At 72.5% G+C, this 57,046-nt stretch carries 56 protein-coding genes and 2 tRNA genes (1 of these 58 only partly in view); 42 read left to right on the top strand and 16 right to left on the bottom strand.

Annotated features, from left to right (window positions below):
* Positions 1-30: 30 nt before the first annotated feature.
* The 32 genes from EUS26_RS04530 (at position 31) to EUS26_RS04685 (ending at position 27,711) form a co-directional block, all read left to right on the top strand.
* Entirely contained in the window at positions 31-936 is a 906-nt protein-coding gene (locus EUS26_RS04530; protein ID WP_202865049.1) for a hypothetical protein, read from the top strand.
* Positions 933-1,187: a hypothetical protein gene (locus EUS26_RS04535; RefSeq protein WP_130011991.1), complete on the top strand. Its 255-nt coding sequence runs from the start codon at positions 933-935 to the stop codon at positions 1,185-1,187. Before EUS26_RS04530 ends, EUS26_RS04535 begins: the two co-directional genes overlap by 4 nt.
* Positions 1,184-1,423, top strand: a complete 240-nt coding sequence (locus EUS26_RS04540; RefSeq protein WP_165368503.1) for a helix-turn-helix domain-containing protein — start codon at positions 1,184-1,186, stop codon at positions 1,421-1,423. Before EUS26_RS04535 ends, EUS26_RS04540 begins: the two co-directional genes overlap by 4 nt.
* A 354-nt stretch (positions 1,424-1,777) precedes the next feature.
* Positions 1,778-1,966 carry a hypothetical protein gene (locus tag EUS26_RS17100; RefSeq protein WP_202865050.1) on the top strand — a complete coding sequence of 63 codons (189 nt, stop codon included), beginning with the start codon at positions 1,778-1,780 and terminating at the stop codon, positions 1,964-1,966.
* Positions 1,959-2,453, top strand: a complete 495-nt coding sequence (locus EUS26_RS04550) for an RNA polymerase sigma factor sigma-70 region 4 domain-containing protein (protein ID WP_130011993.1) — start codon at positions 1,959-1,961, stop codon at positions 2,451-2,453. Before EUS26_RS17100 ends, EUS26_RS04550 begins: the two co-directional genes overlap by 8 nt.
* Positions 2,425-4,122: a hypothetical protein gene (locus tag EUS26_RS04555; protein ID WP_130011994.1), complete on the top strand. Its 1,698-nt coding sequence runs from the start codon at positions 2,425-2,427 to the stop codon at positions 4,120-4,122. The genes EUS26_RS04550 and EUS26_RS04555 overlap by 29 nt, the downstream gene beginning before the upstream one ends.
* Before the next feature lie 19 nt (positions 4,123-4,141).
* Complete coding sequence (locus EUS26_RS04560) at positions 4,142-5,515, top strand: phage portal protein family protein (protein ID WP_130011995.1); 1,374 nt, start codon at positions 4,142-4,144, stop codon at positions 5,513-5,515.
* Positions 5,512-6,870: a head maturation protease, ClpP-related gene (locus tag EUS26_RS04565; protein ID WP_130011996.1), complete on the top strand. Its 1,359-nt coding sequence runs from the start codon at positions 5,512-5,514 to the stop codon at positions 6,868-6,870. Before EUS26_RS04560 ends, EUS26_RS04565 begins: the two co-directional genes overlap by 4 nt.
* Positions 6,871-6,872: 2 nt before the next feature.
* A complete protein-coding gene (locus tag EUS26_RS04570; RefSeq protein ID WP_130011997.1) occupies positions 6,873-7,238 on the top strand; it encodes a capsid cement protein in 366 nt (121 codons plus the stop codon).
* A 19-nt stretch (positions 7,239-7,257) separates the two neighbouring features.
* Positions 7,258-8,199 (top strand): phage major capsid protein, encoded by a 942-nt coding sequence (locus EUS26_RS04575; RefSeq protein ID WP_238148802.1) that lies wholly within the window; start codon positions 7,258-7,260, stop codon positions 8,197-8,199.
* Between the two features lie 19 nt (positions 8,200-8,218).
* Positions 8,219-8,611, top strand: a complete 393-nt coding sequence (locus tag EUS26_RS04580; RefSeq protein WP_130011998.1) for a hypothetical protein — start codon at positions 8,219-8,221, stop codon at positions 8,609-8,611.
* Between the two features lie 30 nt (positions 8,612-8,641).
* On the top strand, positions 8,642-9,088 hold the full coding sequence (locus tag EUS26_RS04585) for a hypothetical protein (RefSeq protein WP_130011999.1): 447 nt from the start codon (positions 8,642-8,644) through the stop codon (positions 9,086-9,088).
* Positions 9,082-9,744: a hypothetical protein gene (locus EUS26_RS04590; protein WP_130012000.1), complete on the top strand. Its 663-nt coding sequence runs from the start codon at positions 9,082-9,084 to the stop codon at positions 9,742-9,744. Before EUS26_RS04585 ends, EUS26_RS04590 begins: the two co-directional genes overlap by 7 nt.
* A gap of 24 nt (positions 9,745-9,768) precedes the next feature.
* A complete protein-coding gene (locus EUS26_RS04595) occupies positions 9,769-10,104 on the top strand; it encodes an HK97 gp10 family phage protein (protein ID WP_130012001.1) in 336 nt (111 codons plus the stop codon).
* A gap of 44 nt (positions 10,105-10,148) precedes the next feature.
* Positions 10,149-10,592, top strand: a complete 444-nt coding sequence (locus EUS26_RS04600; RefSeq protein WP_130012002.1) for a hypothetical protein — start codon at positions 10,149-10,151, stop codon at positions 10,590-10,592.
* 80 nt (positions 10,593-10,672) lie between these two features.
* On the top strand, positions 10,673-11,518 hold the full coding sequence (locus EUS26_RS04605; RefSeq protein ID WP_130012003.1) for a hypothetical protein: 846 nt from the start codon (positions 10,673-10,675) through the stop codon (positions 11,516-11,518).
* 125 nt (positions 11,519-11,643) lie between these two features.
* A complete protein-coding gene (locus EUS26_RS04610; protein WP_130012004.1) occupies positions 11,644-12,012 on the top strand; it encodes a hypothetical protein in 369 nt (122 codons plus the stop codon).
* A gap of 46 nt (positions 12,013-12,058) precedes the next feature.
* Positions 12,059-12,427: a hypothetical protein gene (locus tag EUS26_RS04615; protein WP_130012005.1), complete on the top strand. Its 369-nt coding sequence runs from the start codon at positions 12,059-12,061 to the stop codon at positions 12,425-12,427.
* A gap of 50 nt (positions 12,428-12,477) precedes the next feature.
* Positions 12,478-12,948, top strand: a complete 471-nt coding sequence (locus EUS26_RS04620; RefSeq protein WP_130012006.1) for a hypothetical protein — start codon at positions 12,478-12,480, stop codon at positions 12,946-12,948.
* Between the two features lie 51 nt (positions 12,949-12,999).
* On the top strand, positions 13,000-16,341 hold the full coding sequence (locus EUS26_RS04625) for a tape measure protein (RefSeq protein ID WP_130012007.1): 3,342 nt from the start codon (positions 13,000-13,002) through the stop codon (positions 16,339-16,341).
* Position 16,342: 1 nt separating this feature from the next.
* The gene (locus tag EUS26_RS04630; protein WP_130012008.1) at positions 16,343-18,613 is read left to right on the top strand and encodes a fibronectin type III domain-containing protein; all 2,271 of its coding nucleotides are present in this window, start codon (positions 16,343-16,345) and stop codon (positions 18,611-18,613) included.
* A 6-nt stretch (positions 18,614-18,619) separates the two neighbouring features.
* The gene (locus EUS26_RS04635; protein ID WP_130012009.1) at positions 18,620-19,822 is read left to right on the top strand and encodes a hypothetical protein; all 1,203 of its coding nucleotides are present in this window, start codon (positions 18,620-18,622) and stop codon (positions 19,820-19,822) included.
* On the top strand, positions 19,819-20,070 hold the full coding sequence (locus EUS26_RS04640; RefSeq protein ID WP_130012010.1) for a hypothetical protein: 252 nt from the start codon (positions 19,819-19,821) through the stop codon (positions 20,068-20,070). Before EUS26_RS04635 ends, EUS26_RS04640 begins: the two co-directional genes overlap by 4 nt.
* A gap of 13 nt (positions 20,071-20,083) precedes the next feature.
* Positions 20,084-21,886 carry a hypothetical protein gene (locus tag EUS26_RS04645; protein WP_130012011.1) on the top strand — a complete coding sequence of 601 codons (1,803 nt, stop codon included), beginning with the start codon at positions 20,084-20,086 and terminating at the stop codon, positions 21,884-21,886.
* Between the two features lie 49 nt (positions 21,887-21,935).
* On the top strand, positions 21,936-22,385 hold the full coding sequence (locus tag EUS26_RS04650) for a hypothetical protein (protein WP_130012012.1): 450 nt from the start codon (positions 21,936-21,938) through the stop codon (positions 22,383-22,385).
* Positions 22,382-22,876, top strand: a complete 495-nt coding sequence (locus tag EUS26_RS04655; RefSeq protein WP_130012013.1) for a hypothetical protein — start codon at positions 22,382-22,384, stop codon at positions 22,874-22,876. The genes EUS26_RS04650 and EUS26_RS04655 overlap by 4 nt, the downstream gene beginning before the upstream one ends.
* Positions 22,877-22,880: 4 nt before the next feature.
* A complete protein-coding gene (locus tag EUS26_RS04660; RefSeq protein ID WP_130012014.1) occupies positions 22,881-23,150 on the top strand; it encodes a hypothetical protein in 270 nt (89 codons plus the stop codon).
* A 143-nt stretch (positions 23,151-23,293) separates the two neighbouring features.
* Positions 23,294-24,370, top strand: coding sequence for a FliH/SctL family protein (locus EUS26_RS04665; RefSeq protein ID WP_130012015.1), 1,077 nt, complete (start codon positions 23,294-23,296; stop codon positions 24,368-24,370).
* A gap of 71 nt (positions 24,371-24,441) precedes the next feature.
* Entirely contained in the window at positions 24,442-26,319 is a 1,878-nt protein-coding gene (locus tag EUS26_RS04670) for a peptidoglycan recognition protein family protein (protein ID WP_130012016.1), read from the top strand.
* 104 nt (positions 26,320-26,423) lie between these two features.
* Positions 26,424-26,756 carry a hypothetical protein gene (locus EUS26_RS04675; RefSeq protein WP_130012017.1) on the top strand — a complete coding sequence of 111 codons (333 nt, stop codon included), beginning with the start codon at positions 26,424-26,426 and terminating at the stop codon, positions 26,754-26,756.
* A 14-nt stretch (positions 26,757-26,770) separates the two neighbouring features.
* Positions 26,771-27,028, top strand: coding sequence for a hypothetical protein (locus EUS26_RS04680; RefSeq protein WP_130012018.1), 258 nt, complete (start codon positions 26,771-26,773; stop codon positions 27,026-27,028).
* Between the two features lie 98 nt (positions 27,029-27,126).
* A complete protein-coding gene (locus EUS26_RS04685) occupies positions 27,127-27,711 on the top strand; it encodes a hypothetical protein (RefSeq protein ID WP_130012019.1) in 585 nt (194 codons plus the stop codon).
* On the opposite strand, the gene EUS26_RS04690 is transcribed toward EUS26_RS04685, so the two are convergent.
* The gene (locus tag EUS26_RS04690) at positions 27,708-28,544 is read right to left on the bottom strand and encodes a tyrosine-type recombinase/integrase (protein ID WP_130012020.1); all 837 of its coding nucleotides are present in this window, start codon (positions 28,542-28,544) and stop codon (positions 27,708-27,710) included. The two genes, EUS26_RS04685 and EUS26_RS04690, sit on opposite strands and share 4 nt — an antisense overlap.
* A 364-nt stretch (positions 28,545-28,908) precedes the next feature.
* Between EUS26_RS04690 and EUS26_RS04695 the strand changes: the two genes are divergently transcribed.
* Both EUS26_RS04695 and EUS26_RS04700 read left to right on the top strand, forming a co-directional pair.
* On the top strand, positions 28,909-29,973 hold the full coding sequence (locus EUS26_RS04695; RefSeq protein ID WP_238148803.1) for a YihY/virulence factor BrkB family protein: 1,065 nt from the start codon (positions 28,909-28,911) through the stop codon (positions 29,971-29,973).
* Positions 29,974-30,109: 136 nt separating this feature from the next.
* Positions 30,110-30,182, top strand: a tRNA-His gene (locus EUS26_RS04700).
* Between the two features lie 138 nt (positions 30,183-30,320).
* Here the strand turns inward: EUS26_RS04700 and orn are convergent.
* The gene (gene orn, locus EUS26_RS04705; protein ID WP_130012021.1) at positions 30,321-30,944 is read right to left on the bottom strand and encodes an oligoribonuclease; all 624 of its coding nucleotides are present in this window, start codon (positions 30,942-30,944) and stop codon (positions 30,321-30,323) included.
* Positions 30,945-30,988: 44 nt separating this feature from the next.
* On the opposite strand from orn, the gene EUS26_RS04710 reads away from it, so the two are divergent.
* Entirely contained in the window at positions 30,989-32,227 is a 1,239-nt protein-coding gene (locus EUS26_RS04710; protein ID WP_130012022.1) for a PrsW family intramembrane metalloprotease, read from the top strand.
* A 14-nt stretch (positions 32,228-32,241) separates the two neighbouring features.
* Here the strand turns inward: EUS26_RS04710 and EUS26_RS04715 are convergent, their stop codons facing one another.
* From EUS26_RS04715 to EUS26_RS04760, 10 genes are all read right to left on the bottom strand, one after another.
* Positions 32,242-32,472, bottom strand: a complete 231-nt coding sequence (locus tag EUS26_RS04715) for a hypothetical protein (RefSeq protein WP_130012023.1) — start codon at positions 32,470-32,472, stop codon at positions 32,242-32,244.
* Between the two features lie 71 nt (positions 32,473-32,543).
* The gene (locus EUS26_RS04720; RefSeq protein ID WP_202865051.1) at positions 32,544-33,944 is read right to left on the bottom strand and encodes an NADH-quinone oxidoreductase subunit N; all 1,401 of its coding nucleotides are present in this window, start codon (positions 33,942-33,944) and stop codon (positions 32,544-32,546) included.
* 15 nt (positions 33,945-33,959) lie between these two features.
* Positions 33,960-35,456 carry a complex I subunit 4 family protein gene (locus tag EUS26_RS04725; RefSeq protein ID WP_238148804.1) on the bottom strand — a complete coding sequence of 499 codons (1,497 nt, stop codon included), beginning with the start codon at positions 35,454-35,456 and terminating at the stop codon, positions 33,960-33,962.
* Positions 35,453-37,390 (bottom strand): proton-conducting transporter transmembrane domain-containing protein, encoded by a 1,938-nt coding sequence (locus EUS26_RS04730; protein WP_130012025.1) that lies wholly within the window; start codon positions 37,388-37,390, stop codon positions 35,453-35,455. The genes EUS26_RS04725 and EUS26_RS04730 overlap by 4 nt, the downstream gene beginning before the upstream one ends.
* Entirely contained in the window at positions 37,387-37,689 is a 303-nt protein-coding gene (locus EUS26_RS04735; RefSeq protein WP_130012026.1) for an NADH-quinone oxidoreductase subunit NuoK, read from the bottom strand. The genes EUS26_RS04730 and EUS26_RS04735 overlap by 4 nt, the downstream gene beginning before the upstream one ends.
* Positions 37,686-38,264: an NADH-quinone oxidoreductase subunit J gene (locus tag EUS26_RS04740; protein WP_238148805.1), complete on the bottom strand. Its 579-nt coding sequence runs from the start codon at positions 38,262-38,264 to the stop codon at positions 37,686-37,688. The genes EUS26_RS04735 and EUS26_RS04740 overlap by 4 nt, the downstream gene beginning before the upstream one ends.
* The gene (locus EUS26_RS04745; RefSeq protein WP_238148806.1) at positions 38,252-39,229 is read right to left on the bottom strand and encodes an NADH-quinone oxidoreductase subunit H; all 978 of its coding nucleotides are present in this window, start codon (positions 39,227-39,229) and stop codon (positions 38,252-38,254) included. The genes EUS26_RS04740 and EUS26_RS04745 overlap by 13 nt, the downstream gene beginning before the upstream one ends.
* A complete protein-coding gene (locus tag EUS26_RS17285; protein WP_130012027.1) occupies positions 39,222-40,364 on the bottom strand; it encodes a hypothetical protein in 1,143 nt (380 codons plus the stop codon). The genes EUS26_RS04745 and EUS26_RS17285 overlap by 8 nt, the downstream gene beginning before the upstream one ends.
* Positions 40,355-40,699 carry an NADH-quinone oxidoreductase subunit A gene (locus EUS26_RS04755; RefSeq protein ID WP_130012028.1) on the bottom strand — a complete coding sequence of 115 codons (345 nt, stop codon included), beginning with the start codon at positions 40,697-40,699 and terminating at the stop codon, positions 40,355-40,357. The genes EUS26_RS17285 and EUS26_RS04755 overlap by 10 nt, the downstream gene beginning before the upstream one ends.
* 92 nt (positions 40,700-40,791) lie before the next feature.
* Positions 40,792-40,864, bottom strand: a tRNA-Arg gene (locus tag EUS26_RS04760).
* A gap of 45 nt (positions 40,865-40,909) precedes the next feature.
* Here EUS26_RS04760 and tyrA point away from each other — a divergent pair.
* The 6 genes from tyrA (at position 40,910) to EUS26_RS04790 (ending at position 48,976) form a co-directional block, all read left to right on the top strand.
* Positions 40,910-42,052, top strand: coding sequence for a bifunctional chorismate mutase/prephenate dehydrogenase (gene tyrA / locus EUS26_RS04765; RefSeq protein WP_130012029.1), 1,143 nt, complete (start codon positions 40,910-40,912; stop codon positions 42,050-42,052).
* Positions 42,053-42,105: 53 nt separating this feature from the next.
* Positions 42,106-43,806, top strand: coding sequence for a dynamin family protein (locus EUS26_RS04770; RefSeq protein ID WP_130012030.1), 1,701 nt, complete (start codon positions 42,106-42,108; stop codon positions 43,804-43,806).
* Positions 43,803-45,440 (top strand): YfjP family GTPase, encoded by a 1,638-nt coding sequence (locus tag EUS26_RS04775; protein ID WP_130012031.1) that lies wholly within the window; start codon positions 43,803-43,805, stop codon positions 45,438-45,440. Before EUS26_RS04770 ends, EUS26_RS04775 begins: the two co-directional genes overlap by 4 nt.
* A gap of 224 nt (positions 45,441-45,664) precedes the next feature.
* A complete protein-coding gene (locus EUS26_RS04780) occupies positions 45,665-46,273 on the top strand; it encodes a single-stranded DNA-binding protein (protein WP_130012032.1) in 609 nt (202 codons plus the stop codon).
* A gap of 61 nt (positions 46,274-46,334) precedes the next feature.
* The gene (ettA, locus tag EUS26_RS04785; protein ID WP_130012033.1) at positions 46,335-48,017 is read left to right on the top strand and encodes an energy-dependent translational throttle protein EttA; all 1,683 of its coding nucleotides are present in this window, start codon (positions 46,335-46,337) and stop codon (positions 48,015-48,017) included.
* A gap of 5 nt (positions 48,018-48,022) precedes the next feature.
* Positions 48,023-48,976 carry a pseudouridine synthase gene (locus EUS26_RS04790; RefSeq protein WP_130012034.1) on the top strand — a complete coding sequence of 318 codons (954 nt, stop codon included), beginning with the start codon at positions 48,023-48,025 and terminating at the stop codon, positions 48,974-48,976.
* Positions 48,977-49,013: 37 nt separating this feature from the next.
* On the opposite strand, the gene EUS26_RS04795 is transcribed toward EUS26_RS04790, so the two are convergent.
* On the bottom strand, positions 49,014-49,205 hold the full coding sequence (locus EUS26_RS04795; RefSeq protein ID WP_130012035.1) for a hypothetical protein: 192 nt from the start codon (positions 49,203-49,205) through the stop codon (positions 49,014-49,016).
* A gap of 170 nt (positions 49,206-49,375) precedes the next feature.
* Between EUS26_RS04795 and EUS26_RS04800 the strand changes: the two genes are divergently transcribed.
* Positions 49,376-51,202, top strand: a complete 1,827-nt coding sequence (locus EUS26_RS04800; protein ID WP_130012036.1) for a glycoside hydrolase family 15 protein — start codon at positions 49,376-49,378, stop codon at positions 51,200-51,202.
* Positions 51,203-51,541: 339 nt separating this feature from the next.
* Here EUS26_RS04800 and EUS26_RS04805 read toward each other — a convergent pair whose 3' ends face one another.
* From EUS26_RS04805 to EUS26_RS04815, 3 genes are all read right to left on the bottom strand, one after another.
* Positions 51,542-55,483 (bottom strand): cell wall-binding repeat-containing protein, encoded by a 3,942-nt coding sequence (locus EUS26_RS04805; protein ID WP_130012037.1) that lies wholly within the window; start codon positions 55,481-55,483, stop codon positions 51,542-51,544.
* Between the two features lie 179 nt (positions 55,484-55,662).
* Positions 55,663-56,631, bottom strand: coding sequence for an acyl-CoA thioesterase (locus tag EUS26_RS04810; protein WP_130012038.1), 969 nt, complete (start codon positions 56,629-56,631; stop codon positions 55,663-55,665).
* 19 nt (positions 56,632-56,650) lie between these two features.
* A protein-coding gene (locus tag EUS26_RS04815) for an aldo/keto reductase (RefSeq protein ID WP_130012039.1) crosses the window boundary here: on the bottom strand, positions 56,651-57,046 show its 3' end. The gene runs 675 nt beyond the window's last position; the window shows 396 of its 1,071 coding nt (coding positions 676-1,071); its start codon lies beyond the right edge, outside the window; its stop codon occupies positions 56,651-56,653.

Below are 57,046 nucleotides of genomic sequence, written 5' to 3' on the forward strand. Positions count from 1 at the left end.
GGACCAAGGTTCATCAGCTACGGCGGCGGGGTGCAGTCGACCGCGCTCGGCGTGCTCGCAGCTCGCGGCCGGATCGACTTCGACACCCTCGTCATGGCGAACGTCGGCGACGACTCGGAGGACCCACGCACCCTCGACTACGTCCGCGACGTGTTCACCCCCTACGCCCGCGACCACGGGCTGACGGTGCACGTCCTAGACCGCACCAAGCGCGACGGCACCGTCGAGACGCTGTGGGGCCGGCTCATGCGCGAGGGATCCCGGTCCCTACCGATCCCGGTCCGCATGGACAACGGTGCACCCGGGACGAGGTCGTGCACGTCCGACTTCAAGATCAAGGTCACTGGCAAGTGGGCCAAGCAGCAGGGCGCCCACGGGGGCCGCTCGTGCGACGAGCACGCGGTGCCCGCGGTCTGCAGCCGGCACCAGCGAGGGCAAGCGAAGCGGCCGTGCCGGCTGCACCCCGCCGACGGGTGCCCCGACTGCACACCGGCAAACCTCGCCACCGTCGCGATCGGCATATCGCGAGACGAGATCATGCGGGCGAACAACCGTCGCCACGAACCGCACGAGCAGATCGTCTACCCGCTCGTCGGGATCGGTGAGGAGACCGGTCTGTCGCTGTCACGGCAGGAGTGCATGAACCTGATCCGCGACGAGGGTCTGCCGGTGCCGCCGAAGTCGTCGTGCTTCTTCTGCCCGTTCCACCGGCCGCAGGCGTGGGTCGAGCTGCGACGCGAGCGGCCGGATCTGTTCGACCGGTCGGTGCAGCTCGAGCGCACCCTCAACAAGCGGCGCGAGGAGCTCGGCAAAGACCCGGTGTGGCTGACCCGCTTCGCGATGCCGCTCGACGAGGCGATCGCCGAGCCGGACGCGCTGCTGCCGATGTTCGACGAGCAGTCGGGCCAGTGCGACTCGGGATGGTGCTGGACGTGAGCACCCGGGAGCTGCACCAGCTGCGGACGCACGCCGAGCAGCAGGCGGCGCTTCCCTCGACTCCGTCGGGGGAGCAGCAGCTGTGGCGCCGGATCGCCGGCGAGGTCGCAGCGTATGAGCGGGCGCACGTGCTCGCGCCGATCGCGCCGGGCGCGTGCTCGGTATGCCGTGAGACCAACGGCCGGCACCGGTCGCTCGCGAACGGGCGGTTCGTCCACGAGCACGACGAGAGCGAGGGACTGCTGTGGTGACGCTCGGCGACGACGGTCTGCTCGACGAGCTGCGGCTGCTGACCGTGGCCGAGGCAGCGCAGCTCGTGCGCGTCCCGGCGGTGACGATCCGGGCGTGGATCCGTACCGGCGCAGTCGCCTCGGTCAAGCACAAGGGCCGCAGGTTGGTCGGTGAGCAGTCGGTGCTGGACTGTGAGCTCGCGATGCGGCGCTCGCCGATGGGACGGCCGCGCGAGGGCACCGCCCGAGGCGGGTGATTGCATGGCCAGCCGCCGACATATATCATCGGGTGCAGACGGACCACCTATGCCCGAGCGGCCGGTGGTCCGTTCGTCGTTGGGGTGGGGAATCTGGCCGCCGAGCGCGAGTCGAGCTGGGGGCACCCCCTAAAAAATCCGACCCCCCCACCCTCGCTAGACCCTTCACCCACCGCTGATCTCTCTCCCCGCGTTGCCAGGAGTGGCGACAACACGGCTACACGGGCTTGTGCGGGGCCCGAGGAGGTGTCGAGGGTGGCTCGAGGTCGCACGTATGGCGCTGAGCACCAGGCGCGCCGGAAAATGGCGCTCCCGCAGGCGTACGGCACCCCATGCCCGCGCTGCGGGTTGCCGATGTTGCCGGGGCAGCGTCTGGACTTCGGGCACTCGCAGGACGACGCGCTGCACCCGGGGTCGAAGGCCGACCGGATGGAGCACGCCGACTACGCGGACTGCCCGAAGGGTGGAAACCGGGCGGCCGGCGGCAAGCTCGGCGCGATCCTCAAGCGCCGCAACCCGTCGCGGGCGTGGCACGGTGGCTGACGGCGACCAGGACGGCTACCAGTGGCGCTCGCGGCGCCCGACCCGGGACGCGCAGAAGATGCGCGACGCGGTCCGGATGCGCGAGGTCGACGGGTTCACGTTCCAGCAGATCGCGGAAGAGCTGGGGCTGCGGCACCGGGCGTCGGCGCAGAAGATCTACGAGGCCGGCCGCCGTGCGCGGGCCGACCTCGACTTCACCGACGAGGAGCACCGCCGGATCCTCGTCGCCCGGTATGAGCACCTCTACGGGATCGCGCTCAAGGCCGCGGACCGGGGGGACATGACGGCCGTCCGGGAGGCGGGGCGACTCCTCGACAAGATCGACCGGATCAAGCAGCTGGGGATGCCGATGCCGGGCCGCCCGGGCAGTGGCCGCGACGACGAGTCGGACGGCGAGGGGGTCGTCGTCGAGGGGGACCGGCTCGAGGCGATGCGCCGGCGGAAGCAGGAGGAGTCGCGTGCACGCACCTCCGGTGGTGGAGCCTGAGCAGGCCCGGTCGATCGCCGAGCGAGTGCGCCGCGGCGAGCGGGTGCGGGTATCGGAGCTGATCGACGAGGGCGCCGAGTGGGCCGAGCGTGACCTGCCGATGGGCACCATGACGCCGACGCACGAGCTCGTGCCGGCAGCGCAGTTCACGCACGGGCACTACGCGATCGAGGTCGCCGAGCTGTGCGGGTATGACCTTTACGAGTTCCAGCGTGACGGTCTGCTGGCCAAGCTCGGCGCGAACATGATCGAGCGTCGCGACGGGTCGATGGTCGAGCGGTGGGCCGCGGTGGAGACCGCGGACGTCATCGCCCGGCGCAACGGTAAGTCGGTCGAGATCGAGATCCTGATCCTGTTCGGGCTGTTCATGAACGACGAGCAGCAGATCATGTATACGGCTCACCGCGACGACACCGCGAAGGCGGTCTTCAACCACGTGCGGGCCGCGATCGAGCGCACGCCCGAGCTGCTCGCGAAGGTCCGCAAGAACGGCTTCCGGGTGGCCAACGGTCAACGGTCGATCACGCTCAAGACCGGCGCGGTCTGCTACTTCCGCACCCGCACCAACGAGGCCGCCCGAGGGGAAGGCTTCGACCGTCTGATTCTGGACGAGGCGCAGCACCTCACTGAGCTGCAAATGGCGTCGGTGCAGCCGGTCGTGACGGGCTCGGAGAACGCGCAGATCAACTACGCCGGCTCGGCGGGCGACCTCGGCGCCACGGTGCTCGCGAAGGTGTGGCGCTCGTTCGAGGCGAACGAGCGGAGCCTGTGCTACCGCGGCTGGCACGCCGACCCCGAGGACGACTTCGACGACCTCGCGCTCGTCGCCCGCACCAACCCGCGTCTCGGGCACGGGCTGTCGTACGAGTTCATCGCGAAGGAGTTCCGCCGCATGACCCGCGCGCAGTTCGGGCGGGAGCGGTGCGGGGCGGCGACCTACCCGCGCGCCGCTGGCGCCGCGTGGGTCATCCCCGAGGAGGCGTGGAAGGTCGCGAACGACCCCGAGTCGGCACCGGCCGCGACGGGCCGGCTGTGCTACGTGCTCGAGGCGGACATGGAGCTCGCGCGGGGCACGATCTCGGTCGGCGGCCGCCGCGACGACGGCGCGATGCACCTCGAGACGATCGACCACAACCCGGGCGTTGGGTGGATGCCGGCGAGCGTCCGGGACCTGCTCGAGAAGAACGAGGGCGGCGAGGTGTGGGTTGACCCGGTCGGCCCGTGCGGGTTCATGGTCGGCGACCTGCGGCAGCAGGGCATCGCGGTGCGGCTGTTCACCTCGCAGGACCTGCCCGAAGCCTTCTCGTGGCTCTCGACGGCGATCGCCCCGTCGAAGGACCCGCGCGACCCGCAGGCGCCGGACCCGCAGCCGACGGCATACCACCGCGAAGACATGGACATGACGCTCGCGCTCGCGGCCGCGCAGACCCGGAAGATCCGGGAGCGGCTCACGCTGGCGCGGACGGTGCCCGAGGGCGTCAATCAGGGCCCGATCGTCGGGGCGATGCTCGCCGGGTGGGCGGTCGTCAAGGGTGAGCGCGCCGGCGGCCGGGTTCCCCCGCCGCCCTCGAGGTCCTCGTCGACAGCATCGTCCTCGCCTCGCACCCGTCCAAACCCGCGTGGCCGCCGCAGCGGTCCGACGTCCGACCTGACGACGAGCTCGTTCTGACCGGTGAGGGGGTGGTGCTGTGGCGACCTCTGACCAGCTGCCGCCGTCGTCCCGCGGGGTGACCTCGCAGGCGTCGCAGCGTGAGGTCGGCTACGCCCACCAGGGCGCCCCGTCGGGGTATTGGTACATCGACGACGAGCGGGAGTCGACTCCCGAGCTGCGGTGGCCGTACAGCGTCGGCGTCTACGACCGGATGCGCCGGCAGGACGCGAAGGTGCAGTCGGTGCTGCGCGCGGTGAAGTCGCCGCTGCTGGCGACGACGTGGCGACTCGACCCGGCAGGCGCCGACGACGAGGTCGTGCAGCACGTGTCACGCGACCTGGGACTGCCGATCAAGGGCGTGCCGGACGCGCAGCAGGTGCACCAGCAGGGACGCCGGCGAGGCCGCTTCTCGTGGACCGAGCACCTGCGGAACACGCTGCTGTGCCTCGACTTCGGGCACATGGTCTTCGAGCAGAAGTACCGCCTCGACGAGACCGACCCGGACCGTCCGCGGCTGCACCTCGTCAAGCTGGGGCCGCGGTTCCCGTGGTCGATCGAGAAGTTCGAGGTCGCCCGCGACGGCGGACTGATCGCGGTGCGGCAGCACCCCCCGGGCTACACGCCCGGGCTGATCACCGCCACGGGCAAGGGCATCCCGCTGGACGTGTCCCGGCTCGTCGTCTACTCGCACGAGCGCGAGGGCGCGGACTGGTGGGGGCACTCCCTGCTGCGGGCCGCCTACAAGCACTGGCTCATCAAGGACCGGCTGCTGATCGTCGACGCACAGTCGGCCGACCGCAACGGCACCGGGATCCCGGTCATCGAGCACGACAAGGACATGCTCAAGGACGAGAGCGGCGGCAGCCGCAGCCCGGCGCAGATGCTCAAGGACCTCGAGGACGTCCTCGAGGAAGACCAGCGGATCGCCGAGCAGATGCGCGGCGGCGACAACGGCGGCGCGTCCCTCACCCCGGGCGCGAAGGCTCGCCTGCTGGGCGTCGAGGGCACCCTGCCCGACGCGCTCAAGTCGGTGATGTACCACGACGACCAGATCGGGACCGCGGTCCTCGCGCACTTCCTCAACCTCGGTCGGCAGACCGGGTCGTGGGCGCTGGGCAGCACGTTCCAGGACTTCTTCGTGTCCTCCCTCGACGGGATCGGCGGGTTCATCGCGGACACCGCGACCGCGCACATCGTCGAGGACCTCGTCGACCTCAACTTCGGCGAGGAGGCGGCCGCGCCCCGGATCGTCTACGACGACCTCTCGGGGCAGGACGAGCGGCTCGCCTACGCGATCAAGGCGCTGGTCGACGCCGGCGTCATCACACCGGACGACGCGCTGCAGGCGTATCTGCGCGCGAGCTACAAGCTGCCCGAGAGCTCGGGCGAGACGGGAGACGACGAGGCATGAGCACCCGCAAGACGCGCCGCCCCGCAGCCGAGGTGCTGCAGGGCATCAACGACCGAGAGCAGGCGTCGGTGCGCCGCGCGACCGCGCTCGGCGCCCGCAAGCGGTGGTTCCGGGTCGAGAACGTCGTCCGCACCGACGAGGACGGGCGCACCCGCGCGAAGGTCTACATCTACGACCCGATCGGCGGGTGGTTCGGCGTCACCCCGAACGACTTCGTCCGCGAGCTCGACGAGCTCGACGTCGACGTCATCGAGCTGCACATCAACTCGCCGGGCGGCTCGGTCTACGACGGCATCGCGATCATGAACGCCCTTCGGCAGCACGACGCCGAGGTGGTCGGCTTCGTCGACGGGCTCGCCGCGTCGGCCGCCTCGTTCATCGCGGTGGGCGGGTGCGACGAGCTCGTCATGGCCGCTCACTCCGAGCTCATGGTGCACGACGCGCTCGTGCTGTGCGTCGGGAACGCCGCCGACATGCGCGACATGGCCGACCACCTCGACCGGATCTCGGACAACATCGCGGCCGTCTACGCCCGCAAGGCCGGCGGGTCCGCCGAGTCCTGGCGCGACGTGATGCGCGAGGAGCGGTGGTACAGCGCCGCCGAGGCGGTCGCCGCCGGGCTCGCCGACCGCACCGACGAGGACCCCGACGAGCAGGACGACGACCAGGACGACGACACCGAGAACCGGTGGCGCGACCTGTTCGGCCCGCTCGACCGCACGGCCGGCACGCGCGAGGACCACCGCGCGCCCGCAGCGGCCGCCCACAACTCCCGGGCCGCGACCGCGGCACGGGCCACCTCCCCGACCGCCGCGGCGAACGGGGACACCACACAGGAAGGCGCTCTCATGAAGAACGAGCAGCGACAGATCCTGCGGCAGCTGGCCGGTGTCGCCGACGACGCCGACGACGCGACGATCGTCGCGGCGCTGCAGGAGGCGCACCAGGAGCTGACCGAGGACACCACCCCGGACGGCACCACCACCAGCGCGCGGATCCCCGACGGCATGGAGCTGGTCGACAGCGAGGCGCTCGCCGCCCTGCAGGCCGACGCCACCGCCGGCCGGGAGGCGCGGAACCAGCAGGTCGCCGAGCACCGCACCCGGGTCGTGGCCGACGCGATCCGCGCCGGCAAGATCCCGGTCGCCCGCCGGCAGCACTGGATCGACCAGCTCACGGCCGACCCGGGCGCCGAGGCGACCCTCACCGCCCTGCGCGACGGCACCGTGCCGCTCGACGAGCAGGGGCACGCCGAGGCCGGGCCCGAGGAGTCCGACCAGGCCGCCGCCGACTACAAGGCCGCGTGGGGCAAGCGCCGCGCGGGCACCGAGCAGCACGAGCAGAAGGGGGCCTGATCATGGCCGACACCGTTCCCGTCTACGACTCGGGCGTCGCGCCCACCTACCAGGCGTCCGCGGACGTCACCGGCGGGCAGCTGGTCGCCGTGTCCGGCGACGGCACGGTCGCCCCGGCGGCCGCCGCCTCGACGAAGTGGGTCGGCACCGCCGGCTTCGACGCGAAGGCCGGCGAGTCCGTGACCGTCTACAAGGGCGGCGTGCAGCGTGCGACCGCCTCGGGCGCGATCACCGCCGGCGACATGGTGACCAGCGCCGCCAGCGGCCGGGTCGCCACGAACGCCACCCCCGGCGCGGGCCAGCAGGTCGCCGTCGCCGTGTCCACCGCAGCCGACGGCGAGACCGTCGAGCTCGACATGGTCCGCTGAGACCAGGAAGCAGGAGATCATGAGCCTGAGCTACCCCGTCCCGGCGGCACCCGCGACCGGCGACGCCGCCCTCGCCCACCGGATCCTCAAGTCGCCGCCCACCGTGGCGCAGCGCGTGCAGGACCTGTCCCTGCGGCGGTACATCGCCGACCTGCTGCTCTCCGAGCGACTCGAGGCGGTCGGCGGCGCGATCGTTTACGAGTCCGGCGAGGAGGTCGGCACCGGTGAGGCGCCGCGTGCGGTCGCGCCGGGCGCGTCCTACCCGCTGGTGTCCGTCGGCGAGGGCGTCGCGAACCTCGCGAAGACGACCAAGTGGGGGCAGGACATGCCCATCACCGACGAGTCGATCGCGCGGCGCAAGATGTCCCCGGTCAACCGTGCGTTCACGCGTCTGGTCAACCAGAACGTGATGCACGTCGACAGCATCGCCATGTCGGTCATCACGACCGCCGCTGGCACGTCGACCCCCGTGTCGGCGCGCTGGACGGACGACGCGACCGACGCCGAGCAGATCCTCAAGGACGTGCTGCGCGCCCGTGCGCGGGCGCAGCGTCGCGAGCTGGGGATCAACCTCAACGTGGCCGCGCTGGACCCGATGGTCTACGCCGAGGTCAAGGCGAAGTTCATCGCCGCGGGTTACGTGCCCCGGGAGGGCGGCAACCCGCTGTCGACCGGCGACGAGGACTTCCTCAACGTCGAGAACATCGTGTGGACCGCGACCCCGCACGGTGTGCCCGGCGCGGTCGTGCTCGCCGACAACGAGCTGCTCGGCGGCATGGCCGACGAGGACCTGCAGTCGCCCGGCTACGCCCGCGCCACCGGCGACGCCGCCGGCGTCGAGGTGAAGTCGATCCGCGACGAGGACAACGACCGCTACAAGGTGCGTGCGCGCCGGGTGACCGTGCCCGTCGTGCTCGAGCCCTACGCGGCCGAGATCCTCACCGGCGCGGACAACGCCTGAGAGAAGGGAGACACACCTCATGGCCAAGGCTGACCAGCAGATGGTGTCGACGGCGGCGTGCGTGATCGCACGCAACGCCGACGGCACGGACAACTACCTCTACCGTGGCGCGCCGGTCCCGGCGTCCGTCCCGAAGGAGGAGATCAACCGGCTGCTCAAGCTCGGCGTCATCGGCGCCGCGCCCAAGGCCGCCCCCGCCCCCTCGGGCGGGGACGGTGGCGGCTCGGGTGGCGCCGGCAACGAGCGGCCGAACAAGTCCGCGAACGCCGCCGAGTGGAAGACCTACGCGATCGCGAAGGGGATCCCGCAGGAGACGGTCAACGCCGCGACCCGCGACCAGCTCGTCGAGCGGTTCTACGAGGACAAGCTGCTGCCGGGCGAGACCGGCGACCCCGACAAGTCGGGCAGCTGACGGTCGATCACGCAGAGGGGAGTCACCCGAGTGTCTACGCAGCCTGAGCAGGAGCCCACCGGCCCGCGGCACATCACCGCGGCGCAGATGACGACGTTCCTGCTGTACCCCGAGGACGACCCGGTCTCGCCAGAGGCCGCGGCTGTTCACGAGGGCGTAGCGCTCGGGTGGCTGTCCGACGCGGCCGACGTCGAGCCCGGCTTCGACTGGTCGTCGACGATCGAGGCCGACCCGAGCGTCGCCGGGTGGCTGCTCGAGCTGGCGTCGATCTCCTACGACAACCCGACGTCGCAGCAGGCGTCGGAGTCCGGCGACACCTCGTCGCAGTGGCGGGACCGCCGGACGCAGATCCTCGCCCGCGTGCAGGCGTGGGCGATCCGCCGCGGCGTCGCCGCGGCGACGACCACGGTCCGACCGAAGTCGCGCGGCAAGTTCCGGCCGGCGCCCTCGTGGCCATACCCGGGCACGCGATGGTGAACCGGCTGCACCCGCGCTACACGCGCGACCGGCTGCAGGCTCGGGCGTACACCGAGGACCCCGACACGTGGGTCGGCACCTTCGCCGAGCCGAGCACGATCCGGGCGCAGGTCGAGCACGAGCGGGTGACGACCGCCACGACCGACGGCGCCGTCACCGCGACACTGCTCACGGCGCGGATCCCGCCCCGCACGGACGGCTCGGGCCCGTCGGTCGACGACTTCCCTGCCGGCACGGAGCTCGTGCACCAGGGGCACGCGTCGTACGTCCTCACCGCCCGCCCGGTCACCCGCGCCGGCCGCCTCGTCTACCTCGAGGTGACCGCCGGTGAGCGGCCGCCCCGCGCGACCGGCGGCATCGTCGTCGCCGCGCAGCTGCTGCGCAGCGCAGGGTGGGACCGCGCCGGCAACCCGACGACCCCGGACCCGGTCGAGATCCCGACCGCGGTCCTCGTCGCCGGCACCACGGACGAGCCCGTCGACGGCTCGCAGCAGACCGTGACGACCGCGACCCTGTTCGTCCCGCTGTCCCTGCGGGTCGCCTCGACGGACGCCGTCAAGATCACCGCCCCGGCGCACGCCGCCGGCACGTGGAACGTCGACGGCGACCCCTCGCAGGACGGCGACCGGCTCAAGGTCCCGCTGCGGCGCACCTGACCCTCACGAGGGGAGGCGCTCGCTGTGGCTGCACCTGTCACGTTCACCCCCAACCAGGCGGGACTGCGCGAGCTCGCGCAGTCGTCCGAGGTCGGCGACCGGTGCGTCGCGGTCGCCGAGGCGGGCATGTCCTACGCCGAGTCGATCTCCCCGGTCCTCACGGGCAACTACCGGGGCGGTTTCCGGGTCCGTCGCACGTCGGTGACCGTGCCGGGGCTGGGGCGGGTCGCTGGCGCCGAGCTCGTCAACGTCTCCCCGCACGCGCACCTCGTCGAAGACCACAACGGGGATCACGTGCTCAAGCGCACCGCGGCGTGGCTCGAGCAGGCCGACGGGTCCGGGGTGCGCGTCCGGTTCTGACCCACCTCCCGACCCGATGCACGACCCGACGAGAGGCACCACCAATGGCTGACTATCTGGACGGCGAAGCCGCCCTCTACACCCTGCTGAACGGTCTGCAGCTGACCGACGACGAGGGCAACCCGCTCGAGCACGATGGGCAGCCGCTCGAGCCGACGACGACGTTCCTCGAGCTGCCGGCGGACACCTCGGAGCGGGCGGCCGCCGGCAAGGTACTGATCTACGTCTACCGCGCCGGCTGGTCCGATGACCAGAAGGAGACCGAGGGGCACGACCGGATCGGCGTCGACGTCCACGGGCCGTCGCGTGACGTGGTCGTCGCGGTGTCGCAGGGCATCGAGGTGATGCTCGTCGACAACTACTTCGACGTGCCGGGGGTCGGGTTCATCGACGACGTGCGGCGCGACTCGAGGTGGCGGCGGGTGCCAGCGCCGGGCCGCCACCAGCAGACGCAGGCGATCTTCCGGCTGATCTCACGGCCGGACTGACCTGCCGGCCACCCGGTCGGCGGGCAACCCACCACTGCCCCGTGTGGGGCGAACCAACGCCCTGAAAGGGGAGATTCATCATGCCCACCATCGACGAGCTGCGGTCGGCGTCGGAGACGACCCGACTGATCCTCAAGATGCGCACGGTTCTGATCTTCGCCGCCGTCGTGCGGCCGGGTCAGCCGGCACCGCCCATGATCGAGGCGCTGACCGACGAGTCGGGGCAGTTCCTGCCGCTGCCGCTCGCCTACCAGCGCGGCGCGATCGGCCACATCGACAAGGGCGCCGGCATCGAGTTCCCGCGCGAGGTCTCCCAGCAGGAGGCCGAGAGCCACAACTCGGGGTCGCCGACCCGCAAGGACACCGACAACGACGTCAAGTCGGTGACGTTCACCGCGCAGGAGACGCGCCGCAGCGTGCTCGAGCTCGCACTCGGCATCGACCTGTCGAACGTGCTGCGCGGCGAGAACGGCGAGGTCGTGATCGACCACCCGGACCTGCCGGACGACCTGCAGGTGCGGCTGCTCGTGATCGGCTACGACCCGAAGTACCGGGTCGCCGCCGGCAAGTTCTTCCCCAACTTCTCCCCGAAGGACTTCCCGACCCTGGCGTGGAAGCGCGACGAGGTCCTGTCCTACGCGATCGCCGGCGACGCGCTGCCCGACGACCAGCTCGGCACCGCGGTCCGGGACTTCCCGATCGCCGGTCCCGGCGCGGTGGAGTTCCGTCACCTGTTCGGCTTCGCGGCCGCGCCGGTGCCGTGGGCCGCCGACACCGACTTCGTCATGACCGACCGGGTCACCCTCGCCGGCGGGCAGGTGCTCGAGGCCACCGAGGGCGGCACCTCGGACGCTGTCGAGCCGGCCGCGCCGGAGGTCGGCGCGACCGTCGAGGACGGCACCGTCACCTGGGTGCGCGTCAGCTGACGCACCCCTACTGAGCCGCCGGTGGGCGGCGGCACCTCGTCGGGTGGTGCCGTCGCCCACCGGCCATGACCAACGGCTACCCGACACCCCCGACCCGACACGCCCCCGAGGAGGGACCGCACGTCATGGCACGCAAGCACTACACCCGAGGCGAGAGCCTGATCAGCACCACCGCCCCGCACGAGCAGACGCGTCTGCGCTCGCGCGGGTACACCGAGCACGCCGACCTGCAGGACGCGCTCGCCGCGTTCGAGCTGGCCAAGGAGACCGCGCGCCTCGAGAGGGTCGCCGCCCGCGACGCCGCCCTCGGTCGTCTCGCCCCGGCGGTCGACGACGACGAGCCGGCCGACGACCGTCCCGCCCGCTCGGCGTCGAAGGTCGAGTGGCGCGACTACGCGACCGGCCACGGCATCGACGTGGCCGCCGCCGAGAGCGCGACCCGCGACCAGCTCGCCGCGTTCTACCACGACGGCACCCCGCTCGCCGCCGACTGACCCAACCCGACCCCCGCACCACCTCACACAGAAGGACTAACCCGACATGGCGAAGACCAGCGACAAGCCCGGCTACCGCACCTCGACCGGCGCCCTGATCAAGAAGGCCGAGCAGCGGCGCAAGGAGCCGTTCGTGCTCGACCTCGGCGACGACGGGAAGGTGACGTGGCCGGACCCGATGCAGATGCGTCCCCGGGCCGCCGAGAAGTTCCTGATCGATATGTTCACGACCTCGGTCATCGAGGGACTGACGTCGTGGCTCAAGGGTGAGGACCTCGAGCGGTTCGAGAAGGCGCTCGACGATGACAAGCACTTCCCGGACTACGCCTCGCTCGTGCAGCTGCAGACCGACCTGCAGGAGCACTACGAGTCGGTCTTCGGCCGCGTGGGGGAAGGGAACGCCTCGCGCAGCTGATCGACCGCTTCGAGGCGCCGCTCGCCGCTGATCTGCTGCAGGTCTACGGCGTGGTGCTGTCGAAGTGGGTCAGCCGCCCGCACCGCTGGCGGGAGCTCGTCGACCTGATCGACGAACTCCCGTCGGCGTGCCGGCTGCGCGGGGCGATCCTCAACGACCCGGAGGAGGCCGCGGCGATCGTCGCGGAGGAGGAGAGCCGGCAGCAGGACGACATGGCTGCAGCGCTCGGGCTCGTCGACGACGAGGACGGCGACCCTGACCGCGCTTCCCCGACGGTCAAGGCGCCCTCGTGGCGGCCGCGTGACAGTGAGTGGGACGTGCACGCGATCGCGCTCGCGAAGATCGACGCGACGCTGCTCAACCTGTCGTCGAAGATCCTCAAGCCGAAGGGGCACCGCGCCCCGCCGGCCGAGGCGTACCTGCCGGCGCCGCGCACGCTCGTCGACGATCTGCGGGATCTGGCTGACCGGTCGGCATACGAGCAGGGCATGTCTGTCTTCGCGCCGGACGTCGCCGCCTGACCCCACCCCGTGACCACCTCTCGTTCTGAGCGGAAGGGGAGGTGGTCACGGGTGGCGATCGTTGGGGCTGCAGGTATCGAGGTCCGGCCGGACATGCGGACGTGGAACCGGGACGTCCGTAAGGAGGTCACCGGCCCGCATATGTCCCGGATCGGGCACGAGGGCGGCAGCGCGGTCGCCGGCGGGTTCCAGCGGGGCGCCGCCCGGATCACCGGGTTCCTCGGCAACGTCGCGAAGGCCGGCGTCGCGACCCTCGTCGGCGCGACCGCGGCGTCCGGGGCGGTCGGGATCCGCACCGCTGCGCAGCTCGAGACCGCGCAGATCGCCTTCGAGACGATGCTCGGGTCGGGGGAGAAGGCTCGCGCGTTCCTGGGGGAGCTGCAGACCTTCGCGGCGAAGACGCCGTTCGACCTGCCCGGGCTGCAGAAGTCCGCGCAGTCGCTGATCTCGATCGGCATCGAGTCCGACAAGGTCATCCCGATCATGACGACCCTCGGCAACGTCACGTCGGGCATGGGCACCGGGGCCGAGGGCGTGCAGCGGGCGACCGTCGCGATCCAGCAGATGAACGCCGCCGGCCGGATCGGCGCGGAGGACCTCAACCAGCTGCGCGACGCCGGCATCCCCGTCTTCGACCTGCTGACCGCTGCCACGGGCAAGACGACCGCGCAGATCGCGGAAATGGCCGGCAAGGGCGAGCTCGGACGCAAGGAGCTCGAGCAGCTCATGTCCGCCCTCGAGAGCGGCAAGGGCCTCGAGCGCTTCGACGGCATGATGGAGAAGCAGTCGGCGTCGCTCGCCGGGCTGTGGAGCACCCTCAAGGACACGTTCTCGGTCGGCATGGCGCAGGCTGTGCAGCCGGCGCTGCCGCTGATCAAGCAGGGGCTCGGCGGGGCGATCACCTTCCTGAGCGACCGGGTCGTCCCCGCAGCAACGATGGCCATGTCCGAGCTCGTCGGCGGGGTGAAGGCGTTCGCTGCCGCGTGGCGCTACAACGACGGCGAGGTCACCTCGAGTGGCTTCCCCGGGTTCATGGAGCGGCTCGCCTACGTCGCCCGGCAGACCTTCGACGAGATCCGCGGCGGGATCCGCGCCTTCGGCGCCGCGTGGCGCTACAACGACGGCGAGGTCACCTCGAGTGGCTTCCCCGGGTTCATGGAGCGGGCAGGGTATGCCGCCCGGCAGGTCTTCGACTACCTGCGCAGCGACGGGATCCCCGCGGCTCGTGAGCTGTGGGCGCAGATCAAGCAGCTCGACTTCTCGGGGCTCGCGGCCGCGCTGTCTGGCTTCGCCGGCAGCGCTCGCGAGACCGCCCCTTCGCTCAAGCAGATCGCCGCGGAGGCAGGGCCGCAGCTGCAGTCGGTCCTCGACCGGACGCAGCAGGTCCTCGGCTTCGTCGCCGACAACATCGGGCTCGTCACGAAGGCGATCCCTGGGCTACTGGTGGCATTCGCCGGGTGGAAGACCCTGCAGGCCGCCAACAACCTGCTCGGCCGGCAGTCGGCTATCGGGATGGGTCTGCAGGTCACCTCGACCCTGTCCCTCGCAGCGAGCAACCGGGCGCTCGCGGCGAGTCAGAAGTCGGTCGCGGCGTCGCAGACAACCGCGAACGTGGCGAGCAACGCGGGCACCGCGACCCGGTCCCGGATGACCGTCGCGACGATCGCCTCGACGGTCGCGGAGAAGGCGAAGACCGCCGCGCTGAAGGCCGGCGCGATCGCGCAGCGTGCCCTCAACCTCGTGATGCGGGCGAACCCGCTCGGGATCGTCCTCACCGCGGTGACCGCGCTCGTCGGCGGGCTCGTCCTCCTCTACAACAAGAACGAGACCGTCCGCCGGATCGTGAACCGCGTATGGTCCTCGGTCCGGTCCGCGATCAGCGGGGTCGTCTCGTGGTGGACTGACAAGGCGTGGCCGTCGCTGCGCTCGAGCCTCGGCTCGTTCGGGTCGAAGGTGACCTCGGTCTACCGCGACCACGTGAAGCCGGGCTTCGACAAGGTGAAGTCGGTCATCGCCGGCACCTGGGACTCGGCGCGCGGCAAGCTCAACGCCTTCAAGGACGGGCTCTCGTCGCTCGGCCGCCGGTTCCGGTCGGTCAAGGACGGGATCTCTGACACGTGGTCGGGCATCGTCCGCTCGGTCGCCGGCCCGATCGCGTCGGTCGTCCGCTTCGTGAACGACCGCTTCCTCGGTCCCCTCGAGCGGGCGATCAACAAGATCCCCGGCGTCAACGTCAAGCTGCCGACGATCCCGGTCCCGAGCGTGCCCTCGTCGGGCTCGGGAGGGTCCGGCGGTGGCCGTCCCCGGCAGGCGCTCGCCGGTGGCGGCGTCATCCTCCCGGGGTGGTCGCCGGGCGTCGACAACATGCAGTTCTACTCGCCGCAGTTCGGTCGACTCGACCTGTCCGGCGGCGAGGGGATCATGGTCCCCGAGTGGGTGCGCGCGGTCGGTCCGAAGGCGATCGCCGCGATGAACGCGGCCGCTCGGGCTGGCCGGCTCAACGGGGTGCGCGGCGCGATGGGCTTCGCCCGGGGCGGTGTGTTCCCGGGCCGGTCCGGCGGGTCTGTCGGCGACACGTTGTCGTCGGCGGGCCGCTTCGTGCTCGACATGCTGACGAACCCGGGCCGGGCGCTCAAGAGGCTCGCGGACCGGCTGCTGTCGGGCATCGGCGGGTCGTGGCCGGCGAAGGGCATCGTCGGGCTGGCCAAGCACGCCATGTCCGGGCTCGCGTCGCACGTCAAGGGTCTGTTCTCGTCCGGTGGTAGCGGCGGTGGCTCGCGCCCCGCGAAGGGTCTGCCGTGGCAGACGCTGTGGCAGATGGTCAAGGCGGCCGCGCCCGAGGCGATCCTGACCTCGGCGTTCCGCCCGGGCGCCCGCACCGCGGGCTACGGCAACACGTCGATGCACGCTCTTGGGCGCGCGATCGACGTCGCCAGCAGCAACATGCGGGCGACGTTCATGCGGATCAAGGGTCTGCTGCCGTGGACCGAGCTGATCCACACCCCGATGCGCGGGCTGCAGATGCACAACGGCCGCAACTACCTCGAGACGAACCCGACCACGATGCGGATGCACAACGACCACATTCACGCCGCGTTCCGGCGTGGTGGTGTGGTGCCTCTCGCGCCGCGGCTCGCGGACTCGGGTGCGGTGCTGTCCCCGGGCGACCACTGGATCCGCAACCGCACCAACCACGCGGAGATCATCAACCCGCGGGTGCACGACGTCGGACCCTCGGCGAGCGACCTGCGGGACCTGATCGCCGAGCTCGAGGAGGTCCTCGAGGACGCCGTCGAGAAGGGCGCCTATCGGGGCACCAAGGACGGCGTCGAGGGACGCCGGCGGGCAGCGGCACGAGCCGCTCGAGCAGCTGCGGGCGGGGGTGGTCGCTGACATGGTCACGAAGACCGAGACCGGGTCGTTCCAGACGATCGCGTCCTACAATCGGGTAGCGGCACGCCTCACGCTCGAGGTCCGCTTCCCGGGCGGCGCGCTCGACCCGACCGACACGCAGTGCACGGTGTCGTGGGAGCTGCGGGCCGTCAAGCACGGGCAGGACGTCAACGGCTCGTCGGTCTCGGGCAGCGACGACTGGTTCGTCTCGGGCGGCGCTTCGGCGTCGGGGAACCGGTCGTGGTCGCTGAGCTCGCCGGGCGCGAACACGCTCATCGCGTCCGGCTCGACGACGGTCTCGCTCGGGACCTCGTCGAAGTCGTTCAGCATGGCCGGCCGGATCCGCGACGCCGGCCCGTCGGGCAAGGACCTGACGGTGTCGGTGTCGGTCACGATCCCGCGTCGGGTGTATGCCAAGCCGGCCACCCCGACCGGGCTCGCCGCGACCCGGGTGTCGGACTCCCGGGCGAACCTGACCGCCGACTTCTCCCCCACGTCGACGGCACCGATCACCCGCGTGGAGTGGGGACGGTCGTCGCTGACCTCGGGCGGGTGGGAGCCGCTGCGGTCGCTGTCGGGCAGCTCGGAGTCCTACGCCGACACCACCCTCGAGCCGAGCTCGTTCTACCGCTACCGGGTGCGCGTCGGCAACGCCGACCACTGGTCGGATTGGGAGTACGACGACGCCGGCTCGTCGATCTGGACGACCCCGGCACGGTCGACGTCCGCGCCGACCGCTCGACGTGACTCGCAGCAGCGGGTGGTGCTGACCTTGCCCCCCGTCGCGGCGATCGCCGACCGGGTCGCGATCTGGCACATCGAGGATGACGTGCTCGACACGTCGGCGCCGATCCGCACGGTCAACGCAGGCACCAGCACGACGACCTTCTCGGACCTCAACAACACGGCGACGCACGCCTTCTCGGTCTCGGCGATCGCACCGAACGACCTGCAGTCGTCGCGCTCGCCGGTGTCGAACACGGTGCAGCTGCTGGCGCCGCCGCTCGCGCCGGTGTGGTTGGGCCCGGAGTACGGGGCCGGCCGCGCCGTGGACGCCGACGAGGACACGGTCGTGCAGTTCGAGCACCTGCCGGTCGACTCGTCGGTGCAGACCGCCTACGAGTGGGAGTGGAAGCAGGGCGCGGGTCTCTACGTCTCATCGGGCAAGGTCGCCTCGACCGAGTCCTCGTTCGTGGTGCCCGCGGGGACGTGGGACAACGCGGCCGGCTCGGTCACGGTCCGGCTGTTCACATGGGGCGCTCACGCGGACCGGTCGCAGGTGCGGCAGGTGACGCTCAACCTCTCGTCGCGGCCGTCGGTGCTGATCGACTACGACGGTTCGCCGTGGCCGTCGTCGCTGCTCGAGCTGCCGGTGACCTTCGCCGACCCCGAGGGGTCCGGCATGTCCGCGTGGCGGGCGTGGCTCATGCGCGACGAGGACGTCGTCGACGAGGTCTCGGGCCTCGGCCACACGGACTCGGTCGCCTTCGGCGAGGTCGTGCACGACGGCGCGCAGTACGTGGTGCGGTTCACCGCCCGGGACGGCGCCGGGCTGTGGGCACCCGAGACCTCGCAGGTCGTGCCGGTGCAGTACGCGCTGCCGCCGACGTCGGTCCTCGAGGCAGTGTGGGACCCCGTCGAGGGTGTCACCACGCTGTCGTGGTCGACGCCAGCGCCCGAGGAGGGGCAGGCCGAGCCGGTGGCGGTGCTCGTGCAGCGCGCCGAGCTGGGCCGGTGGGTGACGTTGGGTGGTGGCCAGCTGCCGACCGAGGGCGTCGTGACGGACACGATCACCCCGACCGGCACGGTCGTCGCGTTCCGGGCGGTGACGGTCTCGAGCCTGCCGTCCGAGGCGGTCGCCGAACCGGTCGAGGTGGACACCCCGACGAAGTTCGTCTTCCTCAACTACGGGCCGGGGTTCTCCCGCATGGCGCGCTTCTGGGCGGACCTGTCCGTCGCGCAGGGATACGGCCGGCAGAAGGAGCTCAAGGACGCCGCCGGCCGCCCCGACCCGGTCGAGTTCGCCGGCAGCCGACGGCGACGCACCGCGGCGCTGTCGACGAAGGTGTTCGCCCCGAACCGCCGCCCCGACCTGTCGTCGAGCTTCGAGGAGCTGATCGCGGTCTCGGACGCGGCGGCGCCGGTCTGCTACCGCGACCCCGAGGGGCTGCGCATGTTCGTGTCGACCGGCGACGTCGACGAGGCGGACCACCTGCGCAAGCCGCAGCGGCCGGTGACGCTGCCGATGACCCGCGTCGGGTGGAGGGAGTGAGGTCGCATGAAGGGGTTGTCGTGGTTCATCCCGGAGCAGCGCCAGCACCCCCCGTCGCTCGAGGCGTTCGCCGGGTCCCGTGAGGACTGGTGGACGTGGGAGCAGCTGTCGTGGTCCGAGCGGACGGTCGGCGAGCTCGGCAGCGTCGAGGCCGGGCTCGGCGTCGTCGCGGACGGCGCCGGCGAGCTGTCGTTCGTCGTGGGTCGGGAGATCCGCGGCGAAGGTTCCCTCGAGTGGCACGGGCCCGCCGGCGAGCAGCCGGACTGGTCACGGATCAAGGTGCGGCCGTGGTATCACGCGGTCTTCCCGGACGGGTCGGTATGGGCTACCCCGATGGGGGTCTTCCTCACCGCGACCCCGTCGGCGACGCACGACTCGGGGTGGGTGACCGTCCCCGTCGACCTCTACGACAAGACGCTGCTGCTCGCCCGCGACCGCATGGACCGGGTCGAGTCGCTGCCCGCCGGCACGGACGCCGTCGCGGCGATCGAGGCGATCGTCGCGGCGTCGACCGGCGACCCTGTCAACATCGACCCGGGCGAGCACACCCTGCGCTCGCAGATGACGTGGGATCAGGGCACGTCGCGGCTGCGGCAGGTCAACGACCTGCTCGACGCGATCGGCTACTTCTCCCTCTACGCCGACATGATGGGCGCGTTCACCGCGACCCGCTACGTGCGGACCGAGGATCGGCCGGTCGTCGACCGCTACGTCGACGGCGAGGGGTGCACCTACGCCGACGGGTTCACGATCACCGCGGACGACTTCGACGTCCCGAACAAGGTCATCGTCAACTCTCGCCCGGAGGAGGGCAGCGACGAGGTTCTGACCGCGGTCGCGACGGTCGACGAGATATTCGGCACGCAGCACCGTCTGTCGTTCGCGCAGCGCGGCTTCTGGGTCGTCGACCCGGAGGTCGAGGAGGTCGACGCGACCGACCAGGACGCGCTCGAGGTCATCGCCCGCCGGCGGCTCGAGGCGGGCCTCGAGGTGGCGACGTCGCTTCCGCTCGACCACTTCCCCTCGCCGGCGTCCCTCAACGACGTGGTGCGGTTCTCCAACGGTCCGGGCGGCGTCAACTTCCTGGGCGTCCGGCAGGGGCTGCAGGTGCCGACCACCTCGGGCGCGTGGTGGACCTCGACGATCCGGCGGATCGCCTCGGAGGACCTCGCCACGACGAACGGGCCGCAGCCGGTGATGTTCACGTGAGCGGCATCGACGACATGGGCGCTGAGGAGCTGCGACAGCTCGTCCGGCAGCTGGTGCGCGCCGCGACGCCGTCCCGGTGGTGGGCGAAGGTCGCGAGCACCTCCCCCCTGGAGATCACTCGCGCAGGCCAGCCGGCGCCGGTGCCCGTGGCGCGCTGCCTCGTGGCCGGGCTGCAGGTGGGCGACCTCGTCCTCGCCGAGATCGACGGCACCGAGCTGCGCGTGATCGGCAAGCACCACACCTACTGAGGAGGTCACCTACGTGAGCACGTTCCAGGGCGGCACCGCCTATGACACCTACACGCTGGCGCCGGCCGGGGTCGGGATCCCCGCGAAGATCACCGACTACTTCACGGGCGCGGTGCTCACCCCGGACGAGCCGGTGAAGACGACCAAGAACGGCGCCTACCGGACGTTCCGGATCAGCACCACCTCGGGCTACGAGGTGCACGTCGTATGGGTCGAGTTCCCGGGTGTCGAGCCGCAGCTGCAGGTCTCGGTCGAGCAGCAGGCATCCGCTGGTCTGTCCGGCCGGCTGACCGGCAGCGTGCCCACCGAGGCCGAGCTGCCGGACGTGGGCACCCTCGGCGACGCCTACGTCACCGAGGACGACCTCGACCTCTACGTGTGGACGCAGAACGGCGGTTTCGTGCGCGTCGGGTCGATGCGGGGACCGGGCGCCACCGACGCCGATATCGCGAGCATCCTCGCCGCCGAGGAGTCGCAGGCGAACGCTGCCGCCCGCACCCTCGCGCAGCAGGTCGTCGGTCTCATCGCGCCGGAGAACGACGCCCGCGCGGTCGGCAAGGACGAGATCGCCCGCAACATGCTCGACCACGGGGTCAAGGGCGACGGGGTGACCGACGACACTGCCGCGATCAACGACAACCTCGCCCAAGGCGGCCACTGGCTGTTCCCTGGGGATCGCACGTACAAGATCACGGGTCCCATCCGGGGCACCAAGTCGCAGACGGTCGTGGAGACGCGAGCGGGCACCGTGTTCGAGGTCTTCGTCGGCTACGCGGGCGACGTCCTGCTGATCGGCGACACCCTGACGCAGATCATCAAGCTCAAGTTCCTCGGTCCGGCGCAGGTGCGCGAGCCGGGCAAGTCCGGCGGTGCGTCGACCGTGCCGGGCAGCTGGACGTTCGTCCACTTCTTCGGCAACCAGACCGGTGTCACGGACGTGGAGGTCGAGTGGGAGGCGTTCTGGCCACACCGCCGCGCCTACTACGAGACCACCGGTCTCGGGTGGGTCAACGGGACCCGGATCACGGGGAACTCGTGGTATCCGCGGGTCATGCTCGAGTGCAACAAGAACGGGTCGTCTGCGGTCGGCTTCGCCGGCAACACGTGGACCGACATCGTCTCGCAGTGCGGGCAGCACACGACGCACGTCACGAAGGGGCTCACGGGCCGCGGGTGGACGTTTAAGGACGTCTCCCCGTGGGATATCGGCCACAACCCGGCTGCGGTCTCGCTCGACGTCGACGCCGACGCGAAGTCGATCGTCATCATCGGCGGTCTCATGACGACGCAGAACGTGCAGAACCGCGCCGCGTCCGGCGAGGTGACGATCATCGACCAGTCGACGCTACCCCCGTGGTCGACGCGCGCGGTCGTCGGAGCGTCCGGCATGATCGCGGACACCACGCACCCCGCGTCACCGACGCTGGTCCGTCGCACGCAGGTGCTGTGCTGGCAGCTCGCCGACGGGGTGATCTCGGGCAACGCCTTCTCGCTGCAGGTCCCGCCGCGCGCGACCAAGGCGACGGTCGTGCTGCACATGGCGGGGGTCGGCGGCGTGAGCGGCAGCGTTCGTATGGCCGTCGTCCTCGCGTCGGCCGCCGGCGCCGGGACGTCGCTCACCGCACCGTTCACGACGACGTTGGTCACCGCACCGATGGGAGCCGACGACGTGATCGTGGAGGTCCCGCTCCCGGAGCGGGTCACCGTTCCCGGGCAGGTGCTGTCCGTGCGGCCGTACCGGATCGGGACCGACGCGGCCGACACCTACGCCGGCCCGGTCGTGCTCACCGCAGTGACGACCAACTACCGGACGTGACCGTGCGCCCGGACTTCGCCCCCACCGAACGACCTTGAGGAGACCCCGCATGTCCCGTGCCCGCAGCACCTTCGTCACCCTCGAGACCCGAGCCGCCCGCGCGTGGCGGTGGGTTGAGCGTGACAGCTTCCGGGAGACGATCGCGCTTGTCCTCGCGGCGGGTTCGGTCGTCCTCGGGGTCGTCATGATCACGGACCCGGGGCCGTTCGAGCGGCCGACGTTCGCGGTCGCGATGCAGTGGATGCCGGCGCAGACGTGGGGGACGTTCTTCGTCCTCACCGCGGCCGCGATGGGTCTGACGGTCCTCACCAGCCGCCGCGACGCCTATTGGCCGGCGGTGTTCCTGACGGGTCTCTACTGCGGATGGTCCGCCGCGGCGCTCGGATCCACCACCGACCCGACCGTCGTGCTGTCCGCGGTGGTGGTCTACTCGCTGGTCTCGGTGCTGTGCATGATTACCGCGCTGTCCTACTGGCGAGAGTCGAGGCCGTCGCCATGACGAAGCCGCTGACCGTGACCTCACCGGGGCACGCTGTCGCCCGCGCCGGCTACAGCATGGCGTGGCTGCTGGGGATCGCCTACCTGTCCGGGTGGGCCGAGGCGTCGTCCCTCGAGGAGCTGACGGGCAAGGTGTTCGTCGGGGTGTGGGCGATCGGGCTCGGCGCCGCCGGCGCGTGGGGCGTGCTGTCGATCCGCGCCGCGACCTACTCGCGAGGGTCGGCCGTGCCGCTGCTCGCAGCGATGCGCGACGAGGCGTGGTCGGCGACCGGTATCGCGGTCGCGCTGCTGAGCTACGAGGTGGTCATCCTCATGAACATCGGTCTCTTCGACGGCGCTGCGACGCAGATCCTCGTGACCGGGCTCGGTGTCGGTTCCGCATTCCGGGTGCGGCAGATCCGCCGGGAGATCCGCACCGTGCGCGAGTCGCTCGAGCACCCCGTGACCGCCGATCCCGCCCCGCTCGGGAGACCTGACACAGACGAGGGGTGAGGCGGTGGACTGGTGGCAAGTCGTCCTCATCCCTGTAGGTCTCGCACTGGTGCCGCTGGTGTGGAAGGACTTCGTCTCGCCGAGGGTCAACCCGGCGAAGGACACCCCGCCGAAGTCGGCCGAGCCGGTCGTCGTGGGACAACCCGTCGAGGCCGTCGACTACGCGCCGGCGCTCGTCCGGTCCCTGACCGAGCAGCTCACTGACGAACGCGCGCAGCACGACCGGTGCGACGCCCTGCTCGCCGAGCACGGGCTCGACGTGCCGCACGACTGACCCCGTCACCGCCTGCCGTCTGCAGGCGCACCAAGGCCGCTAGGGGACCCCTGGCGGCCGTTCACCCGATGTAACACCCCGAGGACCCCCACCGTGCCCTGTCGGGCCGCGCTGGGGGTCTTCTCGTGCCCCGAGGAGGGCTCATGCAACACACCTACGACAGTGCGCGCGAGGCAGCCGAGGAGCTGCTGCGCAACGCATGGAACGACGCCACGACGGCCGCCCGCGCCGAGGGGCTCACCGAGGGTCACGCTGCGGGCTACGCGGCCGGTCACGAGGTCGGGTATGCCGAGGGGTATGCCGCCGGCCGGGCCGACTGTCCCACCCCGGATCCCGACCCCGAGCAGCCGGCGCCCGAGCGGGTGCAGCTGGGCATCTACCGTGGCAACCCGCACGAGCGCCCGCTCGAGGTGCACCTCGAGGCGACGGGCGTGCTGCCCGACTTCGCGTCACTGTACGTGCAGGCGTGGGGCCGACCCGGCGGCACGATCAACGTCCAGGCGGTCGACGACTACCTGAGCCGGGGCGTCGGCGCCCTCATCACCGTGACCCTGACCGGCGGGACGATCACGCACCGGAACATCGTCGACCGCACGCCGGCGGCGATGCAGCAGCTCGACCACGTGATCGACGCCCTCAACGCGCTCGGGTCCCCCGACGTGTGGGTGAAGATCACCCTCGACCACGAGCACGACGTGAAGTCGAACCCGCGGCACCCGGCGTACTCGTGGTCCCCGACGGCCGAGGACTACATCGGGGCCTTCAACGTGTGGCATGCCGAGATCAAGCGCCGCGTCACCCGCCCGAACGTGCAGTTCGTCTACTGGTATGGGTACGCCCGCCGGGACTACATCGCGCAGATCCTCGCCGGGATCGACCGCCCCGACGCGATCATGCTCGACCCCTACGTCTTCTCCCACCACGACCCGGGGACGACCTTCGAGCAGATGGCCACCCCGCAGCTCGAGTGGCTGCGCTCGCAGCCTGCCTACGACGGGCAGCCGATCTGGTTCGCGGAGTACGCCAAGGACCTGACGCACGGCGAGGACGCCGTCGCCGAGTTCCTGACCGACCTTCGCCCGACGCTCGCCCGGCTCGGGGTCGCTGGCGCGTGCTACTTCTCCCGCACCAAGGACGGCGACATCGACGCGGACATCTTCGACGCCCGCAACCCGCGCCCGAAGGCGCTCGCCGCCTACACCGCCTCGCTCAAGGGCTGAGGCACCCCCACCCGATCCCGCGACCCCCGCACCGCTGCGGGGCGCTCGCTGCTGCCCCGAGGAGGGCTCTCATGATGTTGACGGATCTCGCGGACGCTGTGCGCCGCGCTGGCGTGCTCACGGTCGAGGAGGTGGCCGGGTGGCGCACCCGGTCGGCCGCCCCTGCTGGTGGGCCGTATGGCGGTCCCGGACTCGACTCGGTCGAGTGCCTGATCGCTCACCACACGGGCTCGTCGCCGGCGGCGACGGGTGACTACCCGACGCGCCGCACGATCCTCGAGGGCAACGGGTCGACCCCGGGGCCGCTGTCGCAGCTCGGGCTCGGTCGGTCGGGTCGCACGGTGCTCGTCTTCGCGGCGGGGATCTGCTGGCACGCCGGCCCGGTGCACGAGGACTGGCAGCGGAACCGGTCGGCGCTCGGCATCGAGGCCGAGCACTCGGGGTCGCTGTGGGAGCCCTGGCTGCCCTCGAGGTATGGCGGCTACGTGCTGCTCACGGCCGCGGCCGCGGAGCACTACGACGTGCCGACCTCGCGGGTCCGCTCGCACGCCGAGGTGTCGACGGCCGGCAAGATCGACCCGGTCTTCGACATGGCCACGTTCCGCCGGCACGTCGACGAGGCACGCGCCGGCGGGCAGGGACCGTGGGTCGCGGACATGCCGCTGCCGAGCACCCGGCTGCAGCTCGGGTCGCGTGGCGTCGACGTCGCCGCCCACCAGCGCTCGCTGGTCATGGCCGGGCACGAGCTCGTCGTCGACGGCGATTGGGGCCCGGCGACGGACACCGAGCACCGGTCGTGGCAGGAGTCGCGCGCGCTCGAGGTCGACGGCATCGCCGGCCCGAAGTCGGCGCTCGAGATCCGGGAGCAGCTGACCGAGCTCGACCTGCAGCGCTCACTGCCGGACCCGACCCCGATCCCGGCACCGGATCCGGTCGACCCGACGCCGGCGCCGGCGCCCGCCCCGGAGGAGTCGCGGCCGGTGACGGTCGCGCCGAAGTACCCCCGTGCCTACCCGAGCATGTCCCGGGTCCGCACCGACGGCTTCTGGCGTGACCTCGAGGCGGTGCTGCGCGAGGAGGGCGTGCCGATCACGTGCGGGCCTTCGCACCACCGCTCGGGGGCGTGCAGGCCGGGCAAGCACGGCCACGGGTCGACGTCGCGGCATTGGGACGGCCGCGCGATCGACGTCAGCATGGATCCGCCCTCGGGCGCCCCGGTGTCGGATCACGAGCGTGGCCACCTCGACGCGAAGACGCTGTGCCTGTCGACGCTGCTGCCCGGTCTGCCGATGGTGTGGAACCGGGGCACTGGCGACCACGTCGACCACGCGCACCTGCAGGACGTGCCGCTGACGCCGCTGTCGGTCCGTCACGTCCGCCGCACCGGTGTCCCGGTGCGCGGGGTGCTCGTCTTCGGTCAGCAGGGCGACGCCGTCACGGCGTGGCAGCGGCAGCTGCGCGCGAAGGGTCTGCCGGTGCACGTCGACGGCGACTTCGGGCCGCAGGTGTTCCTCGCGACGAAGCTCGCGCAGAAGACGTGGGGGATCACCCCCGACGGCATCGTCGGTCCCGCGTCGCTGCGCACCGCGGCGTCCGCGCCGAGCATCGACCTCGACGGGGGGACCCTGACCGGTCCCGCCCCGAAGGTCCAGGATCCCGACCCGGCACCTCGCCCGACCCCGGCGAAGCCTGCCCCCTCGACGCCGGCGCTGCCCGTGCTCGAGCAGGGCTCGCGCGGACCCGCGGTGAAGGCGCTGCAGGCCGGCGCGCTGCGGGTGTTCCCCGCCTACGCGGGCGCGATCAAGCGCTCGGGCGGCGCTGACGGCGTCTTCGGACCCGGCACGAAGGCGTGGGTGCTCGAGTTCCAGCGCCGCTCGGGTCTCACCCGCGACGGCGTCGTCGGGCCGCGCACGTGGGCCGCGCTCGGCAAGCACGGCATCCGCCCCTGATCGCCCACCCGGCGACGGGAGCCGGGCGGGGGTGCGTGACCCGCGCCCCCGCCTGCGCTCCCGGCAACCACCACCCGCACCACCCGGCAAGGAAGGAACCTCGCATGTCCACCACCCCCCACACCCCCGCCCCGGAGCCGACGACCCCGACGCAGACCGCGCACCCGTGGCGCGCGGCCGTCCGCACCTTCGTGCAGACGTGGGTCCCGTTCGTGCTGCTGATCGTCCTTGCGCTGCCCGAGGTGATGCCCCTGCTCGACGACGAGCTCGGGCAGTACCTGCCCGACCACGTCCGCGGGTGGCTGCTCGGCATCGGCACCTTCGCGGCCGCGCTCGCCGCGCTCGCAACTCGCCTCATGGCGCTGCAGTCGGTCACCCGCGTGCTCGAGCGGTTCCGTGCCCTCGGGTGGCTCGCGCCCACCCCGCCCCGGCGCTGACGCACCTCGAGCTCGTGAGCACCCGCAGAGGGCACCTCATCGCGCTCGCGGCGGGCGCGTTCACCGCGACCGGCGGCACGTGGTGCCTCGCAGCTTTCGCCTACTCGTGGTGGATCCACCCCGAGCACCGCCCCACCGTGAGAGGGGGTGAACCCATCGTGAAGACCCGTCGACTCATCGCCGGTCTGCTCATCGCCCTCGCCGGCGGTGCCGTGACCGCCGCCGCCGCCCCCGCGCAGGAGGCCGGTGCCGTCGTGCAGTGGAACGGCTGACCGCCGCACCCCCACATGACACTGAACGCGCCCCTCGCGCGCCCCTGTTCGGGGCGTGCGAGGGGCGCTTTCGTGCGTCCCGGGCTACCCTCGTTCGGATGATGAGCACACGAGGGGCACTGCTGGTCGGGGCGCTGCTGGTGGGAGGTTGCTCGTCGACGTCGACGAGCGAACCGGCTGACACCGAGGCGTCGACGTCGCCGGCCGCGGCCGCGGACGCTGCCCCGACGACGACCGAGCCGGACCTCACCACCGAGCCGGCCGAGGAGACGACCGAGGACCTCGAGACGACCGAGCCCGAGCCGTCGACCGCACCCGAGACCGAGCCGGAACCGTCCGCGCCCGAACCCGCTGCGGCGCCGGCTGACCGCGCCGCCGAGCTGCGGGCGCAGTTCCGTGAGACGCACCCCGACCTGACGACCGACCTGCCCGAAGGTGGCTCGTGCGACGACGAGGTCGAGCTCGTCGAGGGGACGGCGCTCGCGGGCTGCGCGACGTCGACGGTCGGGCTCGTGATGTTCCTCGTTCCGGCGGATCCCGCAGGGGTCGACGCGGCATGGCAGCTGGCGTCCTCGGAGCTGCTGCTCAACGCGTGCACCGGCGAGGACTACGTCGCCGGCGCGTTCACCTTCGAGGGCGCGAACGTGCTCGCCGAGACGTTCCCCGACTGCACCTTCCCCTAGGCCGCGGACAGCGCAACGACGGTGCGTCGCTTCGCCGCGTCGGGGATCCGGGTGTAGATCATCGTCGTCTCGGGCTTCGCGTGCCCGAGCAGCTGCTGCACGGTGAGCAGGTCGTGGTCGACCGCGTAGGCGCGGGTCGCGAACCGGTGCCGCAGCTGGTGGCTCGTGAGACCAGGGCCGAGCGCGGCCGAGATCAACTTCCCGACGTGCGCTGCGGTGAGGTGCTGGCCAGCGAGCACGGGGGAGGGGAACGCCCACCCGGGCGGCAGCTCGAGCAGGGCGCGCGCGAGGTCGTCGACCAGCGGCACCTGCCTGTTCCGGCGCCCCTTCCCGTGCACGCGCAGAGACCACCCCTCGAGGTCGCGGACAACGTCGCGCGAGTGGACCTGCGCGATCTCGCCACGGCGCAGACCTGCCTGCGCGCCGAGCAGGATCATGAGCCGCACCCTCGGCTCGGCGGCGAGCATGGCATCGACGATCCGGTCCTCGCCGGCCGGCCGTGGCACCCCGGGCCGTGGCCGGATGGGCGGCAGCGCGGCCGCCGGGTCCTGATGGATCCTCCCGGTCGCGTGCGCCCACCGGAAGTAGCCGGTGAGGCTCGCGCGGTAGGACCGGCGGGTCTCGGTCGACCAGTCGTGCGCTGCCAGCCACGCGATCAGCTCTGGCGTGGTGAGGCTGTGGATCCGCGCGTGGTCACGGGCGAGGCGGGTCACGTGATAGATGCGTAAATCAATGGTCGTCTTCGGTCGATCTGCCGCTCGCAACCAGGCGCGGTAGTCGCGCAGGTGAGCCTGCAACGGCTGAGACTCGACGTCATCTTCGGCGTCGCTCATCCCCTGAACGTTGCACCAAGAATCGGCAAAGTGCACCCCGAAGCGCGCCCCCCTCGCACTGCTCACAGTGACTTCCCCCGACCCGGTGTCTAGGACGCCGCGGCGAGGTCGTCGCGGCTCGGAAGGGGCATCACGACGCCTTCGGCGAGCTCCTGACCAGCGGACACCCCAAACCAGCGGGTTCGGGGTTCGAGTCCCTGTGGGCGCACCACATCGCACGGCGTCCTGGCCCAGGCCAGGGCGCCGTTCGCGTCCCCCGGGGAGGTGGGGACGATCCGCGCGGCATGCAGCCGCGCCGCCCACGAGGTCCGGACGCCGGCGGCTCCGCCCTGCCCCTGTCGCACCCGCGTGCCAGACTGACGCCGTGAGCACAGACGAGGGGAAGTCGACCGTGGCGACGATGGACTGGAAGGCCGTCGCCAAGCGGACCGTGTCCGAGTTCGTCGACGACGGGGGCCCGGACCTCGCGGCGGCGCTGACCTACTTCGCCATCCTGTCGCTGGCACCGATGGTGCTGGCCCTCTCGACGCTGCTGAGCTTCCTCGGTCAGGGCGGGGGCACCCAGCAGGTGGTGGAGGAGCTGGGCGGGCAGCTGGGGATGGAGGAGCAGACCATCACGACGGTCAACGGCTACCTCAGCTCCATGGCGGAGTCCAGCGGCAGCGGCATCATCCTGGTCGTCGGTCTGCTGGGCTCCCTGTGGTCGGCCTCCAACTACGTCAACGCGTTCAGCCGGATGATGAACAAGGTCTACGAGATCGACGAGGGGCGCCCGGTCTGGAAGCTGCGCCCCTGGCTCCTGGCCCTGACGCTGCTCCTGATCGCCGGCCTCATGCTCATCATCTTCTCCGTGACCCTGTCAGGAACCGTCTCCGAGGCCATCTTCGGGGTCATCGGGCTCTCCGGGACTTTCACGACGGTGTGGAACATCGCCAAGTGGCCGGTGATCCTGCTCATCCTCGTCACCATCGTGGGGCTGCTCTACTGGGGGACCCCGAACGTCCGCCACCCCTCCTTCCGCTGGCTGTCGCCGGGTGCCGCGCTGGCCGTGCTCACCGCGATCCTCGCCGCGGCCGGCTTCTACGTCTACCTCACCGGCTTCGGCGGGCAGGACAGCTACAACGGCACCTACGGCGCCATCGGTGGTGTCATCATCCTGCTGCTGCTCATCTACATCATCAACAACGTGCTGGTGCTCGGCGCCGAGCTGGACGCGGAGATCGAGCGGGGCCGGGAGCTCGCCGCCGGGATGGCCGCCGAGCAGGAGATCCTCCTCCCGCCGCGCGACGTCGCCGGCACGGAGAAGAAGGAGGCCAAGCAGGCCGAGGCCGTCCGCGAGGCCCGCGAGGTGCGGATGCAGGCGGCGGCCGAGCTGCGCGCCAACGGCCAGGAGACCGGGCTCGAGGGTCGCGAGACGGCGCGCCGCTGAGCGCCGCGGCCCCGGCATACCCGGGCTGGCCGACATCGGCCCGCCGACGTCCCGACGCTCGGAGCCAGCGGTTTCGGAGCACCGGGTGGGAGGCGCTACGATGGACGGCGTTGCTCGGAGGTCTCCGGGCGGCATGGTGGGCGTAGCTCAGCAGGTAGAGCATCGCGTTGTGGTCGCGAGGGTCGCGGGTTCAAACCCCGTCGCTCACCCCGAGGTAGGACGAAGGGCCCCGGCATCGTGCCGGGGCCCTTCGTCGTGCTCGTCACGCGTCCGGTGGTGCCTGAGCACGCGTCCGGTGCGTCCCCGCCGCGCGTCCGGTGGTGCCTGAGCACGCGTCCGGTGCGGCCCTACGTCGCGTCCGGTGCGCCGGGCGCGGTGGCGGTGTGCCGGGCGGCGATCTCCTTGAGGGTGTCGCTGTCCAGGCCGGGGAGCTCGCGGAAGACCGCCTCGCGGTAGTAGCGCAGCTCGGCGATGCTGTCCTTGATGTCGCCGAGCGCGCGGTGGCCGCCGGTCTTCCTCGGCGCCATGTAGTACGCCCGGGGGAACCACCGCTTGGCGAGCTCCTTGATCGACGACACGTCGACGATCCGGTAGTGCAGGTGCGCGTCCAGCTCCGGCATGTCCCGCGCGAGGAACGCCCGGTCGGTGCTCACCGTGTTGCCGCCGAGCGGCGCCTTGCGGCCGTCCGGGACGTGCTCGCGGACGTAGTCGAGCACCCGGCGCTGCGCCTCCTCCAGGGTGACCCCGGAGTCCAGCAGCGGCAGCAGGCCCGACTCGGTGTGCATCCCCCGGACGAAGTCGCCCATCTGCTCGACCGCCTCGGCAGGCGGACGGACGACGACGTCGACCCCCTCGCCCAGCACGGTCAGCTCGGAGTCGGTGACCAGGCAGGCCACCTCCACGAGCGCGTCGGCGACGAGGTCCAGGCCCGTCATCTCGCAGTCGATCCAGACGATGCGTTCTCCACTCACGGCAGTCAAGGGTATGCCCCCGGGTCCCCGGTACTCTTCGCCCCATGGTCTCCCCGCCGCGGACGCCCGCGAGCCCGCCGCCCGACACCGCAGGTCAGCGGGCTCCGCACGGCCCGGCAGGGGGTGGCGACTGGCACCAGGTCATGACCTTCCCGCCGACCTCGCCCGTGCCCGCGACACCCAACGCCACCCGGCGCCCGGTGATCCGCCGGATCCTGCTGTGGAGCGCCGTCGTGACCGTCTTCGGCCTGGCCGCGCTGGTCATGACGTTCGTCGTCACGACCGCGGTCGGTCTGCAGGCGGCGATCCTCGGGATGGTGAGCGCCTCGCTCGCCCTGGGGATCGTCATCCCCCTGTTCCTCTGGGTCGACCGGCTGGAGGCGGAGCCCGCGCGGCTGCTGTGGTTCGCCTTCCTGTGGGGGGCGCTCATCTCCACGCTCGGGGCGCTGGTGCTCAACGAGCTGGGCGTCGCCTTCTTCGCCGGGATGCACGCCGACCCCCTCGTCCTGGGCGCGGTCGTCGTGGCACCGCTCACCGAGGAGTTCTTCAAGGGCCTGGGCGTGCTGCTGATCTTCCTCGTGGCGCGACGCGAGTTCAACGGCGTCATCGACGGCATCGTGTATGCCGGGATCGTCGCCGCCGGTTTCGCCTTCGTCGAGAACATCATCTACCTGGGGCAGATGTACCTCGAGTCCGGCACCGTCGGTCTGGTCGGGATCTTCGTCATGCGCTGCCTGGTCAGCCCGTTCGCCCACCCGATGTTCACCGTCTGCATCGGTGTGGCCCTGGGCCTCGTCGCGCACCGCCGCCGGGCCAGCTCGGTCGGGGTGGTGCTGGTGGGGTTCGCCTGCGCGGTGTTCCTGCACGCCCTGTTCAACTACAGCGCGGTGGCCTCCACCCAGAACTACCTCGTGCTCTTCGCGCTGGTGCAGGTCCCGCTGTTCGTCGGCTTCCTCCTGCTGCTGCACTGGGCCCGCAACCGCGAGTCGCGGATCGTGCGGGACACGCTGACGGGCTACGGCATGGCGGGCTGGTTCACCCCGGCCGAGGTCGCGATGCTCGCCAGCCCGGCCGAGCGTCGGCGGGCCCGGCGCTGGGCGCGTGGTGTGGGTGGGCGGCAGGCCGAGCGGGCCATGGAGGCCTTCCAGGACGAGAGCGGGGAGCTGGCGATGGTGCGCAAGCACCTCGTCCACGACGGCCCGGACGCCGTGTGGCTCGCCCGCGAGCAACGGATCCTGCAGGCCGTGACAGCCCACCGGAGGGTGTTCGTGCCGCAGGCCTGAGCCTGCCTGCGACCTCAGGCGTCCCGGGCCTCGACCTTGGGCTGGCTGATCTCGACGCCGGGGACCGACAGGTCCTTGAGGGCCTTGGAGACGCCGGCCACCAGGCTGGAGGCGGCGCGCTCCTCCTCGCGGATGTCGTGGGGGGACAGGGAGTCCTCGGGGGTGTCCTGCTCGACCGACTCGACGAGGGCGTCCTCGTCGGTGATGTCGGCGTCCAGGGTGATGGTCAGGGTGTGCTTGCTCATGGCACCAGACTCCCCGATGACGTCGCCGGGGGCGACTCGGGCCTGCAGGTCACGACCGGACCCCCGGCCGCTCAGGCCGAGAAGACCGCCCACAGCACTCCGGCACCCAGGCCCAGCAGCACGCTCAGGCCGGCGGTCGCGACGGCGGTCCACCGTGACCAGGGCGCGGGCGGATCGCCGTCCTCCGGGTGCTCGGCCGTCGGGCGGGCGTAGAGCGGGGCGATCCACCGCAGGTAGTAGAAGAGGCTGGCCAGGGTGTTGAGCAGCACGAGCACGGCGAGCCACGCGTCACCGGCGTCCCAGGCGGCGGCCGTGGTGGTGAGCTTGCCGACGAAGACCGCGGTGGGCGGGGTCCCGACCAGCCCGAGCAGCGCCACGACCAGCGCCGCGGCGAGCCACGGGAAGCGCCTGCCCACCCCACGGTAGGCGGACAGCTCGCGGCGCCGCGGGAACGCGGTGGTGACGGCGAAGGCCGCCAGGTTGGTGACCGTGTAGCCGGCGAGGTAGAGCAGCAGGGACGGCAGCGCCAGGTCGCTGCGGCCCGCCACCGCGACGGGCACGAGCAGGTAGCCCACCTGGCTGACGGTGGACCAGCCGAGCAGGCGCCGCGGGTCGGTCTGGGCGTAGGCGGCGAGGTTGCCCACCGTCATGCTGGCGACGGCCAGCACGCCGACGAGCAGCGGCCACGCCAGGGTGTCGGGCAGGGCGCCCACGAGTCGGTATGCGGCCACGACCGCCCCGATCTTCGGCACCGTCGTGAGGAACGCCGCGACGGCGCCGCCGGCGCCCTGCGCGGCGTCGGGGACCCAGAAGTGCGCAGGGACGCCACCGGCCTTGAACAGCAACCCGCCCAGGACCCCCACGACACCGGCGGCGACCACCGCACGAGGCGCGGCGGCGAGCGGGTCGGCCAGCCCGACGTACGACGTCGTGCCGGACACGCCGTAGAGCAGCGTGACCCCGGCCAGCAGCAGGATGCCGAAAAGGGCACCGAGCAGGTAGGTCTTCATCGCCGCCTCGGCCGCCACGGCGGTCCCGCTGATCCCGATGAGGCCGTAGAGGGGGACGCTGGTCAGCAGGAACCCGACAGCGACGACGAGCAGGTCGTCGGCGCCGGCGAGGACCAGCGTGCCGGTCGTGGACAGGAGCAGCAGCGCGTAGGTCTCGCTCTCCCGCGGGCTGCCGTCGATCTCGTCCGCCGCCAGCGCCAGCACCACCAGGGCGCCCAGGGTGGCGACCAGGCGGGCCACCCCGGTGGTCGGGTCCACGGTGAAGCTGCCCTCCATGGCCACCGCCGTCGGGCCGGCCAGGGCGACGGCGGCCATCGCAGCGGCGAGCACCAGGGCGGCCGCGGCGACGACCCGGGTGACCCACTGCCGCGTGCGGGGCAGGAACGACCCACCGAGCAGGGCGGCGAGGGCGCCGAGGAAGAGCACGATCTCCGGCAGGAGCAGGGCCGGTCGCATCGCCATGGAGTCCACCTCCGCCTACCTCCCGACGAGCTGCACGACGACCTCCGCGGCGGGCTCGACCACTCCGAGCAGCGGGCGGGGCAGCACCCCGATGAGCAGCGAGAGGCCGAGCAGCGGCGCGACCGCCCAGAGCTCGGCGGCACGCAGGTCGCCGAAGCCCCGCGAGGCGCCACGGGTGGGTCCGGTGAAGAGACGCTGCAGCGCCCGCAGGAACAGCGCCGCGGTGATGAGGATGCCGACCAGCGCGACCGCCGTCACCGGGGCGACAGCGATGCTGCCGGCGAAGATCTGGAACTCGGCGATGAAGCCGGACAGGCCGGGCAGCCCGAGCGAGGCGAACGCACCGACGGCGAAGAGCGTGGCCAGGCGCGGTGCGGTGCCGGCCAGCCCGCCGAAGGAGCCCAGGTCGTAGGTGCCTGCGCGGTCCCAGACCACCCCCGCCATGAGGAACAGGGCGGCGGTGACGATGCCGTGGCTCACCATCTGGGTCACGGCGCCGGTGACCGCCACCGACCGCGCCTGCTCGCTGCCCTCGGCGACGATCCCGGCGGCACCGACGGCCAGGACGACATACCCCATGTGGTTGACCGAGGTGTAGGCGATCATCCGCTTGAGGTCGGTCTGGGCGAGCGCGACGAGCGCGCCGTAGACGACCGAGACGACGCCGACCACGACGACCACCCAGGCCCAGGCGCGCCAGGCCTCGGGGAGCATCGGCATCGCGATCCGGACGAAGCCGTAGGTGCCCATCTTGAGCAGCACACCGGCCAGGACGGCCGACCCGACCGCGGGGGCGTCGGTGTGCGCGGGGGGCAGCCAGGTGTGGAACGGCACCGTCGGCGTCTTGACCGCCAGCCCCAGCAGGATGGCCGCGAGCACCAGGCCACCGGCCGTGGGCGACCCGTCGAGCGGGGTCTGCCGGGCCAGCTCCACCATGTCGAAGGTGTGCGGCTCGGCCGCGACGTAGAGACCGATGAAGCCGGCGAGCAGGGCCAGCGAGCCCAGGAAGGTGTAGAGGAAGAACTTCAGCGCCGACCGGCCCCGGTCCCCGTGGCCCCACCCGGCGATGACGAAGTACATCCCGACGATGGACAGGTCGAAGAAGAGGAAGAACAGGATGAGGTCGGCGGCGGCGAACAGCCCCAGGCTGACGCTCTGCAGGAAGAGGAAGAGCGCCGCCCGGGTCCGGGGCCGGTCCTCGTCGCGGAGGGCGAAGACGGCACAGGCCAGGAACACCACCGTCGTCATCGCCATGAGCGGCAGCGACAGCCCGTCGACCCCCACGTGGTAGCTGCTGTCGACCCCCGGGATCCACGGCACCTGCTCCTCGAAGGCCAGCCGGCCCGGCCCCGGTGGCTCGTAGGCCAGCCACAGGGCGGCCACGAGGGCCAGGTCGACGGCCGTGACCACGACCCAGACCCACCGCGCGGCACCGTCACCCAGCCGCGGGACCGCGACCAGGGCCACCGCGGCGAGCAGGGGCAGGACGATGATCAGACTGAGCACGGTCACCTCACCGAGAGCAGGAGCAGGACGCCGACCGCGAGGACCGCGACGGCCTGGACGTAGTAGTGGTGCAGCTGTCCGCTCTGGGGACGCCGCGCCACCTGACCGAGCCGGCGGACGCGGGCGGCGAGTCCCTCGACCGCGCCGTCGACCCCTCGCTCGTCGGCCCGGGCGGCGACCCGGGCGAGCCGCGCGGTCGCGCGGGAGCCGGACCCGACGGCGCCGTCGAGCACCCGGTCGTCGAACGTCGCCGCCCTGCGTGCCACGCCGACGGCACCGGCCGCGGCCGCCCCCACGGCACGGTCCAGCACCCGGTCGTCGAAGGACGCCAGGGCCCGGGCCAGCGCCAGCGTGGGGCCGACGACCACGGCCCGGACGGCCGTCTCCAGACCCAGCCAGTGCCGAACCCACCCGGGACGGGGAGCGGGACGCCACCGGACGAGCGCGAGCACCGCGAGGGCGAGGGCCGCCGACACCCCCATCTCCGCCAGACCGGGGTGCCCGGGCTGCTCCAAGAGGGACCGGGCGAGGACGTCACCCACCGGGGGCAGCGCGAGCAGGCCCAGGGTCAGCGCCCCGAGAGCGAGCGGCAGCAGCGGCAGGGTCTCCAGCCGGCCGACGTGCCGGGTGCCCTCCTGCTCCTCGTCCAGATGCTGGACCACCCGTGCACGGTCCGCCGCGGGCACCCGTGCCCAGACGGTGAGCAGGATCCGGCCCGAGTAGGCGGCGGACAGGGCTGCCGCGGCCAGGCCCACGGCATACAGCCACGGCGACCGGGCCAGCGCCACGGCCAGCACCGCGTCCTTGGTCGCCCACAGGGCCAGGGGAGCCACGCCCGCGAGGGAGAGGGCCCCCACGGCGCTCGCCACGCCCACCAGCGGCCAGCGCCGGGCGGCCCCGCGCAGCCCGGTCAGCTGCTTGGTGCCCAGGGCGCTCAGCCAGGCCCCGGCGGCGAGGAAGAGCAGCGCCTTGGTCGAGGCGTGCGCCACGAGGTGCGCCGCCCCACCGCCGACGGCGCCCAGCCCCGCGCCCATGACGACGAAGCCCAGCTGGGCCGCGGTGGAGGCCGCCAGGAGCTGCTTGAGGTCCTGCTGGGCCAGCGCCACGGCGCCCAGCAGCAGCGCGGTCGTGGCTCCGACCCAGGCGGCGGTCGGACCGGCCCACCCCGTGGCGGCGAGCAGCGGCTCGGTGCGCAACAGCAGGTAGCCGCCCATGGCCACCATGGCGGCCGAGTGCAGCAGCGCGCTGACCGGGCTGGGGCCCTCCATCGCCCGGGACAGCCAGAACGAGAACGGCAGCTGGGCGGCCTTGCCGAGGGCGGCGACGAGCACCCCGGCCGCCAGCACGTGCCGCCACCCCTCGCTCGCGGCGGGCAGGTCGGCCAGCGCCAGTCCACCGCCCCCGGCGAGGGCCGCCCCGGCGGCCAGGTAGAGGCCGACGTCCGCGGCCCGGGTCACGAGGAACGCCGTCGTGCCGGCGGAGACCCGGTGCTGCTCGCGCCACCAGAAGCCGATGAGCGCGAACGACGTGGCGCCCATGACCTCCCAGGCCAGGAGGAGGCCCGGCAGGGTCTGCGCGGTGGCGGTCAGCAGGGCGCCCGAGGCGAACAGCAGCATGAGCCCGTAGAAGCGCGCCCGCGACTGCCCGATCTCGCCGGCCGAGAAGACCAGCACGAGCAGGGTGACGACCGCGACGGTCGGGACGACCAGCGCCGACAGGGCGTCGACGCCGAGGGCGAGGTCGGTGCCGGCCATGAACGGCACCGACACCTGCGGCCCGCTGATCGCCACGAGGAGAGCCAGGACGGCGGTCAGCGCCGCGGTGATCAGGGAGACGGGCACGGCGACCCGCTCCGGGCGCATGACGACCAGGAGCGCTCCGACGAGCGCGGGGAGCAGGACGAGGAGCCACAGGGCGGTCTGGGCGCTGCCGTGGCTCATCGGGACAGGTCCGTCGCCATGTCGGTCATGTCGGTCTGCCGGGCCCGGTGCAGCAGCACGGCGACGGCGAACCCCATGGCCATCTCCAGGGTCATGGCGGCGATGACGACCATGAGCAGGACCTGCCCGGTGGGGCCGGGGGCCAGGAACCACCAGCACGCGGCCGCCGCCAGGATCACGGCGTTGATCATCAGCTCCAGGCCCATCATGACCATGACCACCACCTGCTGGGAGATCGCGCCGTAGAGCCCGACGGAGAAGATCGCCGCGCTGATGAGCAGCGCCGCCTCGAGGGTCATCGGCCCACTCCTCCGGGCTGCGGGTCGTCCGGGGGGCGCTGCCGCAGGTCGTCGCCGAACCGGTCGTAGCGCGTGCGCGGCGCGGCCAGCACCACCCCGGCCACGATGGTGGCCACCATGACCGGGCTGATGACGGCCATGACGAGCATCTGCGGGCCCATGAGGGCCTCGCCGAGGGCTTCCGTGACCTCGGGTGGGGGGCTGCCCCGGCGGGCGGGCCAGTCCACGACGAGGATGCCGGCCGCCAGGAGGAGGAAGGTGAGGACCGCGGTCGCCACGGCGGTCCGGTTGCTGTGGACCATGCTCATCGGCATGAGGGCCGGGTTCATCCCCATGAACATCACCATGTAGACGGCCATGACCGCCATCTCCATGACCATCATGAGGATGACGACCACCCCGACGTAGCTCTGCTGCAGGAAGAGCACCTGCACACCGACCGCGACGAAGGACACGGCGAGGGCGTAGGTGGCGCGGGCCATCGAGTCCACGACGAAGACGGCGGCGCCGCTGAGGACCGCCACGACCCCGAGCGCCACGAAGGCGATGTCGACGAGCACGGTCAGGACCTCCATACCGTGACGACGGCGACGAGCAGGTCCTGCACCAGCGCCGCGGGGAGCAGCACGAGCCAGCCGATCTCCATGAACAGGTCGGGGCGCAGGGCGGGGAGCCGCCGACGCGCCCAGACCAGCAGCGCCAGCACGGCCAGGGTCTTGACCAGCGTCCAGGCCCAGTCGGGGAGCAGCGGCCCAGCCCCGCCGCCGAGGAACATCGGCACGGCGAAGGCCGCGCCGGCCGCGAGCAGGGCGTACCGCCCCGTCTCGAGCACCAGGCGGTCCACCCCCGACAGCTCGGCCCGCACGCCACCGGCGACGTCGGTGCCCAGCGCCGGGGCGAACGGGCCCCACACCGAGAAGCCCGCCACGCCCAGCAGGTAGACGAGGAACGCGACCGGCATCCAGGCCGCGAACCACAGCCCGTCCTGGGCGGCGGCGACGGCGCCCACGTTCAGGCTGCCCGCGGCGATCGCCGGGGCGACGAGGGCGAACATCAGCGGCAGCTCGTAGCCCAGGCCGTGGGCCAGGAACCGGTAGCCGCCGACCAGCGCGTGCGCCGAGTTGGCGCCCCAGCCGACCAGCCACACCAGGGCCCAGACCATGACGTCCATGGCGTTGAACCACACGACGCCCACGGCCAGGTCGGCGACCGTCCACCGCCCCAGCGGCACCACGGCGAGCATGAGGGCCGCCGCGACGAGCAGCCCCGCCCCGCCGGTGCGCCAGAGCAGGGTGTCGGCCTGCACGGTGGTGCGGCGACGCTGCCGCAGCAGCCGGGACGCCTCACCCAGGGGCCGGCCGGCTGCGCCCAGGGCACCACCCGCTGATGCGGAGCGCGCGGACAGCACCCCGTCGAGGGCGGCTGCGGCCAGGGCCAGGGCTCCGAGCACGGCGACCACGGCGACCGCCCAGGCGGGCGCCACGGTGACGACCGCCGGGCCTGCGGCTGCAGGGAGCGAGGTCAGGAGCGGCTCACCCACGGGTCGCCTCCGGGCGCGGTGCCGGTGCGGCGCTCAGCCCGCCGAGGTCGAGACCGGCCAGCACCAGCCGCGCGGCCGCGAGGTCGAGACCGACGACCGGGTCCGCCAGGGCGTCGACCGGCACGGCCTGGCGACCTCCGGGCGGCGCCGGCTCGTCGACGTCGTCCAGCAGGTGCAGCAGCCGGTCGTAGGCGTCGCCCCCGGCATCCTCCGGGAGCCCGAGACGGCGGACGTCGTCGGCGGTCAGCGGCCCCAGCCCTCGCAACGACCAGCGCAGCATCCGGGAGCGGCGCACCCGTCGCCGCAGCCGCGCCAGCCCGGGGGAGGCCGTCGGGTGGTCGGCGGTGGTCGGGCGGGCGTCGCCGGTCGCCGGCGCGTCGCGGACGCGCCGTGCGCGCTCCGCGGCGTCGTCCCAGCCGGCGAGCGCCAGCACGGACACCACCCGGTCCAGCGCCCGCGTCCGCGGGTCGGCCGCGTCCCCGTCCTCGTGCTCCGCACCGAGGAGCTCCGCGCGGGCGCCGGTGAGGACGTCACCCTGGAGGGAGCAGTGCAGCACCAGACCTGCCGGCCAGTGCGGCAGCACGGGGCCGAGCCGGACCGCCAGGACGTCCATCTCCAGCCCGTCCCGGTCATCGCCACCCTCGGCGAGTGGGATGCCCCCGGGGGACATCTCCATGTCGTGTCCGCCGTGGTCATCGGAGCTGTCGTGGTCGCCGTGGTGCTCGGAGCCTGCGTGGCCGTCGTGGCCGTCGTGGTCCTCGGGACCGTCGTGGCCGCCGTGGTCCTGCGCCCCGTGGCGCGCGCGTGGGTCGCGCCGGTGGTGGTCGTCGTCGAGCAGCCCCGCGCAGGCGCCGGCGAGGGCGTCCGGCAGGTCCCTGCGGTCGAGCACGTCCACCCGCACCCGGGGGCCCGGCAGCTGCTCCCACACGAGGTCCACCGCCGCGGCGAGCCGCGGACCAGGCGGCCCGCAGACGAGCAGGACGTCCGCGTCCGCCGGCGACCACGCGAGCCGCCACCCCCGCTCGAGCACCGCCCGCTCGGTCGCCATGCGGAGCCCGTCCCACCCGGGCACCTCGACGACGAGGACGTGCGCGTGCCGGGCCGCCGACCGGGCCAGGACCTCCCTCAGACCCACCGGAACGCCCCCTCGCGCCAGGCCCAGACGACCGCGACGAGCAGGGCCCCGAGGAAGAGGAACATCTCGACCACGGCGGACCACCCGACCTGGGCCACGACGACCGCCCAGGGGTACATGAACAGCATCTCGACGTCGAAGGCGAGGAAGACCAGCGACGCGAGGTACCACCGCACGTGGTAGCGGGACAGGGCGTGCTGCTGGGGGACCCAGCCGGACTCGAACGGCAGCGTGTGCAGCGGGTCGGCGACCACCGCGGTGGCCCGGTGCAGCGCATACATGCCGAGGATGCTCAGGACGGCGACGACGGCCACCAGGGCCACACCGGCATACATGGGGCTCCTTCCGGTCGCGACGACCGGCCCATGGTGGCAGCAACGTCCGCCCGGCGCAGCCCCACCGGCCCCACCCGTCCCGGGCCACGAGGCGCCCCCGGCAGGACTCGAACCTGCAACCTACGGATTAGAAGGCCGGTGCTCTATCCATTGAGCTACGGGGGCCACGGCCTCCCAGTCTAGGTGCTGGCTCCTCTAGGATCGGGCGCCATGACCACACCCTCGGGGGCGCAGGGACCCCTGGCCCGGTTGCGGACCGAGATCGACGACGTCGACGCCCAGGTCATGGAGCTCCTGGCGCGCCGCCTCGACCTCGTCTCCCAGGTGGGTGAGGTCAAGGGCCGCCACGGCCTGCCCATCTACGACCCCGAGCGCGAGCGCGCGATGATCGCCGCCAAGCGCGAGCGCGCGGCCGAGGTCGGGCTGCCGCCCGACCTCGTCGAGGACGTCCTGCGCCGCTGCATGCGCGAGGCATACACCCACGAGAAGAACATGGGCTTCACCCGCCAGGCGCCGGACCTCGGCCCGGTCGTGGTCGTCGGCGGCGGGGGGCGCATGGGTGCGCTGTGGGGCCGGATGTTCGCGCTGTCCGGGTATGACGTGCGCGTCGTCGAGCGCGAGGACACCCCCGAGCAGGTGGCCGCGGCGGTCGAGGGTGCCGGGATGGTGCTCGTGTCCGTCCCCATCCACGACACGGTGCAGGTCGTGCGCGACCTGCCGACCCTCCCGGCGGACTGTCTGCTGGTGGACCTGACCTCGACCAAGCGGGCCGTGATGCAGGCCATGATGGCCGCGCACGACGGCCCGGTCCTCGGGCTGCACCCGATGTTCGGGCCCGACGTCGACAGCTTCGCCAAGCAGGTGGTCGCCGCGGTCCCGGGCCGTGACGCGGGGGCCAGCACCTGGCTGGTGGAGCAGATCCGGCTGTGGGGGGCGCGGGTCCACGAGGTCGACGCCGACGAGCACGACCACGCGATGGGGCTCATCCAGGCGCTGCGGCACTTCTCGACCTTCGCCTACGGCTGGCACCTGGCCCACGAGGACCGCAACCTCGACACCCTCCTGGCGCTGTCCTCACCGATCTACCGGCTCGAGCTCATCATGGTCGGCCGGCTCTTCGCCCAGGACGCCGAGCTCTACTTCGACATCATCACCGGCTCCTCCGACGCGCTGGAGCTCATCGAGCGCTACCACGAGCGCTACTCCACCGCGATCGAGCTGCTGCGCACCGGCGACCGGGAAGCCTTCGTGCGGCAGTTCGGGGAGGTCGAGGCGTGGTTCGGCGAGCACGCCGACCGCTTCCTCGGCGAGTCCAAGGCGCTGCTCGCGCACGCGGACGCCTCGCGCGCCTGAGCCCGGCGGCGGTTCGTGTTGGTCCTCGGCCCCCCGCGGTCCACACTGGGGCCGTGACCACCGACCCCGACGTGCTGCTCCGCGCCGTCGAGCGGCTGCGGGCCTCGGCGGGGGAGGTCCGGCTGCCGCTCGACCTCGACCGTGCGCCCGAGGCGCGGACCGCCCGGCGCGAGCTCGAGCAGCAGCTCGACGACTACGTCCTGCCCCGGCTGCGCGCGCTCGACGCGCCCCTGCTGGCGGTGGTGGGCGGGTCGACCGGCGCCGGCAAGTCCACCCTCGTCAACTCCGTCGTCGGCGAGGAGGTCAGCCGGCCCGGCATCCTGCGGCCGACCACCCGCGCGTCCGTGCTCGTCCACCACCCGGACGACGCCCGGTGGTTCACCGGCACCCGGGTGCTCCCCGGCCTCGCCCGGGTGGGCGGGCACGCCACCGACGTCGAGGACCCGGGGGCGGTCCGGCTGGTCCCGTCGCCCGCGCTCCCGGCCGGACTGGCGCTGCTGGACGCCCCCGACATCGACTCGGTGGTGCAGGCCAACCGCCAGCTGTCGCGCCAGCTCCTCTCGGCCGCCGACCTCTGGGTCTTCGTGACCACCGCGGCCCGCTACGCCGACGCCGTGCCGTGGGAGCTGCTCCACGAGGCGGCCGACCGCGGCACCTCGGTGGCGGTCGTGCTCAACCGGGTGCCCCCGGAGGCCATGGAGCAGGTCCGGGTCCACCTGGCGACCATGCTCCGCGACCAGGGGCTGGGGAGCTCACCGATCTTCACCGTGCCCGAGGACGAGCTCGACGACGGCCGGGTCCCCGAGCGGCACGGCTCACGGCTGCGGGGCTGGCTGCACTCCCTGGCCGTGGACGCGCGCGCCCGCTCGGTCGTCATCCGGCGAACCCTCGACGGCACCCTGGGGTCCCTCGGCAGCCGGGCCGAGGCGCTCGCCGCCGCCGGCCGCCAGCAGGTCGACGCCTGGCGCGTGCTGGAGCGGGGGCCGCGGACGGCATACCAGGACGCGCTGGAGTCGGTCGGGCAGGGCGTGCAGGACGGCTCCCTGCTGCGCGGCGAGGTGCTCGCCCGGTGGCACGAGCTCGTCGGCACCGGTGAGTTCCTCCGCTCGGTCGAGGTGGGCGTCGGCCGCGTCCGCGACCGGGTGACCGCGTTCTTCACCGGCAGGGAGGTCTCCTCCGAGCCGCTGGGCGAGGCGCTGCAGACCGGCGCCGCGGCCCTCATCACCTCGCACGGTCAGGTGGCCGCGAGCACGGCGGCCCGCTCCTGGCGGCAGTCACCGGGCGGACGCCCGCTCGTCGAGGCGCACCCCGAGCTGGGCCGGGCCACCCCGGGCTTCACCGAGCAGGTGGAGCGCCTCATCCGGGACTGGCAGCGGGACATCCTGGAGATGGTCACCGAGGAGGCCGGGTCGCGGCGCACCACCGCCCGCTACCTCGCCTTCGGCGTCAACGGTCTGGGCGTGCTGCTCATGGTCGTCGTCTTCAGCGCGACCGCGTTCATCCCCACCGGTGCGGAGGTCGCGGTCGGCGCCGGCTCGGCGGTGCTCGCCCAGCGGCTCCTCGAGGCGGTCTTCGGCGACCAGGCGGTGCGGGCCATGGCCATCAGGGCGCGCGAGTCGCTGCTGGGGCGGGTGGAGGAGCTGTATGCCGCGGAGCGCGCCCGCTTCGACGCCACCCTGGGAGAGGTCGACGTGTCCGAGGACGCGCTGGCCGAGCTGGAGGCCGCCGCGGCGGCGGTGGAGGCCGACCGGTGAGCCGCCGGCGCACCCGGCCGAGCCTGGGCATCGGCGAGCGCTCGGAGCTGCTGGCCACGGCGCTGCAGGTCGGCGGCGAGGAGCTGGACCCGACGAGCACCGGCGCGGCCCGCGAGGTGCTGGGCCGGGTCGGGGAGCGCTGGGCGATCGCCGGTGGCCGCACCGTGGTCGCGCTCGCCGGGGCCACGGGTTCGGGCAAGTCGAGCCTCTTCAACGCGCTGGTGGGAGAGGACGTGTCCGCCATCAGCCCCCGCCGGCCGACGACCGCGGAGTCGGGTGCGGCGGTCTGGGGCGACGAGGACGCCGGTGAGCTGCTCGACTGGCTGGGGATCGCGAACCGCCACCACGTCGCGCTCACCGAGGCGAACGGCGGGCTGGACGGGCTCGTGCTCGTTGACCTGCCCGACGTCGACTCCCGCGAGCTGCGGCACCGGGTGGAGGCCGACCGCATCCTGGAGCGCGCCGACGTCTTCGTCTGGGTCGCCGACCCGCAGAAGTACGCCGACGCCCGCCTGCACGAGGACTACCTGCGCCCGCTGCGGCACCACGACGCGGTCATGCTCGTCGTGCTCAATCAGGTGGACCGCATCCGGGAGGAGGGCGGGGTCGAGAAGGTGGCGGCCGACCTGCGGCGGCTCGTGCGGGAGGACGGTGCCGGCGACCACGAGGTGATCACCACGTCCGTCCGCACCCAGCGCGGCCTGGGCGACCTGGCCTCCCGCATCGGCGCCGTGGTGGGGGCACGCAACGCGGCCGAGGCCCGCCTGGCGGCCGACCTGCGCGCCACCGCGTCCGGCGTGCGGTCCGCGGGGGTGGGGGAGCGCACCCCCGACTTCGGTGAGCAGGCCGACCGGCGGCTGCACGAGGCCCTCACCGTCGCCTCCGGCGTGCCGGTCGTGCTCGACGCCGTGGACCGTGACTACCGACGCCGGGCCCACGCCCGGACGGGTTGGCCGTTCACCCGGTGGCTCTCCGGGCTGCGGCCCGACCCCCTGCGACGGCTGCGGCTGGGGGACGACAGCCCCGGCCCGGCCGGCATCGCCCCCTCCGACGTGCGGGCCGTGCTTGGTCGCTCCTCGCTGCCCCGCCCCACGCCGGCCGCGCGGGCCAACGTGCAGCTCGCGACCCGGCGGCTGGGTGAGGGGGTGGGCGGTGACCTCCCGCCCCGGTGGGCCGACGCGGTGCTGGAGGCCGCGAGCCCGGCGGAGGACACCCTCTCCGACGCCCTCGACCAGGCCGTCGTGGGCGTGCCGCTGCGCGCCCGCACGCCGGTGTGGTGGTCGGTGCTGGGCGCCCTGCAGCTGGTCCTGGCGGCCACCGCGGTCGGCGGGCTGCTGTGGCTGGCGGCGCTCGTCGTGCTGGGGTGGCTGCAGCTGCCGGTCGAGGCGCCGTTCTGGGGACCGGTGCCGGTGCCCCTCGCGCTCCTCGTCGGCGGGGCGCTGGGCGGACTCCTGCTGGCGGTCGTGGGCCGCGCGGCGGCCGGTGTCGGTGCGGCGCGGCGACGGCGGCAGGTCCAGCACCTGCTCCACGACGCCGTCGACGAGGTGTCCTTCCGGCACGTCCGCAAGCCGGTCATGACCGTCCTGGACCGGCACGAGAAGACCCGCTCGCTGCTGGAGCAGGCGGCCGCCTGACGGTCGGGGTCGGCCGCCCCGGGGTGGTGGTCGTCACGCTCCTCACCGTCCTGGCCGCCTCACCCACGTCGACGCGTCGTGGCCGCGTCGTCCACATCCTCCTGTTGACGGCGACGTCGTCCACAGATGCCGGCGGACCGCTGGTCGGTGACGGCGCTGCCGCCCATCCTGGTGGCACGTCCACGAGCCCGTGGGCGCCCATACGTCCAGGAGGGGGACGCACCATGATGAACGAACCCACGATCACCCTGACCGGCAATCTGACCCGGGACCCGGAGCGCAAGACCAGCACCGCGAGCGGCAAGGACTTCGCGGTCGTGCCGATCGCGGTCAACCGCCGGCGCTTCGACGCGGCCCAGGGTGGCTGGATCACCTCGGACACGATGTTCATCGACCTGCTGTGCTTCCGGCACATCGGAGCCCTCGCGCTCGCGAGCTTCCGCAAGGGTGACCCGGTCGTGGCGCACGGCCGCCTGTCGCTGCGCGACTGGAAGACCGACACCGCCGCGGGCACGACGGCGGTGGTCGACGTGGACACCATCGGCCACGACGCCACCCGTGGGGTGAGCCGGTTCACCAAGGGCCGGGTCGGTTACGACGGCGACCGGCTCGACGAGCACGACCCGACGCCACCGGGTGCCCGGGCCGGCGGCCTGGTCGGGGCCGCCGAGGAGCGGACCGGGGCGGGCCGGGAGGGTGACCACGGCGCCGGGGGTGAGGAGGCAGCTGTGCCCGAGGGGGCGACCGCGCCCGGTCCCGACATCGAGGTCGACGGCGACGGCGTGGTGGTGGACGACGCGCAGGCGGACGGGGTGCTGGCCCGCAGCGCCTGAGCCGGGGCGGGGCGGGGAGAAAGATTCGGAGTCGGCCCGCCCGCCCCGATACCCTGGCGGCATGGCCGAATTCATCTACACCATGACCCGTGCCCGCAAGGCGCACGGCGACAAGGTGATCCTCGACGACGTGACGATGTCCTTCTACCCGGGCGCCAAGATCGGCGTCGTCGGGCCCAACGGCGCCGGCAAGTCGACGATCCTCAAGATCATGGCCGGGATGGACCAGCCGTCCAACGGCGAGGCCCGGCTGACCCCCGGCTACTCGGTCGGCATCCTCGAGCAGGAGCCCCCGCTCAACGAGGACAAGACCGTGCTCGGCAATGTCGAGGAGGGCCTGGGCGAGATCAAGCGCAAGGTCGACCGGTTCAACGAGATCTCCCAGGAGATGGCCGAGCCGGACGCCGACTTCGACGCGCTCATGGCCGAGATGGGCAGCCTGCAGGAGGAGATCGACCACGCCGACGCGTGGGACCTCGACGCCCAGCTGGACCAGGCCATGGACGCGCTGCGCTGCCCGCCCGGCGACAGCGACGTGACCGTGCTCTCCGGTGGCGAGCGCCGCCGGGTAGCCCTCTGCAAGCTGCTGCTGTCCAAGCCGGACCTGCTGCTGCTGGACGAGCCCACCAACCACCTCGACGCCGAGTCGGTGCAGTGGCTGGAGCAGCACCTGGCGACGTACCCCGGCGCCGTCCTGGCCGTCACCCACGACCGGTACTTCCTCGACAACGTCGCCCAGTGGATCGCCGAGGTCGACCGCGGGCGCCTCTACCCCTACGAGGGCAACTACTCCACCTACCTGGAGAAGAAGCGCGAGCGCCTGGCCGTCCAGGGCAAGAAGGACGCCAAGCTGGCCAAGCGGCTCGAGAGCGAGCTGGAGTGGGTGCGCTCCAACCCCAAGGCCAAGCAGACCAAGAACAAGGCGCGGCTGGCGCGCTACGAGGAGATGGCCACGGAGGCCGAGCGGACCCGCAAGCTCGACTTCGAGGAGATCCAGATCCCGCCGGGCCCGCGCCTGGGCAGCCAGGTCATCGAGGTGAAGGACCTCACGAAGGGCTTCGGTGACCGGACCCTCATCGACGGCCTGTCCTTCACCCTGCCGCGCAACGGCATCGTCGGTGTCATCGGCCCCAATGGCGTGGGCAAGACCACCCTGTTCAAGACCATCGTCGGGCTCGAGGAGCCGGACGGCGGCGAGGTCAAGGTCGGCGACACGGTCGAGATCTCCTACGTCGACCAGTCCCGCGGCGGGATCGCGGCGGACAAGTCACTGTGGGAGGTCGTCTCCGACGGGCTCGACTTCATCCAGGTCGGGCAGGTGGAGATCCCGAGCCGCGCCTACGTCAGCCAGTTCGGCTTCAAGGGCCCGGACCAGCAGAAGAAGGCGGGCGTCCTGTCCGGCGGGGAGCGCAACCGGCTCAACCTGGCGCTGACCCTCAAGGAGGGCGGCAACCTGCTCCTGCTGGACGAGCCGACCAACGACCTCGACGTCGAGACCCTGGGCAGCCTCGAGAACGCGCTGCTGAACTTCCCCGGCTGCGCCGTGGTCATCAGCCACGACCGGTGGTTCCTCGACCGCGTCGCGACGCACATCCTCGCCTACGAGGGCACCGAGGACGACCCGGCGAGCTGGTACTGGTTCGAGGGCAACTTCGGCGCCTACGAGGAGAACAAGGTCGAGCGGCTGGGTGCCGAGGCGGCCCGCCCGCACCGGGTCACCTACCGGCGGCTCACCCGCGACTGAGGGGTATGCCGCGTCGTCCCCGCCCCCGACCGCCGCTGCCGCCGCGGGACGGGCTGGGGGCGGCCCGGGTGCGCATGCCCGTCGGCGCCGACGGGCCGGACGGGCGGTCGTGGCCGACCGTCGCCGCCTTCCTCGAGCACCTCACAGGTGACCCCGACGGCATCGCCCGTCGCCTCGCCGACCAGGAGATCCGCCTGGCCGACGGGACGGTGGTGACCCGGGCGACGGCATACCGACCGGGCGCGGTGGTCCATCTCTACCGCGACCTGCCCGACGAGGTGCGCGTGCCGTTCGAGGTCGAGGTCCTGGAGCACGACGAGCGCACCGGGCTGCTCGTCGTCGACAAGCCACCGTTCCTCGCCACCATGCCGCGCGGCGCCCACGTCGTCGAGACGGTGGTCGTCCGGCTGCGGCGGTCGCTGCAGCTGCCGGACATCACCCCGGTGCACCGGTTGGACCGGCTGACCAGCGGCGTCCTGCTGCTCACCACCCGGCCGGAGGCGCGGGCGGCATACCAGCAGATGGTGCAGTCCGGCGGCCTGGCCAAGACCTACGAGGCGCTGGCCCCCGACGCCGACCACCTCGGCCTCCCGCTGACCGTCAGCAACCGCCTGGTCAAGGAGCGCGGGGAGCTGCAGGCCCGCGCCGTGCCCGGCGAGCCCAACGCCACGACCCGGGTGGAGCGGCTGGGCGTGGCCGCGGACCGCGGACACTACCGGCTGACCCCGACGACCGGCCGCACCCACCAGCTGCGGCTGCACCTGGCCGACCTGGGCATCCCCATCGACGGCGACCCGCTCTATCCCACGGTGCGGCACGTCGACCCCACCGATTTCGCGAGCCCGCTGCAGCTGCTCGCCCGGCAGGTCGGGTTCGAGGATCCCGTGACCGCCAGACCGCGGGTCTTCACCTCCCGACGGACGCTACCCCTTTCCGGGGCGGACGCCGACGCAGGCTGACCAGGGCGGGGAGGCGGCTCGACGGCCGGCCCGCCGGTCAGCCGCGGCGGCCCAGGAGACCCAGCAGGGGCGATCCCGCGCCGAGCAGGAAGCCCAGGTCGTACCAGTTGCCCGCCCGGTCGGTGTCGTAGAAAGGGAACTGCTCCCAGGCCCCGAAGACGTGCGCGATGAGGACCACCCAGGCGGTCAGCCCGTTCCACATCCCCCACAGCAGGTCGCTCCACCACATGCCGGTGATCCTCTCCGTCCTCCGTCGCCGCGGGCGGGTGCTGCCCGTCGGTCCGTCCCCTCCATGGTGCACCGCGGACCTGGGTCCGCCATGGGTGCGCGCGGACGGGCGGACCGGGCGTGCGGGCGCCGGCCGGTCCCGCTCGCACCACGCCTGGGAGACTGGGGCGCATGACTGACGCCGACGACCCCACCGAGGACGTGCCCATCGGCCAGTACGCCGTGGTGGGGGACATGCGCACCGCCGCGCTCATCTCGCCGGAGGGCAGCGTCGACTGGCTGTGCCTGCCCCGCTTCGACTCGCCCTCGGTCTTCGCCTCGCTGCTCGGCACCGAGCAGGACGGGCGGTGGCTGGTCCGGGTGTGCGACGCCGAGGTGGAGTCGCGCGACTACGTCGACGGCACCTTCGTCTTCCGCACGGTGTGGCGGTCCGCCGAGGGCACGGCCGAGGTGCTGACCTTCATGCCGCCGGGCGACGGCCGGTCCGACATCGTGCGTCACGTGCGCTGCCTCTCCGGCACGGTCGAGGTGGAGCACGAGCTCATCATGCGTTTCGACTACGCCACCCTGCGGCCCTGGGTGCACCGCACGCGCGTCGAGGAGGACGGTGACGAGGAGGTCCTCACGGCGGTGGGCGGGCCGTCGCGGCTGGTCCTGCACGGCCCGCTGCCCGATCCGGTCCCGGAGGAGGACGCCCACCGGGGGCGCCACCGGCTGCAGGAGGGGGACGAGCTGTGCTGGGTGCTGACCGGTCAGGAGTCCTGGCGGCCGCTCCCGACGCGCATCGACCCCAAGGTGCTGCTGCAGGAGACCGTCGACGGCTGGCGGGCGTGGACCGACCGCATCCACGCGGAGGGGCCGTGGGCGCGCCAGATCACGCGGTCGCTCACCGTGCTGCGGGCGCTCACCCACGCCGACACCGGCGGCATCGTCGCCGCCGCCACGACCTCGCTGCCGGAGGACCCGGGAGGGGAGCGGAACTGGGACTACCGCTACACCTGGTTGCGGGACTCGGCGCTGACGCTGCAGGCGATGATGACGCACGGGCTGGACGGCGGCGCCGAGGCCTGGCGCGAGTGGCTGCTGCGGGCGATCGCAGGCCACTCCAACCAGCTGCGCATCATGTACGGGCTCGGTGGGGAGCGTGATCTCACCGAGCGCGAGCTGCCCCACCTGCGTGGGTATGCCGGGTCCCGCCCGGTCCGCATCGGCAACGGGGCGGCGGACCAGTACCAGGCCGACGTCATCGGCGAGGTCATGCTCGCCCTCGCCCAGCTGCGCGACAGCGACATCGCCGAGGACCGGTACAGCTGGGGCATCCAGCGGATGATGCTGGCCACCCAGGCCGAGCGGCTGACCGAGCCCGACCACGGCATCTGGGAGATGCGGGGGGACAAGCACTTCTTCACGCACGGCCGGGTGATGATCTGGGCGGCCTTCGACCAGGGCGTGCGCGCCGTGGAGGAGTACGGGCTCCCCGGCGACGTGGACCACTGGCGCGCGCTGCGGGACCGGGTGCGGGCCGAGATCGAGGAGCGCGGCGTGGGTCCCGACGGCGCGTTCCGCCAGAGCTACAGCAACGACGAGGTCGACGCCTCGCTGCTGCAGATCCCGCACACCGGCTTCTGCGCCTACGACGACCCCCGCATGCTCGCGACGGTGCGCCGGCTGGAGGAGGAGCTCGTCGACGGGGCCGGCTTCCTGCACCGCTACCGGATGCACGAGAGCGACAACATGGACGGCCTGCAGGGTGACGAGGCGACCTTCTTCATCTGCACGTTCTGGCTGGTGGAGCAGTATGCCCGCACCGGTCGGCTGGAGGAGGCGGAGCGGCTCATGGAGGCCTGCGTCGAGGCCGGCCGGCCGCTGGACCTGCTCGCGGAGGAGTACGCCCCGGCCACCCGCCGCATGCTCGGCAACTACCCGCAGGCCTTCAGCCACCTGGGTCTGGTCCGGGCCGCCGACGCCATCGCCGACGTGCACAAGACCGCTAGCTGAGCGACGCCCGCGGCGACCGCCGGGCGACGGCGAGGGCCGGGGCGACTGCCAGGCGACGGCGGTGAGGTCTGCTTCCCCCGGGGCCGCACCCCTCGCACAGGACGCGTGGTCAGCCTGCACAGGACGCGTGGCCAGACGGCGCGTCCGGTGTCGTCTGGCCACGCGTCTGGTGTCGTCTGGCCACGCGTCCGGTGCAGGGGGAGGGGAGCGGAGGAGCGGGGGAGTGGAGGAGCGGAGAGAGGGGCAGGGAGAGGGGGTATGCGTCGGGCCCGTCCCCTCCGTGGAGGGGACGGGCCCGAGGCTCAGGACCGGCCGGGCCTCAGCCCGGCCGACCTGGGGTCACGGCGTGTTGACCGAGACCAGGGTGTAGGCGACCTCCTCGGTGCCGTTGCTGTAGCCGATCGCACCCATGTAGCGGGTGGCGGCGTCGAGCCCGGTCCAGGCGGCCGTCAAGTCGATCGGCGTGCCCGCGGTCACCGCGACCGGGGACGGCGTGACCGACATGTTGCCCTCGTCCGCAGACGGCATGAAGACGTGCAGCGGACCGCTGGCGGTGGCGCCGGCAGCGGCGTCCCAGTTGTCGATCGCGACGGTGTAGTCACCCGGGGCGGGCGCCATCATGGTGATGACCTCGTCCGAACCGCCGGCGGCGGACTGGCCGACGACGTTGCCGTCGCTGTCCTCCAGGTAGAGGTCGAGGTCCAGACCTGCCGGCGTCCACTCCGACTCCACGACCTCGACCCGGATGGCCGTGGTGCCCTCGGGCACCGTGACGGTCTGGGTGTAGTCGTCGTAGTCGGCGCCACCGCTCGGGCCGTCGGAGGTGACGTCCACGTCGGTGACCTGCGAGGCCATGAGGCCGTGCACGACCGAGGTGAGCTCTCCGGTGAAGCCCGGGGTGACCTCGAAGGTCTCCGAGCCCTCGCTGGAGGTCCCGCGGATCTCCTCCGGCGCACCCATGGCGACCGGCCGGATGGCCAGCGGGCTGCGCACGTCGGCGCCAGGACCGGTCCAGGTGAGCGACCCGAAGGTCCATTCGTCCAGCGGGGCACCGGCCGTGGTGAACGAGACCGTGAAGGTCGCCGTGCCACCAGGCTCCACGGTGATCGTCGAGGGCTCGACGACCGCATCGACCCCCGGGGGAGCCTCGACCTCGGCGGTGAACGTGCCACCCGCGCCGGTCGCGTCGGTCACCGTGCGGGTGACGGTCTGCGCGCCACCCAGGTCACCGATCGAGATGCTCGGGTAGTTGAGGTCGCTCGGGTCGGTCGTCCCGATCTGGTCGCAGATGCTCGTCCCGCCGATCAGCTGCAGCTGACCGATGGCGCAGGCGTAGGCGTACCAGTCGACGATGCCGGAGTCGTAGACCAGCGGCGTGTCGTAGGCCGCAGCCGGCTCGACCTCGCCCGAACCGTAGTGGAGCGGGCTGGCGGGGGCGCCACCGTAGTTGATGAGCTCGCCCTCGGAGTTGGTCGGGTCGGCCGTGGTCATCATCGCGGACTTGACGCCCATCGGGCCCCACTCCGGGTTGTCCTGCATCATCAGCGCGGCCAGGCCGGCGATGTGCGGGGCGGACATGGAGGTGCCGGAGAGGCTGTCGAAGTTGGTGCCACCGGTGGAACCGGCCGGGGAGACCGCGGCGATGACGTCGACACCGGGGGCGGTGATGTCCGGCTTGAGCAGGTCCCCGCCACCGGCGATCGCCGGGCCGTAGGAGCTGAAGCCGGCCATCTCCGGGTAGGTGATCTCCGGGCCCTCGCCGGAGGCCGAGATGGTGGCCACCGGGTTGGGGTCGGAGGCCTCGTAGGCCTTGATCGCGTCACCGGCGGTGCCGTTGACGTGGATCGTGGGCACCGAGTGGAAGTCGCCGTTGAGCGACTCGTTGTCGTTGTTGTTGGCCAGGATCATGCCCACACCACCGGCAGCCTCGACCGTCTCGCTCTTCTCCGTCCGGGCGTTGGTGCCCCGGGTGCAGATGACGACGTGGTCGGCGGCGGCAGCAGCGTCGAGCGAGCCGGGCAGGCACAGCAGCGCCTGGTCGGCGGTCGCGCCCGCAGCGGGGATGTCGACCGAGTTGACCAGCGGGGCCGGGCCGACGCCGTCACCGGCGCTGATGCCGGCGAAGGTCTCGGTGCTGTCCGGGAACAGCGTCTTGATCTGGTCCATGACGTTCTTGGCCAGCGCACCCTCGCCACCGAGGACGACCGCGGACTCGGGGGCCAGCGCCTCCATGCCCTCGAGGACCACCTCGGGGACGTCGGTGGGACGGCTCAGCATGACCGGGACACCCTGGTAGCCGGCCAGGGCCGACCCCGCGAGAGCGTCCGGGTAGTCGCGCCCGGTGGCGGTGTGCACCACGGGAGCCGGGTCGTCCGCGCTGAAGCCGAACTGCTCGGCGACGGCGACCGACGTCCCGTACCGGTCGGTGCCGGCGATGCGCTCGGAGGCGCCGAGCTCGGTGAAGACATCACCGGTGACGGCCTTCGGCCCACCGATGACGTGAACCTCGGGGTCACCCATCGCGGCCAGCGCCTCACGGACCGAGTTGGGCACCCGGTCGGTCTTGGTGAGGAGCACGGGCACGCCCTCGCTGCCGGCGAGCGCCGAGCCGGACAGCGCGTCCGGGAAGGCTTCGTCCTGGCCGGTGGCGATGTAGACGTGGTCCGCGTCGCCGTACTGCTGGGCGACGAGGGCGGCGGTCTCGTAGCGGTCGTCGCCGGCGACGCGGGTCACCGTGCCGTACGCCTCGAGGGCGTCGCTCACCGTGGTGGAGACGGCGTTCTCGCCGCCGAGCACGACGATGTTGTCGGGGTCGATCGCCTCGAGCGCGTCGATGGTGGCTCCCGGGAGCTGGCCGACCTTCGTCAGCAGGACCGGGGCCGGGGAGCCGTCGGGGGCGACGGCCGGCTGGTCGAGACCGGTCGCAGGGACGAGGCCCTGCGAGGCGGCCGCGGCGCCGGAGAGGGCGTCGGCGAACTGGTTGCCGGTGGCGATGTAGACCGTGTCCACGCCCTCCGGGTAGGCCGCCGCGATGAGGGCTGCGGTCTCGTAGCGGTTGTTCCCGGCGATGCGGGCGACGGGAGCCTCGCCCACCTCGACCTCGGCCGAGTTGGTCCGGCTGTGGGTGGAGGCCGCGACGGTCATGGTCCACGGCGAGTTGTGCGCGACCGAGCCCGGACCGAGGTCAGCGCCCGAGTTGCCCGCGGAGGCCGACACGAAGACGCCGGCGTCGGCCGCGTTGAGGAAGGCGATCTCGTCGGCGGACACGACGAACTGGGAGGAGCCGGAGACCGAGTAGTTGATGACGTCGACACCGTCGGCGACCGCGTCGTCGATGGCTGCGACGAGACCGGCCGACGAGCCGGAGCCGCCGCCGGACTCGGTCTGCCAGAGCGCCTTGTAGAACGCGAGGTGGGCGGCCGGGGCCATACCGCTGCCGGTGCCCAGCTCGGTCCCGTTGAAGTCCATCTCGACGCCGTTGTTGCCGGCCGAGGTGCCACCGACGTGGCTGCCGTGCCCGTTGGTGTCACGGGGAGACAGGAAGTCGAAGGCGGTGTTGTTGCCCGCGGCGTAGTAGCGGGCGCCGATGACCTTGCTGTTGCAGGTGACGTTGTCGGCGGGGTCCGCCTCGGCGCCGTTCACGCACTCGCCCTGCCAGCCCTCGGGCGCGGCCGGGTCGCCCGGGAGCGCGGCGAAGCTGGGGTTCTCCGGCCAGAAGCCGGAGTCGATGATGCCGACGACGATGCCGGCACCCGCGTCGGCGTCGCCGCCGAACTGGGTGTTCCAGACGCCGTCCTCGCCGGTCAGACCCAGGTAGTCGGGGGTGGTGACGGTGTCGGCGGTGCGGACCTCGTCCTCCCACACCGCGGCGACGTCCGGGTCCTTGCGCAGCGCTGCGACCTGCGAACCGGTGAGCTCGGCGGTGAAGCCGTTGAACGAGGTCGCGTAGGTGTAGACCGCGTCCGAGCGGTCCAGGCCGACCGAGTCGAGCACGGCGTTCTGCTGCCGGTCCAGGTATGCGGTGTACTCCTCGGCGGCGGCGCTCGTGGTGTTGAGCTTCTCCCCCTCGGCGGGCTTGGTGGCCGGGATGCCCTTGACGCCGCCGTCGTAGGCGGCCAGCGCGCTGTCCGCGAGCATGACGATGTAGGTGCCGTCCTCGTTGACCGTCAGGTCCGGGTTCGCCCATGCTGCGGGGGCGACCAGGGCCAACGGTGCGACGACGGCCCCTGCGCCGGCGAGCGCCAGCAGGCGCGTCCTCCGGCGAGCAGATGGCTGATGCACAGTCAGTGTCCTTTGCTTGGAACGGTGGACGTCGCCGCTGGACAGCCCCTCGCCGTCGAGAAGCCGAAAAGTTCCCCAGGGTGACCTCTGGAAGTATCGTCCGGCCCACTCAGGGTGTCTACAGGGAGGCCGGAAAGACCCCCCGTCTTGACTGAATCGTTACCCTTCCGCCACGTCACTCAGGACGGGTCGGGAGTGGGCTTCAGCCGCACCATCCCCTCCTGCCCGACCGTGGCCAGCAAGGTGCCGTCGGCGGCGAACATGTGGCCGGTACCGAGCCCCCGGCCGGACTGCGCGGACGGGGAGCTCTGCGTGTAGAGCACCCAGTCGTCCACCCGGGCAGGGCGGTGGAACCACATGGAGTGGTCGAGGCTGGCCGGGCGCAGCCGGGGGTCGCCCCACCCGATCCCGTGGCGACGCAGGATCGGCTCCAGCAGCGTGTAGTCCGAGGCGTAGGCGAGGATCGCCGCGTGCAGCAGCGGGTCCTCCGGCAGCTCGCGGGCGATCCGCAGCCAGACCGACTGCTCGCTGGCCCCCGGCTCCCCGGGGCCGAGCAGCAGCGGGTCGACGTGCCGCAGCTCGACGGGTCGCCGTCGGGCCGTCTCCTGGGCCACCGGGTGGGGCACCTGCTCGAGGATCTGCCGGTCCGAGCGCAGCGTGTCCGGGTCCGGTGCCGGGGGCATGGGGATCTGGTGCTCGAGCCCCTCCGACACCTCCTGGAAGGACATGATGATCGACATGAGGATGCGGCCGTCCTGCACCGCGTGCACCCGGCGGGCGCTGAAGCTGCGCCCGTCGCGCATCCGCTCGACGAGGAAGCGCAGCGGCCGGTTGGCGTCGCCCGCGCGCAGGAAGTAGCCGTGCATCGAGTGGATGGGCCGGTCCAGCGGCTCGGCGTCCGACCCGTCCTCGACCGGCGCCACCGTCCGGCCCGCCGCGACCAGGCACTGCGCGAGCACCTGGCCGCCGAACACCCGGCCGTGCGGCATGGGCTGGCTGCGGCCTGCGAAGACGTCGCCCTGCGAGTCGGCCAGGTCCTCCCCGGTGCCCTCGGGCGAGGCCACCCGGATGGTGGTGGACCCCTCCCGGCGCAGGTCGAGCACCTCGAGCAGGTCGTCGATCGGGTAGTCCAGCGGCGTCTCGGTCACGACCACGCAGCCTAGTGAGTCACTCGATCTGCGCGGAGGGCGCCCAGATGTCCACGCCCTCGGTGTGGCCGGAGAGCCGGTCGATCTCGGTCAGCTCCTCGTCGGTGAAGTCGGTGCGGCGCGCGGCGGCCAGGTTGTCCTCCAGCTGCTCGATGCTCGACACCCCGATGAGGGTTGACGTCACCCCGCCCGGCCGGATGGCCCACGACAGCGCCATCTGCGCCAGGCTCTGCCCCCGGCCCTCCGCGATCTTCGCCAGCCCGCGCAGCCGCTCCCGGTTGCTGTCGGTGAGCACGCTGCTGTCGAAGGAGGGCCGCTCGGTCGCCCGCTCGGCGTCGTCCCGGTCGAGGTACTTGTCGGTGAGCAGCCCCTGGGCCAGCGCGGTGAAGCCGATCGAGCCCAGGCCGTGCCCGGG

Source organism: Serinicoccus sediminis (assembly GCF_004153545.1).
GTDB lineage: Bacteria > Actinomycetota > Actinomycetes > Actinomycetales > Dermatophilaceae > Ornithinicoccus > Ornithinicoccus sediminis_A.

What these genes read in the sequence shown, in the direction of transcription:
- EUS26_RS04615 (WP_130012005.1), top strand. Translation starts at nt 12,059, where the DNA reads ATGGCGAAGACCAGCGACAAGCCCGGCTACCGCACCTCGACCGGCGCC.
- EUS26_RS04610 (WP_130012004.1), top strand. Translation starts at nt 11,644, where the DNA reads ATGGCACGCAAGCACTACACCCGAGGCGAGAGCCTGATCAGCACCACC.
- ettA (WP_130012033.1), top strand. Translation starts at nt 46,335, where the DNA reads ATGGCCGAATTCATCTACACCATGACCCGTGCCCGCAAGGCGCACGGC.
- EUS26_RS04730 (WP_130012025.1), bottom strand. Translation starts at nt 37,390, where the DNA reads ATGAGCCACGGCAGCGCCCAGACCGCCCTGTGGCTCCTCGTCCTGCTC.
- EUS26_RS04575 (WP_238148802.1), top strand. Translation starts at nt 7,258, where the DNA reads ATGAGCCTGAGCTACCCCGTCCCGGCGGCACCCGCGACCGGCGACGCC.
- EUS26_RS04665 (WP_130012015.1), top strand. Translation starts at nt 23,294, where the DNA reads ATGCAACACACCTACGACAGTGCGCGCGAGGCAGCCGAGGAGCTGCTG.
- EUS26_RS04690 (WP_130012020.1), bottom strand. Translation starts at nt 28,544, where the DNA reads ATGAGCGACGCCGAAGATGACGTCGAGTCTCAGCCGTTGCAGGCTCAC.
- EUS26_RS04800 (WP_130012036.1), top strand. Translation starts at nt 49,376, where the DNA reads ATGACTGACGCCGACGACCCCACCGAGGACGTGCCCATCGGCCAGTAC.
- EUS26_RS04790 (WP_130012034.1), top strand. Translation starts at nt 48,023, where the DNA reads ATGCCGCGTCGTCCCCGCCCCCGACCGCCGCTGCCGCCGCGGGACGGG.
- tyrA (WP_130012029.1), top strand. Translation starts at nt 40,910, where the DNA reads ATGACCACACCCTCGGGGGCGCAGGGACCCCTGGCCCGGTTGCGGACC.
- EUS26_RS04635 (WP_130012009.1), top strand. Translation starts at nt 18,620, where the DNA reads ATGAAGGGGTTGTCGTGGTTCATCCCGGAGCAGCGCCAGCACCCCCCG.
- EUS26_RS04715 (WP_130012023.1), bottom strand. Translation starts at nt 32,472, where the DNA reads ATGAGCAAGCACACCCTGACCATCACCCTGGACGCCGACATCACCGAC.
- EUS26_RS04685 (WP_130012019.1), top strand. Translation starts at nt 27,127, where the DNA reads ATGATGAGCACACGAGGGGCACTGCTGGTCGGGGCGCTGCTGGTGGGA.
- EUS26_RS17100 (WP_202865050.1), top strand. Translation starts at nt 1,778, where the DNA reads ATGTTGCCGGGGCAGCGTCTGGACTTCGGGCACTCGCAGGACGACGCG.
- EUS26_RS04655 (WP_130012013.1), top strand. Translation starts at nt 22,382, where the DNA reads ATGACGAAGCCGCTGACCGTGACCTCACCGGGGCACGCTGTCGCCCGC.
- EUS26_RS04605 (WP_130012003.1), top strand. Translation starts at nt 10,673, where the DNA reads ATGCCCACCATCGACGAGCTGCGGTCGGCGTCGGAGACGACCCGACTG.
- EUS26_RS04670 (WP_130012016.1), top strand. Translation starts at nt 24,442, where the DNA reads ATGATGTTGACGGATCTCGCGGACGCTGTGCGCCGCGCTGGCGTGCTC.
- EUS26_RS04580 (WP_130011998.1), top strand. Translation starts at nt 8,219, where the DNA reads ATGGCCAAGGCTGACCAGCAGATGGTGTCGACGGCGGCGTGCGTGATC.
- EUS26_RS04565 (WP_130011996.1), top strand. Translation starts at nt 5,512, where the DNA reads ATGAGCACCCGCAAGACGCGCCGCCCCGCAGCCGAGGTGCTGCAGGGC.
- EUS26_RS04720 (WP_202865051.1), bottom strand. Translation starts at nt 33,944, where the DNA reads ATGGCGATGCGACCGGCCCTGCTCCTGCCGGAGATCGTGCTCTTCCTC.
- EUS26_RS04795 (WP_130012035.1), bottom strand. Translation starts at nt 49,205, where the DNA reads ATGTGGTGGAGCGACCTGCTGTGGGGGATGTGGAACGGGCTGACCGCC.
- EUS26_RS04630 (WP_130012008.1), top strand. Translation starts at nt 16,343, where the DNA reads ATGGTCACGAAGACCGAGACCGGGTCGTTCCAGACGATCGCGTCCTAC.
- EUS26_RS04570 (WP_130011997.1), top strand. Translation starts at nt 6,873, where the DNA reads ATGGCCGACACCGTTCCCGTCTACGACTCGGGCGTCGCGCCCACCTAC.
- EUS26_RS04710 (WP_130012022.1), top strand. Translation starts at nt 30,989, where the DNA reads ATGGTCTCCCCGCCGCGGACGCCCGCGAGCCCGCCGCCCGACACCGCA.
- EUS26_RS04755 (WP_130012028.1), bottom strand. Translation starts at nt 40,699, where the DNA reads ATGTATGCCGGTGTGGCCCTGGTGGCCGTCGTCGCCGTCCTGAGCATC.
- EUS26_RS04650 (WP_130012012.1), top strand. Translation starts at nt 21,936, where the DNA reads ATGTCCCGTGCCCGCAGCACCTTCGTCACCCTCGAGACCCGAGCCGCC.
- EUS26_RS04780 (WP_130012032.1), top strand. Translation starts at nt 45,665, where the DNA reads ATGATGAACGAACCCACGATCACCCTGACCGGCAATCTGACCCGGGAC.
- EUS26_RS04735 (WP_130012026.1), bottom strand. Translation starts at nt 37,689, where the DNA reads ATGACCCTCGAGGCGGCGCTGCTCATCAGCGCGGCGATCTTCTCCGTC.
- EUS26_RS04590 (WP_130012000.1), top strand. Translation starts at nt 9,082, where the DNA reads ATGGTGAACCGGCTGCACCCGCGCTACACGCGCGACCGGCTGCAGGCT.
- EUS26_RS04675 (WP_130012017.1), top strand. Translation starts at nt 26,424, where the DNA reads ATGTCCACCACCCCCCACACCCCCGCCCCGGAGCCGACGACCCCGACG.
- EUS26_RS04600 (WP_130012002.1), top strand. Translation starts at nt 10,149, where the DNA reads ATGGCTGACTATCTGGACGGCGAAGCCGCCCTCTACACCCTGCTGAAC.
- EUS26_RS04740 (WP_238148805.1), bottom strand. Translation starts at nt 38,264, where the DNA reads ATGGAGGTCCTGACCGTGCTCGTCGACATCGCCTTCGTGGCGCTCGGG.